The organism is Povalibacter sp. (genome assembly GCF_036735925.1).
Taxonomy (GTDB): domain Bacteria; phylum Pseudomonadota; class Gammaproteobacteria; order Steroidobacterales; family Steroidobacteraceae; genus Steroidobacter.
In genome coordinates this window covers 864-42,497 of record NZ_DAINNK010000046.1, presented here as the reverse complement: position 1 = coordinate 42,497, position 41,634 = coordinate 864, and the positions used below count along the sequence as shown (strand labels likewise).

The 41,634-nt window shown below is 65.1% G+C and carries 41 protein-coding genes and 1 riboswitch; of the genes, 26 read left to right on the top strand and 15 right to left on the bottom strand.

Annotated elements, in window-relative coordinates:
* From V7D81_RS14685 to V7D81_RS14670, 4 genes are all read left to right on the top strand, one after another.
* Positions 1–464, top strand: a 464-nt coding sequence (locus V7D81_RS14685) for an efflux RND transporter periplasmic adaptor subunit (protein WP_324317535.1), incomplete at its 5' end; no start/stop codon positions are given.
* 34 nt (positions 465–498) lie between these two features.
* Complete coding sequence (locus V7D81_RS14680; protein WP_349257665.1) at positions 499–1,218, top strand: ABC transporter ATP-binding protein; 720 nt, start codon at positions 499–501, stop codon at positions 1,216–1,218.
* A gap of 27 nt (positions 1,219–1,245) precedes the next feature.
* The gene (locus tag V7D81_RS14675) at positions 1,246–3,768 is read left to right on the top strand and encodes an ABC transporter permease (protein WP_324317531.1); all 2,523 of its coding nucleotides are present in this window, start codon (positions 1,246–1,248) and stop codon (positions 3,766–3,768) included.
* Positions 3,761–6,238 (top strand): ABC transporter permease, encoded by a 2,478-nt coding sequence (locus tag V7D81_RS14670; RefSeq protein ID WP_324317529.1) that lies wholly within the window; start codon positions 3,761–3,763, stop codon positions 6,236–6,238. The genes V7D81_RS14675 and V7D81_RS14670 overlap by 8 nt, the downstream gene beginning before the upstream one ends.
* A gap of 16 nt (positions 6,239–6,254) precedes the next feature.
* On the opposite strand, the gene V7D81_RS14665 is transcribed toward V7D81_RS14670, so the two are convergent.
* Together V7D81_RS14665 and gcvA are read right to left on the bottom strand one after the other, a co-directional pair.
* Positions 6,255–6,590 (bottom strand): thioredoxin family protein, encoded by a 336-nt coding sequence (locus V7D81_RS14665; protein ID WP_324317527.1) that lies wholly within the window; start codon positions 6,588–6,590, stop codon positions 6,255–6,257.
* 37 nt (positions 6,591–6,627) lie between these two features.
* A complete protein-coding gene (gene gcvA / locus V7D81_RS14660; RefSeq protein ID WP_324317525.1) occupies positions 6,628–7,524 on the bottom strand; it encodes a transcriptional regulator GcvA in 897 nt (298 codons plus the stop codon).
* A gap of 267 nt (positions 7,525–7,791) precedes the next feature.
* On the opposite strand from gcvA, the gene V7D81_RS14655 reads away from it, so the two are divergent.
* Complete coding sequence (locus V7D81_RS14655) at positions 7,792–7,992, top strand: hypothetical protein (RefSeq protein ID WP_324317523.1); 201 nt, start codon at positions 7,792–7,794, stop codon at positions 7,990–7,992.
* Positions 7,993–8,097: 105 nt separating this feature from the next.
* Here V7D81_RS14655 and V7D81_RS14650 read toward each other — a convergent pair whose 3' ends face one another.
* Positions 8,098–9,531 (bottom strand): aminotransferase-like domain-containing protein, encoded by a 1,434-nt coding sequence (locus V7D81_RS14650; RefSeq protein WP_324317521.1) that lies wholly within the window; start codon positions 9,529–9,531, stop codon positions 8,098–8,100.
* 104 nt (positions 9,532–9,635) lie between these two features.
* Between V7D81_RS14650 and V7D81_RS14645 the strand changes: the two genes are divergently transcribed.
* Positions 9,636–10,592: an EamA family transporter gene (locus V7D81_RS14645; RefSeq protein ID WP_324317519.1), complete on the top strand. Its 957-nt coding sequence runs from the start codon at positions 9,636–9,638 to the stop codon at positions 10,590–10,592.
* Positions 10,589–11,128 (top strand): GNAT family N-acetyltransferase, encoded by a 540-nt coding sequence (locus tag V7D81_RS14640; RefSeq protein WP_324317517.1) that lies wholly within the window; start codon positions 10,589–10,591, stop codon positions 11,126–11,128. The genes V7D81_RS14645 and V7D81_RS14640 overlap by 4 nt, the downstream gene beginning before the upstream one ends.
* Positions 11,129–11,222: 94 nt before the next feature.
* Here V7D81_RS14640 and V7D81_RS14635 read toward each other — a convergent pair whose 3' ends face one another.
* A complete protein-coding gene (locus V7D81_RS14635) occupies positions 11,223–12,083 on the bottom strand; it encodes a DMT family transporter (RefSeq protein ID WP_324317515.1) in 861 nt (286 codons plus the stop codon).
* Between the two features lie 122 nt (positions 12,084–12,205).
* Between V7D81_RS14635 and pcaF the strand changes: the two genes are divergently transcribed.
* Positions 12,206–13,408, top strand: a complete 1,203-nt coding sequence (gene pcaF / locus V7D81_RS14630) for a 3-oxoadipyl-CoA thiolase (RefSeq protein WP_324317513.1) — start codon at positions 12,206–12,208, stop codon at positions 13,406–13,408.
* Positions 13,409–13,629: 221 nt separating this feature from the next.
* Here pcaF and V7D81_RS14625 read toward each other — a convergent pair whose 3' ends face one another.
* The 4 genes from V7D81_RS14625 to V7D81_RS14610 all read right to left on the bottom strand — a co-directional run bounded on the left by V7D81_RS14625 (position 13,630) and on the right by V7D81_RS14610 (position 19,211).
* Positions 13,630–14,076: a hypothetical protein gene (locus V7D81_RS14625; protein WP_324317512.1), complete on the bottom strand. Its 447-nt coding sequence runs from the start codon at positions 14,074–14,076 to the stop codon at positions 13,630–13,632.
* Positions 14,077–14,144: 68 nt separating this feature from the next.
* Positions 14,145–17,138, bottom strand: a complete 2,994-nt coding sequence (locus tag V7D81_RS14620) for a DUF748 domain-containing protein (RefSeq protein ID WP_324317510.1) — start codon at positions 17,136–17,138, stop codon at positions 14,145–14,147.
* Between the two features lie 151 nt (positions 17,139–17,289).
* Positions 17,290–17,985 carry an aquaporin Z gene (gene aqpZ / locus V7D81_RS14615; RefSeq protein ID WP_324317508.1) on the bottom strand — a complete coding sequence of 232 codons (696 nt, stop codon included), beginning with the start codon at positions 17,983–17,985 and terminating at the stop codon, positions 17,290–17,292.
* Between the two features lie 128 nt (positions 17,986–18,113).
* Positions 18,114–19,211 (bottom strand): META domain-containing protein, encoded by a 1,098-nt coding sequence (locus V7D81_RS14610; RefSeq protein WP_324317507.1) that lies wholly within the window; start codon positions 19,209–19,211, stop codon positions 18,114–18,116.
* 190 nt (positions 19,212–19,401) lie between these two features.
* Between V7D81_RS14610 and V7D81_RS14605 the strand changes: the two genes are divergently transcribed.
* The 3 genes from V7D81_RS14605 (at position 19,402) to V7D81_RS14595 (ending at position 24,299) form a co-directional block, all read left to right on the top strand.
* Positions 19,402–21,180 carry an acetate/propionate family kinase gene (locus tag V7D81_RS14605; RefSeq protein WP_324317505.1) on the top strand — a complete coding sequence of 593 codons (1,779 nt, stop codon included), beginning with the start codon at positions 19,402–19,404 and terminating at the stop codon, positions 21,178–21,180.
* Positions 21,177–22,079, top strand: coding sequence for an aldose epimerase family protein (locus V7D81_RS14600; protein ID WP_324317503.1), 903 nt, complete (start codon positions 21,177–21,179; stop codon positions 22,077–22,079). Before V7D81_RS14605 ends, V7D81_RS14600 begins: the two co-directional genes overlap by 4 nt.
* A gap of 117 nt (positions 22,080–22,196) precedes the next feature.
* The gene (locus V7D81_RS14595; RefSeq protein WP_324317501.1) at positions 22,197–24,299 is read left to right on the top strand and encodes a DUF262 and DUF1524 domain-containing protein; all 2,103 of its coding nucleotides are present in this window, start codon (positions 22,197–22,199) and stop codon (positions 24,297–24,299) included.
* A gap of 160 nt (positions 24,300–24,459) precedes the next feature.
* Here the strand turns inward: V7D81_RS14595 and V7D81_RS14590 are convergent, their stop codons facing one another.
* Entirely contained in the window at positions 24,460–24,903 is a 444-nt protein-coding gene (locus tag V7D81_RS14590; protein ID WP_324317499.1) for a VOC family protein, read from the bottom strand.
* A gap of 246 nt (positions 24,904–25,149) precedes the next feature.
* A complete protein-coding gene (locus tag V7D81_RS14585; protein ID WP_324317497.1) occupies positions 25,150–26,700 on the bottom strand; it encodes an FAD-dependent monooxygenase in 1,551 nt (516 codons plus the stop codon).
* A 114-nt stretch (positions 26,701–26,814) separates the two neighbouring features.
* Here V7D81_RS14585 and V7D81_RS14580 point away from each other — a divergent pair, with 114 nt between their 5' ends.
* Entirely contained in the window at positions 26,815–27,147 is a 333-nt protein-coding gene (locus V7D81_RS14580) for a YnfA family protein (protein ID WP_324317495.1), read from the top strand.
* Between the two features lie 15 nt (positions 27,148–27,162).
* Here the strand turns inward: V7D81_RS14580 and V7D81_RS14575 are convergent, their stop codons facing one another.
* Positions 27,163–27,813, bottom strand: a complete 651-nt coding sequence (locus V7D81_RS14575; RefSeq protein WP_324317493.1) for a glutathione S-transferase family protein — start codon at positions 27,811–27,813, stop codon at positions 27,163–27,165.
* A 267-nt stretch (positions 27,814–28,080) separates the two neighbouring features.
* Positions 28,081–28,146: riboswitch (Fluoride riboswitch) on the top strand.
* Between the two features lie 78 nt (positions 28,147–28,224).
* On the opposite strand from V7D81_RS14575, the gene crcB reads away from it, so the two are divergent.
* The 8 genes from crcB to V7D81_RS14535 all read left to right on the top strand — a co-directional run bounded on the left by crcB (position 28,225) and on the right by V7D81_RS14535 (position 34,010).
* Positions 28,225–28,629, top strand: coding sequence for a fluoride efflux transporter CrcB (gene crcB, locus V7D81_RS14570; protein WP_324317491.1), 405 nt, complete (start codon positions 28,225–28,227; stop codon positions 28,627–28,629).
* Positions 28,626–28,958, top strand: coding sequence for a DUF190 domain-containing protein (locus tag V7D81_RS14565; RefSeq protein WP_324317488.1), 333 nt, complete (start codon positions 28,626–28,628; stop codon positions 28,956–28,958). The genes crcB and V7D81_RS14565 overlap by 4 nt, the downstream gene beginning before the upstream one ends.
* A gap of 4 nt (positions 28,959–28,962) precedes the next feature.
* On the top strand, positions 28,963–29,385 hold the full coding sequence (locus V7D81_RS14560; RefSeq protein WP_324317486.1) for an EamA family transporter: 423 nt from the start codon (positions 28,963–28,965) through the stop codon (positions 29,383–29,385).
* A 110-nt stretch (positions 29,386–29,495) separates the two neighbouring features.
* Complete coding sequence (locus V7D81_RS14555; protein WP_324317484.1) at positions 29,496–29,714, top strand: hypothetical protein; 219 nt, start codon at positions 29,496–29,498, stop codon at positions 29,712–29,714.
* A 70-nt stretch (positions 29,715–29,784) separates the two neighbouring features.
* Positions 29,785–31,245, top strand: a complete 1,461-nt coding sequence (locus V7D81_RS14550; protein WP_324317482.1) for a phospholipase D family protein — start codon at positions 29,785–29,787, stop codon at positions 31,243–31,245.
* Positions 31,246–31,268: 23 nt separating this feature from the next.
* Positions 31,269–32,933 (top strand): L,D-transpeptidase family protein, encoded by a 1,665-nt coding sequence (locus V7D81_RS14545; protein ID WP_324317480.1) that lies wholly within the window; start codon positions 31,269–31,271, stop codon positions 32,931–32,933.
* Positions 32,934–32,967: 34 nt separating this feature from the next.
* Positions 32,968–33,363, top strand: a complete 396-nt coding sequence (locus tag V7D81_RS14540; RefSeq protein WP_324317478.1) for an RT0821/Lpp0805 family surface protein — start codon at positions 32,968–32,970, stop codon at positions 33,361–33,363.
* A 218-nt stretch (positions 33,364–33,581) separates the two neighbouring features.
* Positions 33,582–34,010, top strand: a complete 429-nt coding sequence (locus tag V7D81_RS14535; protein WP_324317476.1) for a hypothetical protein — start codon at positions 33,582–33,584, stop codon at positions 34,008–34,010.
* Between the two features lie 155 nt (positions 34,011–34,165).
* Here V7D81_RS14535 and V7D81_RS14530 read toward each other — a convergent pair whose 3' ends face one another.
* From V7D81_RS14530 to V7D81_RS14515, 4 genes are all read right to left on the bottom strand, one after another.
* A complete protein-coding gene (locus tag V7D81_RS14530) occupies positions 34,166–34,720 on the bottom strand; it encodes an HdeD family acid-resistance protein (protein ID WP_324317474.1) in 555 nt (184 codons plus the stop codon).
* 1 nt (position 34,721) lies between these two features.
* Entirely contained in the window at positions 34,722–35,099 is a 378-nt protein-coding gene (locus V7D81_RS14525; RefSeq protein WP_324317472.1) for a YidH family protein, read from the bottom strand.
* Between the two features lie 4 nt (positions 35,100–35,103).
* Entirely contained in the window at positions 35,104–35,550 is a 447-nt protein-coding gene (locus V7D81_RS14520) for a DUF2780 domain-containing protein (RefSeq protein WP_324317470.1), read from the bottom strand.
* Positions 35,551–35,690: 140 nt separating this feature from the next.
* Positions 35,691–36,341 (bottom strand): MarC family protein, encoded by a 651-nt coding sequence (locus V7D81_RS14515; RefSeq protein WP_324317468.1) that lies wholly within the window; start codon positions 36,339–36,341, stop codon positions 35,691–35,693.
* A gap of 473 nt (positions 36,342–36,814) precedes the next feature.
* On the opposite strand from V7D81_RS14515, the gene V7D81_RS14510 reads away from it, so the two are divergent.
* The 6 genes from V7D81_RS14510 to V7D81_RS14485 all read left to right on the top strand — a co-directional run.
* Positions 36,815–38,188 (top strand): hypothetical protein, encoded by a 1,374-nt coding sequence (locus V7D81_RS14510; RefSeq protein WP_324317466.1) that lies wholly within the window; start codon positions 36,815–36,817, stop codon positions 38,186–38,188.
* 133 nt (positions 38,189–38,321) lie between these two features.
* The gene (locus V7D81_RS14505; RefSeq protein ID WP_324317464.1) at positions 38,322–38,666 is read left to right on the top strand and encodes a hypothetical protein; all 345 of its coding nucleotides are present in this window, start codon (positions 38,322–38,324) and stop codon (positions 38,664–38,666) included.
* The gene (locus V7D81_RS14500) at positions 38,663–39,346 is read left to right on the top strand and encodes a C39 family peptidase (RefSeq protein WP_324317462.1); all 684 of its coding nucleotides are present in this window, start codon (positions 38,663–38,665) and stop codon (positions 39,344–39,346) included. The genes V7D81_RS14505 and V7D81_RS14500 overlap by 4 nt, the downstream gene beginning before the upstream one ends.
* A gap of 110 nt (positions 39,347–39,456) precedes the next feature.
* Complete coding sequence (locus tag V7D81_RS14495; protein ID WP_324317460.1) at positions 39,457–39,921, top strand: hypothetical protein; 465 nt, start codon at positions 39,457–39,459, stop codon at positions 39,919–39,921.
* Positions 39,922–39,934: 13 nt separating this feature from the next.
* Positions 39,935–41,260, top strand: a complete 1,326-nt coding sequence (locus tag V7D81_RS14490; protein WP_324317458.1) for a hypothetical protein — start codon at positions 39,935–39,937, stop codon at positions 41,258–41,260.
* A gap of 158 nt (positions 41,261–41,418) precedes the next feature.
* The coding region (locus V7D81_RS14485) for a hypothetical protein (protein ID WP_324317456.1) at positions 41,419–41,634 on the top strand (216 nt) is incomplete at its 3' end.

The window sequence follows — 41,634 nt, the reverse complement described above, 5'->3', positions numbered from 1 at the left end:
ATCAGGTCGATGGATTCAAGGTGACTGCGCTCGTCGACGAACACTACCTGGCGCGCGTCGCTGCCGGTCAGCGCGCCAGCGCGGAGATCGGCGGCGCGCCCCAGGCGATGCAGGTCGTCAAGGTCTATCCCGAAGTAAAGGAACGGCAGTTCCGCATCGACATCGCCTTCGCGGATGCGACGCCGTCTACCGTGCGTCGCGGTCAGAGTCTGCAGCTCAAGATCGAGATCGGCGCGGCGGCCGACGGCCTGGTGGTCGGCAATGGTCCTTTCTACGACGATACCGGCGGCCAGTGGGCCTTCGTGGTGCGCGATTCGCGGATCGCCACAAAGCATCCCGTGAAGTTCGGCCGCCGCAACCCGGACAGCGTCGAAGTGCTCGAAGGACTGCGCGAAGGCGACCGCGTGATCACGTCGAGCTATGCAACGCTGCAACGTTTCGACCGGATCGAAATTCTTGAATGAGGAGTCTCCCATGCAGCAGATCGCTGCCACCGCCATGGCCGTTCAACCCGTGAGCGCGGCGGATCGTCCGCAGCTCATCCGCCTGAGCGGCATTCGCAAGACCTATCGCACGCTGGATCTCGAAACCACGGCGCTCGACGACGTCTCGCTCGAAATCCGCGAAGGCGAGTTCGTCGCGGTGATGGGGCCGTCGGGATGCGGCAAGTCGACGCTGCTCAACATCCTCGCGATGATCGATGCGCCGAGCGGCGGCGACTACTACCTGCAGGATCTGCACATCTCCAGCTTTCCCGAAAGCCGCCTGGTCGATCTGCGCAAGTACAACATCGGTTTCATTTTCCAGAGCTTCAACCTCATCGACGATCTGTCGGTGTACGAGAACGTGGAGCTGCCGCTGCTCTACCAGGGCGTGTCGCGCAGCAAGCGCCAGGCGCGCGTGCGCGAAGTGCTGGAGCTGGTGGATCTGTTGCCGCGTGCGCGGCACCGGCCGGCGCAACTCTCCGGCGGCCAGCAGCAGCGTGTCGCGGTGGCGCGCGCCGTCGTCGGCGATCCGAAACTGATCGTCGCCGACGAACCGACCGGCAACCTCGACACCCGCAACGGCGAGGACGTCATGGACATGCTCACCACGCTCAACGAGCAGGGCGCCACCATCCTGATGGTGACGCATTCGCCGGCGCACGCGGCGCGCGCGCATCGCATCGTCAACATGCTCGACGGACGGATCGTGCCGGATGTCAGCGGCGTCCTGTAACGATCGTCTCGCTCCCGGGAATAGACCATGCTCATTCACTACCTGACCGTCTCGCTGCGCCTGTTGCGCAGCCAGTGGCTGGTCAGCGCGATCAACGTGCTGTGCCTGACGCTCGGGCTGGCGTGCTTTCTCGCGGCCTGGTCGCTGGCCGCGTTTTTCCAGATGCGCGATCACTACCATGCGAATGGCGACCGCATCCGACTGATCACCAATCGCAGCGATGCTGCTGGCGACGTGTCGCCCCAGACACCGCGGGCGCTCGCCGAAGCGCTGAAGCTGCGGTTTCCGCAGCTCGAACGGGTCGGCCGGATGGCCAATCCGGAGCATCTTGCCGTGTCGAGCGGCGATCGCTCGCGCTTCGCCGAAGTCGTCTTCGCCGATCCATCCATCCTGCGCATTTTCGATCTGCCGCTGCAAAGCGGCGGCCGTGACGCACTCGAACGGCCCTACAGCGCCGTCGTCAGTGCGGCACTGGCGCAGCAACTGTTCGGCACCGACGAGGCGATCGGACGCAGCCTGCGGCTGGCGAATCGCGGCGAGGTGATCGTTACCGGCGTCCTCGGGCCGATCCGCGAGCCGTCGCATCTGACCACCAGCGGTGCGTTCGGCGCCGAGCATTTCGACATGCTGGTGACGATGGTGTCGCGCGACGCGCTGCTCGGCTATCCGCCGTCGCCTGGCGCGTCCGCGCAGATATTCGACTGGCTGCCGTTCGGGTTTCGCACCTACGTCGTTTTGCCGGCGTCCGGCTCGCTGACCGCAGAGCAGATGAATGCGCAGATGGATGCCCTCGGCCGCGAACATGCGCTGGTGCAACCGGTGCCGACCTTCAGGGTCGATCCGCTCACCGTCTACACCGAACAGCGTGAGCACGTGCGGATCGGCAGCGGCCTGGAAACCGGGAACTCGGTTCCTCTTACCTTCCTGCTGCAGATCCTCGGCGCCGTCATTCTCGGACTCGCCTGTCTCAACTATGCCAACCTGGCCACGGCGCAGGGTGCGACGCGTGCGCGCGATGTCGCCCTGCGGCGCGTCGTCGGTGCGCGGCGCGGACAGTTGGTTGCCCAGTATCTGCTGGATGCGGCGCTTTCCACCGGGGTCGCCCTGCTGCTCGCGCTCGTCGTGCTGGCGATACTCAGTACGTTCGCGACCACGCTCACGCTCGCGCAATTCGCCTCGCTGTTCGCGCTCATGCCGCGCTTCTGGCTGCTGCTCGGGCTGATTCTTCTGGGAGTGACCGTCGCGGCCGGCGCTTATCCGGCGTTCGTGCTTTCCAGCGTGCGGCCGATCCACGCGCTGCGCGACCTGTCGAGCGGCGACGGCGCACGCCGGCGCGCCGGCCTGTTCACCGGACTGCAACTGCTGCTCGCGAGCGTGCTGCTGATTACCGCGCTGGGGCTGGTGCAGCAGCGGCGCGCCATGGAGCGTTCGGTCGAGACGCGGGCCTCGCACGCCCTGCTGCTCATTGCAAACGAACTGCGGAGCAGCGGATTCGACGTGCAAGTATTACTGAATGAACTGCGGCAGGTGTCGGGCGTGTTGAGCGTCACGGCGGCGAGCGAACTGCCGTGGGGTACCCGTTCCATCGTGCCGCTGAAAGTGGCGCTGGCCGATGCGCCGGACGGTGTCGTCGTGCAGCCGAAGCAGCATGTGATCGGCGACGATTTCTTTTCCACCCTGGAGATTCCGCTACTCGCCGGGCGCACGCTGTCGAGCGCGCGTGGCGACGACGTGAGCCAGACCGGCTTCGGTCTGAATTTCCTCAATGGCCAGGTCCGACCCAACGACGAGCGCGTCACCCATGTCGTCGTCGACGCCACGCTCGCCCGGCGGCTCGGTTTCGCGCGACCCGCGGATGCCATTGGCGCATCGATTCGTCTGCTGCCGCCATTGGACAACACGTATTCGCTGCCCCCGCGCTATCGCCGCATCGTCGGCGTGGTGGCGGATTCGGTGCTGAAACCTACCGATCTCGGCCTCAAGGGTGCGGTGTATCAGCTGAATCCCGAGGAGGCCGTCTTTCCCATCGTGAGATTGAATGCTCACGCACCGCGGGAAACGCTGGAAGCCATCGACCGGCTCTGGCACCAACTCGTTCCGCACGAACCGCTGGTCCGCCGCTTCGCCGACGAGGATCTGCAGCTGGCTTTCGCCTCGCTGGACCGCACGCTGCGCATTCTCGGACTGCTGGCCCTGTGTGCACTGTGCATCGCGATGATGGGGCTGTTCGCGATGGCGCTGCACGTCGTCAGCCGACGTCATCGCGAGATCGGCATCCGCAAGGCGCTCGGCGCCCGCAAACGACAGATCGCCTGGATGCTGTTGCGCGGCTTCGGCGGCTGGGCCGTGCTCGCCAACCTCATCGCCTGGCCGCTGGTCTTCATCGGCCTGCGCCGCTACCTCGAACAGTTCGCCATCGATGCCGGCCTCGGCTGGCTGCCGTTCCTTGCCGGCCTGGGCACCACGCTGTCATGTACCTGGCTGGCAGTGCTCGTACACGTGGCACGAACGGCGTGGCTGACGCCCGCGGCCGTTCTTCGGCATGAGTGACCGGTACCGTCATCTGGGTTTCACGCTCCGCGGCGTTCGCAGACATCCCGGCATTGCGCTGATCCAGGTCATCGGTCTGTCGGTCGGTTTTCTCTGTTTCCTGGTCGGGTTCGGCACGGCTCACTACTGGTCGATGAGCGATCGTCAGTACGTCGGCAGCGAACGGACCTACGTGCTGACCCAGGACGTCACGTACCGGGGAACGCCGCGTCGCGGAGCTTCGCCCAGCGCCGCCTATCATCTTGCGAAGTATGTCCGCAGCGACATACCGGAACTCGATGCCGTCGCACGCGCAGTCAACTGGTCGGCGTTGCCGGTGACGGTCGGTGAACGAACCCGGTCGCTGGTCATCGCAGGCGCGGAGCCGGACTTCTTCCGCATATTCAGACGTTCGAACGGCGGACCTGCGGTCGATGCATTGCAGGCGCCGCGCAGTGTCGTGCTGACGACCGCGGCAGCCGAACGGCTGTACGGGTCGGTCGATGTCGTCGGCAGGACATTGCGATTGAATGACCGGGTCGATCTCAGCGTCACCGGGATCTTCGAGCCGTTGCAGCCGTCGCACATTGGCCTCACGGGTTACATCCGCTTCGATCTGCTCGTGTCGTGGGATGTCATCGAGATGCTGATCCGCGAGAGCGAAGCAGCGATCGCGGACGAGAGCAATGAAATCTGGATTGCACTGTGCTGCGTCACCTACGTGCAGCTGCCACCGGATGGAACCCTGCGCCCGCAGGAACTGGAGCGGCGCCTGCAGGAACTGGCGAGCAGGAGGATTCCGGCCGGTCAGCGTGCCTTTGCCGCGATCGACATCGGCGCCATCCCGCTCCATGCGCTCCAGTCGACCGAGACGGAGCGCCTGCTGTTCGCCAACAGCGGCATCGATGTCTCGCTGGGCTTCTCGATGCTGGCGCTCGCCAGCGTCGTGCTGATCATCGCGTGCCTGAACTACGCGAACCTTGCCAGCGCCCAGGTGCTGGATGCGGAACGACAGCTCGGCGTGCGCAGGGTTCTCGGTGCCTCGCGGTGGATGCTGGCCGTCGAGCATCTGTTTCAGTCCGCCCTGTTCGCGACGGCGGCGCTCTCGGTGGCGCTGTTGCTCCTGGCGTCATGTCTCGCGTCCGTCTCGCCCTATCTCGGCGTCGATCCTGACCTCCTGCTTGCGAACGGCAGATTCTGGGCGTGCATCGCAGCGGCATGGGTGGCGGTCACGTGCTTTGCCGGCGCCGCGCCCGCATGGATCGCATTCTCGATTCCGCCCCGGGCAGCGCTGCATTCCGCGCGCGATCGTGCAATGCGGAGCTGGCGCGGCAGCCCGCTGGTGGTCGGCCAGTTCTTCATCGCGAGCCTCATGATCAGCATCGTCATCGTGGTACGGGCCCAGCACAGGGAACTGGAGCGCATCGGTCTGGGCGATACGCGTCAGGTCGTCGCCATCACGAACGATCTGACGACTGCAGATGTGCGGTTCGAAACGCTCAGGACAGAATTGCTGCGACACCCGCAGATCGAATCGGTGTCTGCCACCAGCGTCGTGCCCTGGGAGTTCCGTACCTTTCGCAGTCCCTATCGCCGGTCATCGTCGCCAGGCGCACTCGTCGTCAACGCCTTCGCAAACACGGTCTGGCACGACTACTTCGAGACGATGCACATCGATCTGCTGGCCGGCCGGACGTTCAGCGCCGATTTCGACGACGTCTCCGCCGCGATGTTTTCCGATCCCGAGAAGCCGGTGGCTCTCGTCATCGACGCGGCGCTGTGCAGCCAGCTCGGGTTTCCGAGCCCGCAGGCCGCAATCGATCAGTTGCTGTACGTCGGCAATCCATTCGGCACGAGCGCGCAGTCGCTGCGCATCATCGGTGTCGTGGCGAGCAAGCCCATGCACTTCGTGGGAGGCGGTGCGACGGCCGGCAGCTACCAGCTGCATCCTTCCGCAGTGTTTCCGCTCATCCGGACGCGCAGCACGGACATGGACGGCGCACTGCGGGTCATCGACGATGCGTGGAAGAGACTGGCGCCTCGGACGCCCCTGAGGCGCCAGTTCGTCGATGAGCTTTTCAGTCTCAACTACGGGATCTTCGAGCGCATCAATCGCGCCTTCGACATTCTCGGAATGCTGGCGCTGGGCATCGCCTGTCTGGGACTCGTCGGCTTCGCGATGCACAGGGTGCGCGCCCGCATTCGCGAAATCGGCATTCGCCGGACGCTGGGCGCCAGTGCGCCGCGCATGCTCGCGATGCTGGTGAGCGATTTCTCCAGGCCGGTACTGCTGGCCAATCTGCTGGCGCTGCCATTCGCAGTGCTCGCTGCGGAAATCTATCTGAGCGTGTTCATTCATCGGCTGCCGCTCTCGGGCGGCCCTTTTTTCCTCAGCCTGGCTGCAACCATGATCGCGGCCTGGGTCGCTGTTGCGTTTCAAGCGGTACGGGCGGCGCGCCTGAAGCCAGCCAGTGTGCTGAGACAGGAATAAGAGCAAGGCGGCGTCGCTATCCGCCCTTCTCCGACGGACTCATTCGCTCGACAGCCACCTCGATCTCATCGCGATCCCGCGGCCGGACCACGCGCGCGATTTCCTGGCCATCGCGCAGGAAGACGAGCGTGGGCCACAGCTTCACGCGGAAGGCGCGTCCGAGCGGGCGTCCCTTGCCGTCTTCGATGCGCAGATGACGGATGTCGGGATGCTGCTGCAGCGCCGCCGCGATGAGCGGTTGCGCGGCCTGGCAGTGACCGCACCAGTCGGTGCCGAACTCGAGGATCAGCGGGCCGCGGGTGCTGCGCACTTCGGCGTCGGACGGTTCGGGAGAAAAGGGGATCGGGTTCATGAGGGCTCAACGGTATGCAGGCGCATGAGTTCCGGGTTCACGGCGTCGGCGCGTCCGCCGATCCCGCAGCCTCGCACACCAGCCAGTCCACCGCGCCCGCGATGAGCGCATCGCCGAGGCGGCGCGGCAGGCACACCGCATAGATCGAATAGTCCGAGCGCACGGCGTCGCTGAAGACCTGCACCAGCCGTCCGCGCTCGAGTTCGCCGGCCGCAAACACGGCCGAGGTGATGGCGACGCCCTGACCCGCGAGCGCCGCTTCCAGCATCGAATTGCGATCGCCGCAGATCACGCCGCGGCGTGCGCTCACGCCCTTGGCGCCGGCTTCGGCCAGCCAGTGTTCCCACGATTCGTAGTTGTCGTCGTGCAGGAGCTGGAAGTGCTTCAGGTCGGCGAAGGTTTCGAGCTTGCGTCCCTTCAGCAGCGCCGGCGCGCACACGACGATGTCGCGCGGCTCGAACATGGGAACGACGTGCAGCCCGGGATAGTTGCCGCGACCGAAGCGGATGCCGATGTCGACATCCTCGCGCGCGAAGTCGACCAGCCGCGACGACGTCGTCACCTGCAGATCCACGTCCGGAAAACGCTGCGCGAAGGATTGCACGCGCGGCATCAGCCAGCGCGCCGACATCGAAGCGAACGTGGAAATCGTCAGCTTGCGACGCACTGTCGGCGCCGACACATCCTCGATCGCACTCGCCAGCCGATCGAAGGCCTGGCGCGTTCCCTCCGCCAGCAGTGCGCCATGCGCGGTGAGCTTGAGGCCCCGCGGCAGACGTTCGAACAGCTTCACGCCGAGGCGCTGCTCCAGCTGCTTCACCTGACGGCTCACCGCGGCGTGCGTGACATTCATTTCCTCGGCCGCGGCGCTCAGGTTGAGCGTGCGTGCGGCGACATCGAAGGCGCGCAACGGACCGACGGGGATCTTTTTCATGACAGCCACTGACGCGCGTGCAGAGACTGATGACGGCATGGCAGCAGTGCCGCTGGCATGATTCGCGCGGCCGTTGATTCGCCAACGCGAGACGGCCGGAGTGCTGTGGGGGCAGCGCCGCGACAGACCGTCGGTCCAGGCTCGTCATCGTTGAAAGTATGACTTCCAGTCATGGATACCGTGGCCTAACAATCGCTTTTTCAGGAAATTTCGTCGGCCTACGCTACACCTCCATTAGAGATCTGCACAGCTCATGAGGAGGCTGCCATGGACGAGTATCTGTTTACGGTGCTGGCGAAACTGAAGGCCGACAGGTTGACGCTGGAGCGCAAGGAGCGTCAGCCACGTGTGGAGGAGGAGGCGATCGAGTTGCCAGCGCATCGTTCGCCACGAGCGCGGCGCGGCCAGGTCGCATCGTCGGAGTTGTTGTCGATTGTGCCCGCGCACGGGTTGCGCGGGTGGAGTTGACTGGATTTTGTGGGGCCGGCCTCCGACTGTAGGTCAGGCTTCAGCCTGACATTTCCCAGGCCGGCTGAAGCCGGCCCCACAGGCAGAATCAAGCGGAGAGCGCGCTTACTGCGCCGCCATCACATGCACCAGCTTGCCGAGTTTCTCGATCGCACGATCGATCGCCGGCGACCAGGGCAGGCCGCAGCTCAGTCGCATGTAGTTGCGGTAGTCCGCCTTGGCGGAAAACACGATGCCCGGTGCGATGCCGATGCGGCTGGCCAGCGCGCTGCGGAACAGCTCGACCGCATCGACGTGCGCGGGCAGTTCGACCCAGATCACGATGCCGCCAGCCGGTCGCGTGATGCGCGTGCCGGCAGGAAAGTGACGCGCGACGGCATCGATGAAACTCTGCGCGTTGATGGAAAGAAGGGTGCGCACGCGCCGCAGGTAACGATCGTAGCCGCCGCTGGCGTAGTAGCGCGCCAGCACCAGCTGCTGCAGCGTCGGGCACGCGACGGAGGAATAGAACTTGGCGCGCGCGATGTCGGTATGGAACTGCGGCGTGACTGCCCAGCCGATGCGATAGCCGAGCGCGATGGTCTTCGACACCGAGCCGCAGGAGATCACCAGGCCCGTGTCGTCGAAGGCGCGCATCGAAGCCGGACGCATGCTGCCGTAATGCAGGTCGCCGTAGATGTCGTCCTCGATGATCGGAATTTCCATGCCGGTGAGCGTCGCGACGATGTCGCGCTTCGCATCGTCCGGCGTCAGCGTGCCGGCGGGATTGTTGAAGTTCGGCATCAGCACCGCCGCCGAGAGGCGCGTGCTGCGTGCGATGGTGCGCACCGCTTCGGCATCGATGCCGACGCCGGGCCGGTTCGGCACTTCGACGACCTTGAGACGCAGATGTTCGATCGCCTGCAACAGGCCGAAGTACGTGGGCGATTCGACCAGCACGGTATCGCCGGGCTGGCACACGACGCCGAGCGTCAGCGTGATCGCATCCATCGTGCCGCTCGTGATCACGACGTGGTCGGGATCGGTGGGCGCACCGGCGAGTGCCATGCGCTTCGCAACCTGTCGACGCAATTCCGGATCGCCCGGCGGCGGAATCAGTTCGCCCGCCTGCAGCGGCCGGTCGCGCAGCACTTCGCGCGTCAGGTTGTTCAAGCGCTGCGTGGGATACATCGAAGGCGATGTGAAGGCCCCGTTCAGCGGAATGATGTCGCTGCGCCCCAGCGCTTCGCGGCAGGTATCGAGCATTTCGGCCGCGACCGACATCGGCCGGCGCGAACGCGTGGGCTTGGCGCGCGGCTCGGGCACGGCTTTCGGATCCGGCGGCCGTACATAGAAACCCGACTGCGGTCGCGCTTCGATCAGTCCGATACTTTCGAGATGAACATAGGCCTGCACGACCGTGGAGACGCTGACCTTGGCGGTGCGGCTCATGCTGCGGACCGACGGAATGCGATCGTTGGTGCGCAGCGCGCCCGTGGCGATCTGCGTTTCCACCAGTCGTGCCACGCGCTCGTAGAGAAGAGGCGGTTGCGAAGACATCGACAGCTCTCCGTGCGCTCGAAACTGTGTTGGGAACTGTATTGGCGAGAGGTCAGTCTACCTGAATCTGTACTGCTTGCCAGATCGACGGGCAGAGTACGAGCATGAACATTCGCCTGCCGACATCCGTGTCGCTGTCGCTCGGTGTGCTGATCGCCTTTGCCGGCATCTACATCATCTGGGGCACGACCTATCTGGCCATCGCGATCGCGATCCAGACGCTGCCGCCCTTCATCAGCGGGGCGATGCGTTTCCTGCTGGCCGGCGTGTTGATGGCGGTGTGGCTGCGGATGCGCAGTCCGCGGCCGTTCGCCGGCGTCAATCTGCCGGCGGCCGCGTTGTGCGGCGTGCTGCTCGCGGGCATCGGCAACGGCTTCGTGATCTGGGCACAGCAGGGCATTCCGTCGGGCATCACTGCATTGATCGTTGCGGCCATGCCGGTGACGGTGCTGGTGCTCGACTGGGCCTGGTTCAGCCGCCGCGCGCCGACGCGACAGGGATTGCTCGGCACCGCGATTGCACTCGCCGGGGTGACGACGATCGTGCTGCACACGCGCACGATCTCGGGCGAAGCGAGTCCGCTGCATCTGCTCGCGCTGATCATCGCGGTCGTGGGCTGGAGCTTCGGCACGCTGCTGCAGAAGCGTGCGGCGGGCAAGGATCAGGTCTTCAGCTTCACCGGCGCGCAGATGCTGTTCGGCGGTCTGTTCCAGCTCGCTTTGAGCGTGTTCGACGGCGAATGGGCGCGCTTCGATCCGGCGTCGGTGTCGACGGCATCCTGGCTGGCCGTCGGCTACCTCGTCGTCTTCGGCAGTCTCATCGGTCTCAACTGCTATCTGTGGCTGCTGACGCGCGTGTCGGCGGCGAAAGTCACGACCTACGCGCTGGTGAATCCGGTCGTCGCGCTGATCCTCGGTGCGCTGGTGCTGCACGAGGAGATCACGTCCGTCGCCGTCATCGCCACGTTGCTCGTGCTGTTCGGCGTTTCGCTGGTGTTGTTCCAGGATCGCCTGCTGTTCCAGCGACCGCCCAAAAATCTTCCCGCCGCGGAGTGCAAATGACCGTGCAGGCTCACAACGTCGACTCGCCGGTTCGCCCGTCGCAGCGCATCCGCAAGCTGCGCACCTACGTGGACGGATTGACGATCATCAGTTTCGATCCGGCGCTGCGCGACGAATTCCGTCGCCTCAACATCGCCTGGCTGGAGCGCTACTTCAGAGTCGAGCCGATCGACGAACGCGTGCTCGGCAATCCGGAAGCGGAGATCCTGGCTGCGGGCGGCGAGATCCTGTTCGCGCTGCTCGAAGATCAGGTCGTGGGTACCGTCGCCCTGCGCGTCGTCGACGCTGACACGTTCGAGCTGACCAAGATGGCCGTCGACGAACGCTGGCAGAGCCGCGGCTATGGCCAGAGCCTGCTGGAAACGGCCTTGCAGACGGCCCGCGATCTCGGCAGGCGCCGGGTGATCCTGTATTCGCAGAGATCACTCAAGCCGGCGATTGCGCTCTATTACAAGAATGGCTTCACGGACATCCCGGGCCCGCTCGATCAGAAATACGCGCGCTGCGACGTGCAGATGCAGCGGCTGGTCGTTTAGTGCCTGTGGGGCCGGCTTCAGCCGGCCTTCGGAATGTCAGGCTAAAGCCTGACCTACAGTCGAAGACCGGCTGAGGCCGGCCCCACAGGAAAGCCTACTTCCCTACCCGCTCGCGATAGATGACGTAAAGCCCGCTGCCGACGATGATTCCCGCGCCGATGAGCATGCGCGAGCCAGGCAGCGTCAGCCACAGCAGCCAGTCGAACGTCATGCCCCACAGCAACGCGGTGTATTCGATGGGCGCGACCACCGCCGGTGACGCCTGGCGGAATGCATAAGTAATGAAGTGCTGGCCGATGGCGCCGGACAGGCCGACACCGAGGATCAGCCAGCCGTGTTCGCGCTGCAGCGGCGTCCAGTCGAACAGGGCGAAGAAGCCGCTGAACAGCGCCATGAACAGCAGTACCCAGAAAATGATCGCCGCGCCCGTGTCGGTGCGCGACAGGATGCGGATCGTGATGGCGCTGATCGCATACAGCACCGCGGACGCCAGTGCCGCCAGGCCGCCGATCGTGATGATTCCGGTGCCCGACGGTTTCAGTACGACGATGACGCCGATCAGGCCGACGATCACCGCCGCCCAGCGCCGCCAGCCGACCCGCTCGCCGAGGAACGGCACCGCCAGCGCGGTGATCAGCAGCGGCGCCGACATGTAGATGGTGTAGGCGTCCGCCAGCGACAGGAATCGCACGGCGTAGACGAACAGCCACAGCATCGCCACGCCGATGCAGCCGCGCAGCAGGTGCAGTCCGATGCGCTGCGGCACGATGTCCCGCCAGCGGCCCCACAGGCCGGTGGCCAGCAGCAGGAAGGGCAGCGATGCGATGGCGCGCATGAACGTCACCTGCATGGGCGAATACGTCTCCACCAGACGCTTCATCGTGACGTCCATGACCGAGAACGCGGCAACGGCGACGATCATGGACAGGATGCCGCGGAGATTGGAGGACTGCATGGAGGAATGTTCGGGCAGGGTGCGTGCCGCACGATACACGCTGCGCCTTGCACTTGCTCACGCCGTGCGGCGCCGATGACGTTGTACACTGCCGCTCCCTTCGAACTGCAGCGGCTACTTCCATGCGCCATGTCTTCATCTGCGATGCGATCCGGACTCCGATTGGACGTTACGGTGGTGCGCTCGCACAGGTCCGCACCGACGATCTCGGCGCGATTCCGCTCAAGGCATTGCAGCATCGCAATCCGAACGTGGACTGGGCCGCGGTCGACGATGTGTTCTACGGCTGCGTCAATCAGGCCGGCGAGGACAACCGCAATGTTGCGCGCATGGCCCTGCTGCTGGCCGGACTGCCGGCTGCCGTGCCCGGCGCGACGATCAATCGCCTGTGCGGCTCGGGCCTCGACGCCGTGAATCTCGCCGCACGCACCATTCGCAGCGGCGAAGCAGAACTCGTCATCGCCGGCGGCGTGGAAAGCATGACGCGCGCGCCGTTCGTGATGGCCAAGGCCGACAGCGCCTTCTCGCGTACGGCGAAGATCGAAGACACGACCATCGGCTGGCGTTTCATCAATCCGCTGATGAAGGCGCAGTACGGCGTCGACTCGATGCCCGAGACCGCCGAGAACGTGGCCGCCGAGTTCGGCGTGAACCGCGCCGACCAGGATGCCTTCGCGCTGCGCAGCCAGCAGCGCTACGCGCGCGCCGCTGCGCAAGGATTCTTCGACAGCGAACTGACGCCGGTGGAGATTCCGCAGAAGAAGGGCGATCCGATCCGCTTCGTGAAGGACGAGCATCCGCGCGAGACGACGCTCGAAGCACTCGCCAGGCTCAAGGGCGTCGTGAAGCCTGACGGCACCGTGACGGCGGGCAATGCGTCAGGCGTCAACGATGGCAGTTGCGCGTTGCTGCTCGCCAGCGAAGCCGCCGCAGCGAAGTACGGACTCAAGCCGCGCGGGCGCGTGATCGCCACGGCGACGGCCGGTGTACCGCCGCGCATCATGGGCATCGGCCCCGTGCCGGCCGCGCAGAAAGTGCTGCAGCTCACGAAGCTGTCGATCGGCCAGATGGATGTGGTCGAACTCAACGAAGCCTTCGCCGCGCAGGGCCTCGCCGTCATGCGCCAGCTCGGTCTCGCCGACGATGCCGCGCACGTGAATCCCAACGGCGGCGCCATCGCCCTCGGTCATCCGCTCGGCGCCAGCGGCGCACGCCTCGTCACCACCGCGCTCAACCAGCTCGAAAAAACCGGCGGCCGCTACGCGCTGTGCACCATGTGTATCGGCGTCGGGCAGGGCATCGCGATGGTGATCGAGCGTATTTGAGAAGTTTTCACACGGAGATCACGGAGACCACGGAGTCAGGGATCAAGAAGGAAGAATTTCCACGGGGGAAGAATGGGGACACGGGGAGCACGGGGTCTCGGAACAGAAGAATCTCTTCTTATCCCCGTGTTCCCCGTGTCCCCATTCTTCCCCCGTGGAAATTTCTTCTTCTCTTCTCCGGCCTCCGTGGCCTCCGTGATCTCCGTGTGAACTCCGAGTCCTTACGGGCACGCTGCCTTGCAGTCGCGCAGTTCATCGCGGCAATACCGCTGCGCCGTCGTTTCGGTCTGGTAGCAGTCGTAGCGCATCGAGGCGATGTTCTGCTGGATCGCATCGACGCACAGGCCGTAGGTGCGGGCGAAGCGCGAGCGGCACGCGGCGCCATTGCCGCAGTAGCCGGCATTGTTGAAGTAACCGCAGAAGTACGTGTAGTCGTTGTTGCGCATCGTGAACGGATCGCGGCCGGCGTTGGCGGCGCGCTTCGAGCACTGCTGGCGGGCGCGGCGCACTTCGCTGCTGCAGCGGGTTTCGGCGGCGTCGCACTGATTCATGCACGTCGTCTTCGCATCGGCCTTGGCGCCGGCATCGACGGCGGGGTCGCCGTAACCGGCGGTCGTCACACCGAGCAGCGACAGCGAAAGCACCAGGGTTCTTGTGATGGTTCTCATCGGCGCACCTCGCGGAGTTCGCGTCGAATGTCGCAGGTCCGTTGCGGACGGTCAATCGGCCGGCGGGCTCACTCGAGCTGCATTTCCATGCGGACCGACTCGTTCTGCGACTTGCCTTCGGAACGCTCGGAGGTGATGAACACGCGTTCAGGATTCAGTTCGGTGTTGACGAGCAGGGCATCCTGAACGGCGCGGGCGCGCTGGCGTCCGAGTTCGGTGAGCGCGGCATCGTCGGGTTGCAGCCGTTCCAGCAGCGAGCGATCCAGGAACTGGATCTGTGCGTCCAGATCGACGCCCTTGTCCGTCTTCGTTTCCGGCGGGTACTCGGGCGCCGCGTTGACGATCTGCCTGTAGGCCTTCTCTAGTTCGGCCACGCGCTTGCGCCTGGCGCGGTCGTCCGTGAGTTCACCGGGGGGCGGCAGCGTCGCGGCCAGGCGTTCCTGTGCCAGTGCGGCGCCGTCGGCTTCGGCGACGACGGTCAGCGGGACGTTCAGCTTGAGCTGCGGACGTTCGACCAGCGCTCTGGACAGCGTATTCAGCTTCTCGATTTCCGTCGGCGCCAGCACCGCCGTGCCCGGCGCGAAATCGACGTAGGCGAGTTCATCGCCGCCACCGAACAGCGCGCCGAGCGCAGCGAACGGGGCCGTGACGATCTTGGTGAGCAGGCCGAGCACCGCCTTCCAGATGATCGGACCGAGCCGGAATTTCGGATCGTCGAGCGTTCCCGTCACCGGCAGGTTGACGTCGATGACGCCGTGACGATCCTTCAGCAGCGCGACGGCGAGCTTGAGGGGAATCGGCGCGGCGTCCTTGGAATCCGTCTTGGCGCCGAACTCGAGATTGTCGAGCACGATGTGATGCGCGGCATCGAGCTTGCGGTCCTGCACCTTGTAGCGTAGTTCGGTCGAGAGCTTGCCCTTGCTGATGTTGTAGCCGGCGAACTTGCCCGAGTAGGGATTGAAGGTCGTCAGCTCCATGTTGCGGAAGTTCATGGCGAGGTCGGTGTAGACGCTCGCCGACAGCAGGTTCACTTCGCCGTTGATGTCCACCGGCGCGTACTTGTCCACCTTGCCGTCGAGCTTCACCTTGGCGCGCGAAGCGGGCGCGGACGACAGGCCGACGATGCTGCCGTTGAGCGAAAGAATGCCCGTGGCGAACGAAGGTTCGATGGAGTAGTCGGCGAAGTTGGCGGAGCCGTCGATGAACTGCACGGTGCCGATGCGCACCGGGAACACCTTCTCCTTCTCCCTGACCGGCGCCGCCCGCTGGCTCTCTCCTTCGTCCGTCGTTTCGGGCGCCTGTACCGGGCCGTCCGGATTGAGTACCCGCGTGATGTTGAGCGAGGAGTCCTGCGCAATCACGACGCGTGCGTAGGGTTGTCGCGCGACGATGCGATCGATCGACAGCTTGTCGGGATGCAGCGAGAAATCGATGCCCGTGAGCGCCAGGCTGCGCCACTTGAGGAAGTCCTCGTTCACGAGCTGGTCGGTCGTGCGCAGGTCGGCGACCTGCACCTCGCCCTTGAAGGTCACCGGCTGCGCGGATTCGGGCGCGCTCGCGTAGGTGACGTCACCCTTGGCGCCGAGACGTCCGGAATGCAGCGTCATCGCCGTCGTCTTCGCGATGTAGGGCTGCAGCACCGGCAGATCGAAATCCTTCAGGTCGATCGCGAGCTGCGTGGTCAGCGGCGTCAATTGCAGATCGCCCTTCGCGAGCAGGCGGCCCCGTTTGTTGATGGTGATGTCGGAATCGATCTGAAGTTTCGCGTCGTCGTCGGTACTCCAATCGTTCAGCGTCACCTGTACCGGTGCGAGTTCGAACTTCGTCGCCGGATTGACGCTGCGATCTTCGGCGGTGAGCGCAGCGTTGGCGAGGCGGATGGAGTCGATGTGGATACGCCATTCGTTGTCGGCAGCGCCCCCTCCCTGGCCCTCCCCCGCAAGCGGAGGAGGGGAAGAGGCATGCGGAGCGTCCTTTCCTGCTCCCTCCTCCGCGGAGCGGGGGAGGGTTGGGGTGGGGGTCTTTGCCACACCGAACAGCCGCATGAGACTGATCGACCCATCGCGCTCGATCGCCGCGGCGATGCGCGCATCCTTCACTTCGACGAGCTTCAGCCCCACATCGCGCTTCGCGTACGAAAACTGCACCTCCTGCACATCGATCGCCGGCAGTACGATCGGCGCTGCCGCGTTGCCGGTGCGTTCGGCCAGCGACAGTTCGCGTATCTGCGCGCTCGGCAGCGTGACATCGAGCGAGAACGCAGGATCGAGCGCGAAGCGATAGGTACCGCCGATGTCGGCCTGTCCGGAGGCAAGCCGGAACGGAATCGATTCCTTTATATAGGACTCGATCGTCGCGATCTGCAGGCCCCGGACGCTGAAGCGGCCGTTCGAGCCGAGCGGCCGGACGGTGAACTCGCCGGTCCACGCGAGCTGCTCGCCCGCGGTGGTCGTGCCGCTGAAATCGTAGGCATTCTCGAAATTGGCGTCGGTGCGGAAATCGTCGAGCGCGAACCGGATCGGCGTGACGGCGCCCTTGAACGGTTCGGCGAGCGTGTAGTCCGCGACGCCGATGCGCCCCGAGTGGACCGAGAGATTGCCGATGCGCACGGCGGTCGGCTCGGAAGGCTCTTCGGGTTCCGGCGATGGCGGAAACAGTTTCGCGAGATTGACCGAAGCATCCTTCTCGATGACGAGTTCGATGTTCGGCGCGGAGAGCTGGACTTCGTGCAGCACGATGGCTCGCCGCCACAGCGAGGCGAGCTGCGCGTTCGCGTACAGATGACGGAACGACACCAGCGGCGAACCGTCGGCCTCGCGCAGATCGAAGTTGCTGACGCTGGCATCGAGGACGAAGGGATTGAAACGCATCTCGCCGATCGACACCTGTCGATGCAGCGTCTGCGTCACGTATTTTTCCATCTGCATCCGCGCCACGTAGGGCACGAGAAAGAAGCCGGCCAGCGTGTACAGCAGGATCGCGCCCGCAGCGATGCACAGCGCGATCCAGTGAAGTTTGATCAGCGCCAGCAGCGGCGCTGTCAGCAGGCGGACCTTGTTCATGGAGCGAAAATCGACGGGGAGTGAGGGTCGGCCGGAGTATGCGGACTCCGGCCGGCCCAGTCATCCGGGCGAGGACTGTGGGGCCGGCTTTAGCCGGCCTCTTTCGGAGTCAGGCTAAAGCCTGACCCACACCACTGTCTCCGCGTCGCGACTATTCTTTCTCGAACACATTCCTGTACACGAACCCCGCCACCGCGGCGCCCACGATCGGCGCCACCCAGAACAGCCACAGCTGTGCGAGCGCCCAGCCGCCGACGATCACGGCAGGTCCCGTGCTGCGTGCAGGATTGACCGACGTGTTGGTCACCGGGATCGAGATCAGATGGATCAGCGTCAGGCACAGGCCGATGGCGATCGGTGCGAATCCAGCGGGCGCTCGCCTGTCGGTGGCGCCGAGGATGACGATCAGGAACATGAACGTCATGACGATCTCGGTCAGCAGGCCCGAGTGCAGCGAATAGCCGCCGGGCGAATGTTCCGCATAGCCATTCGAGGCGAGGCCGCCCGCGAGATCGAAGCCGGCCTTGCCCGACGCGATCATGTACAGCACCCACGCGGCCAGAATGCCGCCGAGCACCTGCGCAATGATGTACGGCAGCAGCTGCGACGCCGGAAAGCGCCCGCCTGCCCACAGTCCGACGGAGACTGCAGGATTGAGATGGCAGCCGGAGACATGCCCGATGGCGAAGGCCATCGTCAGCACCGTGAGACCGAAGGCAAGCGCGACGCCCGCGAGGCCGATGCCGACTTCCGGAAATGCCGCGGCAAGCACGGCACTGCCGCAGCCGCCGAGCACGAGCCAGAACGTACCGATGAATTCCGCGATGAGCTTCTTGCTGAGAGGCATGGTTGTTGTTCCTCTTGTTGTTGGACCGAGAGCGATCGGGTGAATCTTGTGGGGCCGGCTTTCCCGCGGGATTTCCTTCGGTCACAGCCGGCCTGAAAACAGTCAGGCCGAAGCCTCACCTGCAGTCATCACAGATTTCTTTCTTCGAACCGCGCCACCACCTTGCCGTCCGCATCGAACAGTTCCAGGTGGGCGCCGCTGATCTTCCAGCGCGTTGCGGCATTCAGCGCCTTGCCGAACGCAGCTTCGAAATCCATGTTCGGACACGCCATGCGCGTCAGCGCCAGTTGCTTGAACGTGATCCGCTCGCCTTCGGTTTCGTATGCGCCGACCACGCGGTTGCAGCTGCCGTTGCCGAACACGCGGTGCTCGTTGCCTTCCAGTGCGATGAAAGGCTCGCGCTGCAGCTTCGAGACATCGACGGGCTCGTCGTTCAGGCGCGTCAGCACCCAGCGCGTGCTGACGAGGTCATGCGTGACGCCGCGCGCGCCGCAGCTTTCGTTCGGCCAGAAGCGCACGAACCTGTCGACCACCAGCATGTCGACCGTGCGATCGCCCTCCATCGCCGGGCGCGGTGCGATGCGACCTTCGACGCTCGCCAGCACCGCTGCGCCCGGCTCGCGTCGCACGGTTGCATAGGCGGTCTGCAGCGCGACATTGTCGCCTTCCATCGCCACCGGCAGCTTGAGGCCGGTGAGACATTCCTCGAACTGCGCCGCGTCCGCCATGTAGCGATACAGGCCGCGCATCGTGAGATGCGGTTCGAGCGCCGTGTAGTCCGGCTGGCGCACGATCGTGTAGTTGAGGTTCGACTCGATCGGCTTGCCCTCGATATCGAGCTTGCTGAGCGTATCGACATCGCGAATGGCCCAGGCGGAGGGGCGCTCGCCGCTGCCGGTGAGCGTGAGGACTTCGTCTTCCTGGATCGACCATTGACCGATGTCGTCCACGCTCGTGTCCCGCTCCAGGTACGTCATGCGCAGCACGTACACATGGTTCGCGCGCAGATCCAGGTCGAAGCGGATGCCGGGGCAGTCGGCACACGGCAGCGTTCCCGAATACAGCGCCGGCAATTGCTGGGGCACGCTTTGCGCTGCGGACGAGGGCTGAGGCACGGCGCCCGCTGCGGGTTGCGGCGCGGCTGCCGGCGGTGCGGCGGATTTCTGTTCGCAGCCGGCCATCGCCAGCGTGCAGAGCAGGGCAGGCAGGAGAGCAGGCAGTTTCATGACCGTCCTTCAACGTCGTGCATCGTTCTGATCGTTCGGCATCGTCGGCAGGTGGCGGCAGACTAGCCGGAGCCGTCCGGTCCACGCCATAAGGAGAAGGTGAAACTCCGGGCCGATCGCGTAAACGGCGGCTTGGGCGCTGCGTGCGCCGATGCTATGGTCGGCGCGTCGCGAGATCCGGTGACCCTCGATGCGCATCTTCGCTCTCAACTGTGGCAGTTCGTCGATCAAGAGCGTGCTGATCGACACGGATTCGCGGCAGCGCCTGCTGGACATGCACATCGACAGCCTCGGGTCGGCCGAGTGCCGGTTGCTGATCGACGACGAACGCATTCCGCTCGATGCCGGCACCGACGCGCAGGCGGGCATGCGTCGTCTCATCCAGGAACTGCGGTCGCGACGCCGGGGCGATCAACCCGTGCAGGCCGTTGCGCACCGGATCGTGCACGGCGGCGCGAAGTTCGTGCGCCCGACACTCCTCGACGATGACACGCTGCGCGCCATCGGCGAACTGAACGATCTCGCGCCGCTGCACAATCCCATGGCCGTCGCCGCCGCGACGCTCGCCCGCCAGGAGTTGCCCGGCGTGCCGCACGTTGCCGTGTTCGATACCGCATTTCACGCGACGCTGCCGCGACGGGCGCGCGAGTACGCGTTGCCGCGCGACATCGCGCAGCGACTGGGCATTCGTCGTTACGGCTTTCACGGCACCAGTCACGGACAGGTGGCGCGCAGCGTGGCGGCGCATCTGGAAATGGATCTGCAGGCATTGCGCATCGTGTCGTGTCATCTCGGCAACGGCGCGAGCGTCGCGGCCATCGAATACGGACGCAGCGTCGAGACCAGCATGGGCATGACGCCGCTCGAAGGTCTCGTGATGGGTACGCGCAGCGGCGATGTCGATCCCGGCGTGCTGCTGCACCTGATGGATCACGGCGGCTACACGTCGGAAACGCTCGGCCAGCTGCTGAACGGCGATTCGGGCCTCAAGGGGCTGGCGGGAACCAACGATGTCCGGCAACTGGAACAGCGGGCGGCCGATGGCGATGAAATCAGCCGCCTGGCGCTCACGCTCTATGCGCATCGCGTGCGCAAGTACATCGGCGCCTATGCCGCCGTGATGGGCGGCGTGGATGTCGTCGCATTCACCGGCGGCATCGGCCAGAACAGTGCGCTGATGCGCCATCGCATCCTGCAGCGACTGGATTTCCTCGGCGCGCGATTCGACGAGGATCGCAATCGCGACGCGCAGGTCGATGCGGAAACGGTCGTCTGCGACATCTCCGATGAATCCTCGCGCACACGCCTGCTGGTCGTGAGCGCCAACGAAGAACTGGAGATCGCGCTGCAGGCCGCTGCGTTGCTGGAGACGGCCGACGTGGACAGGAGCCTTCGCATTCCCATCGAAATTTCCGCGCGTCACGCGCATCTGTCGCAGCCGACGATCGAGAAGCTCTTCGGTGCCGGCTACCGGTTGAGTCCGCGCGCGGAGCTGTCGCAGCCCGGCCAGTTCGCCGCGCGGGAGTCAGTCACGCTGATCGGTCCGCGCGGACGTATCGAGAAGGTGCGGCTCATGGGGCCGCCGCGCGACCATGACCAGGTCGAGATCTCGCGCTCCGACGAATTCATCCTCGGTGTCGATGCGCCGGTGCGCATCTCGGGCGATCTGCGCAACACGCCGGGCATCACGCTCGAAAGTCCGGCGGGCCGCACCACGATTGCCAGCGGCGTGATCTGCGCGCGGCGCCACATTCACATGAATCCGCACGATGCGCGCCGCCTCGGTGTCCGCGATCACGATTCCGTGAGCGTTCGCATCGACAGCGACGGTCGCGATCTCGTTTTCAACGATGTGTCGGTGCGGGTCTCGGAAAAATTCGAACTGCGCTTGCACCTGGATACCGACGAAGCGAACGCCGCGGGCGTGCGTCCTGGCGATACCTGCGAGCTGATACGATCGCCGGCATGACGCAGGAACTGATTTCGATCGCCGATACCGGCTCCGACACGTCCGCCGCCATCGCACCGTGGCGCGGCGCGCTCGTCACTTCGTTCAAGGTGCGCGGGCACGACGTGCTCTACCTCGATCAGGAGACGTTCGAGGATTCGCGCAAGAACGTGCGCGGCGGCATTCCGATCCTGTTTCCCTCGCCCGGCAGGCTGACCGACGATCGCTGGCGCTGCGACGGACACAGCGGCTCCATGAAGCAGCATGGCTTCGCGCGCACGAAAGCCTGGGACGTCATCGGGCGCACACCGCAGAGCGTCACGCTGCAGCTGGCGTCAGACCCGGAAACGCTCGCGCAGTATCCCTGGAGATTCAGGGCTGTGTTCGAGGTGAGCGTCTCGGCCTCGCGCCTGCACCTCGACATGACCATCGAGAACCGCGACTCGCGGCCGATGCCGTTCGCGTTCGGCTACCACCCGTATTTCGTGGTCGGCCACAAACTCCACTCGCGAATCACCAGCGACGCAACGCAGGTTTTCGACAATGTCACGAAGCACAGCAGGCCGTTCGATGGCTTCTTCGACCTGACGGCCGACGAACTCGATTTGCATCTACTCGACCAGAAGGCCCATCGCATGATCCTGCGACGCGAGGAGGGCGGAGAAATCGAAGTCAGCGCCTCCGACGATTTCGCTTACTGGGTGGTGTGGACGCTCAAGGTGAAAGGCTTCGTGTGCGTGGAGCCGTGGACGGCGCCGGGGAATGCATTGAACAGCGGGGAGAGGCTGTTGAGAGTGGGAGCGGGAGAGAGGTGGCGGTCGTTCGTGGAGATCGCCTTCCGCGGCGCGGCGGAGGGTCAGGGTGGGGCCTCCTACTGTGGGGCCGGCTTGAGCCGGCCTCTTTATCAGAAGTCAGGCTAAAGCCTGACCTACAGGAACCCCATCCATCCTTCCCCCGCTGCGCGGGGGGGGAAGGGACGTACGATCCTGCCTCGGGTGTGATCTTGCGAATCCTGTTCTACGAGGAGCCGACGGACAATGAAGGCCATCGATCGCCACTTTACCCGCCTGATCAACGGAACGACCCAGTTCGTCATTCCCGTATTTCAGCGCGACTACAGCTGGACCGAAGCACAGTGCGTCCAGCTATGGAACGACATCGTTCGCGTCGGTGGCGAGGAGAGTACGCCGGGTCACTTCATCGGCTCGGTCGTCTACATCCCGTCTGGCGACACCGCCGCCGGCTTCACGCGCTGGTTGCTGATCGACGGGCAGCAGCGTCTGACCAGCGTCACCCTGCTGCTGATCGCGCTGCGGGACCATCTGATCGAGACCCATTGGCAGCCTGCCGGCGAGGACGATCCCACGCCGAAGCGGATCGAAGCGTACTTCCTCAAGAACTCGCAGGAGGAGGGCAGCCGGCAGCACAAGCTCGTTCTGCGCCGGCACGATCAGGAAGTGCTCAGTGCATTGCTCGATGGACAGGCGGTGGCGATGGACGACGAGTCCCGGGTGCTGGAGAACTACGAACTGTTCAAGGAGAGGATGGCGGCGGTCGATCCGCGCGTGGTCTATCGCGGAGTCGCGCGGCTGATCGTCGTCGACGTGGCGCTGGACCGCGGCTCGGACGACCCGCAGATGATCTTCGAGAGCCTCAACTCCACCGGTCTCGATCTGTCCCAGGCGGACCTCATACGCAACTTCATCCTGATGCGGATGGATGAGAGGAATCAGACCCGCCTGTACGACACCTACTGGCGCCACATCGAAGATCATTTCCGCGGTTCGCCGGCGGCGTTCGACTCGTTCGCCCGTGATTTCATGGCGCTTCATTCGAAAGCCGTCCGGCAGACTCGCGCCGACCGGATCTACTACGAGTTCCGCGATTTCTTCCGGTCGCTGCAGCAGGAGCGGGGCATCGATGTCGCATTGCAGGAGATGCAGCGCCATTCCGGCTACTACGCTGCGTTCGTCGGTGCCATGCCGGCGCCGGCGCCGTTCTCGGAGCAACTGCTGCGCCTCAATCGCCTGGCCCAGGTTGCCGCCATCGTCGTGATGCGCCTGATGGATTGTCGGGAACGCTGCGGCACGCTCACCGACGCCCAACTGGGATCGGCGCTTGCGCTGCTGGAGAGCTACGTCTTCCGACGTGCCGTGTGCGGCATGCAGACCCGCGGTTACGGTCAGTTCTTCATGCAGCTGGCGCAGCGGATCACGGACGAGGCGCCGTTCGACGCTCTGGTGCTGGCGCTTGCCGCGGCGAGCGAGGCGAACAGATTTCCTGCAGACGACGAATTCCGGACGGAGCTGGAACGGCGCGACGTCTATCACACACGCAACTGCCACTACATGCTCGATCGCTTCGAGAACTTCGATACCAGGGAGCCGTGCGATACCGGCAGCTACACCATCGAACACGTACTGCCCCAGAACGAACGCCTGGGAAAGAAATGGCGCGACATGCTCGGCGCCGACTGGAAGGAGATCCAGAACACATGGGTGCACCGGTTGGGTAACCTGACGCTGACCGGCTACAACAGCACGTACTCGGACCGGCCGTTCGAGGACAAGAAGGAGGTCAAGGGTGGCTTCAACGAAAGTGCGGTGCGTCTGAACAAGTTCATCCGCGAGCAGAGCCAGTGGACGGAAAAGGAGATGGAACGCCGCGGGCGTGTGCTGGGTGAGCTCGCGCTGAAGATCTGGCCGTCGCTCGATGTGAGCCCCGAGATGCTGGGCCTCGCGCGGCGGACGGAACTGCAGCGTGAGGCGCAGCAGTATTCGGTCGAGCAGCTCACGATGTCTGGCGAAGTCCGCGAACTCTGTGAGCATCTGCGGCCGCTCATCCGGGAGATCGACCCGCGCATCATCGAGGTGCCGCGCAGGAACTCGGTTTCCTACTATGCGGATGACGGGGATTTCTTCCTGGAGATCCTGCCGAGAAAGTGGCGCCTGATCCTGCTGCTGAACCTGTCGCTCGGTGAATGTGTATACCGCGACGAGTTCGTCAGGGATCCTGCCGATTTCAAGTTCATCGCCAATGCGGAGCACGATGCCGGTGTGATCTACCGGATGAAGGATTCAAGCCAGAGCGAAGGAGTGCTGCAATTGATTCGCCAGGCGTACGAGCTGGCGGCGAAGTAGCGGCGATCAATCGGTCTTCGGGGAAATGGGGACATTCCTCATATCTCCCAACGTTTGCGCGTGCTCCACCACGCGCACCCAGATGGCGGCTCGCGAATGAGGAATGTCCCCATTTCCACCATTTCCACTCACTCTTGCTCGAATCCGTGGTTGCAGGCCGCTAGCCTTTCGGTTTCCAACCTTCCTGCGGAATGGTGTTGATCATCCACGGCACGCCGAACTTGTCGACCAGGCCACCGAATCCCGGGGACCAGAAAGTTTCTCCGAAAGGCATGTTGACCTTGCCGCCGGCCGACAACTGCTCGAACCAGCGGCGGGCTTCCTCGATGGACGCGCTGTGAAGCGTGACGTCGAAGCCGTTCTTCGGTTTGTCGATGTTCGGAGCCCACTCAACATCCATGTCTGCGCCCATCATTGCCTGGTCGCCGACGTCGAGCCAGCAATGCATCAGCCAGTTCTTGTACTTCGGGTCGCTGATCGGCATGCCGGGCGGTGCGTCGCCATAGGGAATGGCGGCGGTGATTTTTCCTCCGAGCACTTGCGCATAGAACGCGAAAGCCTCGGCGCATTGCCCGCGAAAACTCAGGCTGGTGACGATTTTCATGGTTGACAGCTCCTGTTGCGGTTTGTGATCGACGATTGCACCCCGAGGCAGATGCCGTCTTCGTGATGCAAGGACGAACCTGCGGCCTGGAATCCGACATCAGACGCAATGGGTGGGGGGTTTCTTACTGTGGGGCCGGCTTCAGCCGGCCTCTGAGGAGTCAGGCTGAAGCCTGACCTACAGGAACCCTGTCCCCGCTGCGCGGAGGAAGGGAGCACGATCCGGCTTCATCCCATCGTCGAGCGATCAATCTATCTTCGAGGGCTCTCCAAACCACCGCAAGGCAGCTCCGGCAAGTTCCTCATCCCCGGTCGCATCCTGGGCGGCCCAGGCGACGAAGCCGTCAGGGCGCACGAGCACGGCGCTGACGCCGAGCCGATCCCGGGCGTCGCAGGCGACATGGTCGATCCGGTCATGCCAGCGACTCGCGAATGCACGAAGCGATGTACGGGCGTCGAAGTCCAGCAGCAATCCCTTGCCGCGACTCAGGAGCGGGCCGATCTGCCTGCCGTCGGTCAGTTCGAAATCGGGAACGCTGCGCCCGATGAGCGGATGGCTGTCGCCAAGATCGTAGCGAAGCGATACGCCCCACACGCGCTCGGCAAAGTACGTGGCGCCGTCGCGAGTCGCGATGAGGTCGCGAATGATGGTTTCGAGCGCGCGCGTGCTGCGCGTCGGCCGCATGAGTGCAACCTGGGCGCGCGACCAGTCGAGCACCTGCGCGCCGACCGGATGCCGTTCACTCATATAGGTGTCGAGCAGGTCAGTGGGCGCCTGGCCGCGGATCGTCGCCGCCAGTTTCCATCCCAGGTTCATCGCATCGCCGAGGCCGAGATTGAGTCCCTGACCGCCCAGCGGCGAGTGGATGTGCGCCGCATCGCCCGCGAGCAGTACGCGGCCGCGACGGTACGCCGTCGCCTGCTGGGCGCGATCCGTCCAGGTCGTCGCGAGCTGGAGAGCCGTCAGGGTGATGTCCGCGCCGGAGATCCCGCGCAACACCGTCTGTACATGGTCGAGCGTGATCGGTTGCGTGCGATGGAATGCACCGCCGTCGAAATCGACCATCGCGATCGTGCCGGGCCTGGCGTAGGTGTACATGCCCGTCGCCGTGTAGTGCCGGCCGACGTGGAGCCTGTCCGGATCGGCGAGCTCCACTTCGACGGAATAGCCGGTGAACTCGGGTTCGGTACCGACGAAGTCGATCCCGCCCGTCTTGCGCACCGTGCTGCGCGCGCCATCGCAGCCGACGAGCCAGGAAGCGCGGAACGTTTCCGCACCGGCGCGAATGATGACTTCGTCACCTGACTGCTCGACATGCTCCACTGACAAGCCGCGTCGGATCTCGACGCCCGCCCCGGTTGCGCGCGCGGCCAGCACGGATTCGAGGTGCTCCATCTCGATGGGTACGTGGGTGCCTGCCGGACTGGGCAGTCGATACGGCCATTTCGACGGATCGATGTCGTCGTGGAAGAACTGGATGCCGGCGAAGTGGCCGCCCGGGCGGCGCGGCTGCTGCTTCCAATGGGCGGCCGCTGAAATACGATCCGTTCGATTCTCCGCGTCCGGCGGGGCGACGACGTCATTCAGCAGATTGCGTCGGTAAAGGGCTTCGAGCGTCGGCGCCGACAGGCCGCGCATGCCGAAAGGAAGCCGCTTCAGGGGCGAACGCGGATCCTCTGCCTGCTCGATTACCAGTACCGACAGGTTGGCGAGCCGCAGTTCGCCGGCGAGAAACAGTCCGACGGGACCGCCGCCCGCGATGACGACATCATGGAGAGCGGTGGCAGGGTTGTGCATGAACTGTTCCTGATCGGCGCGCAGTGGAGCACCGCGCGCTGAAATTATCGATGCAGCTTACGCCAGAGCATTTACGCTTGAGCGGGAGATGTCGCCGATGCGGTGGGAGTGCTCATGCTGATGTTGAAGACGATCGGGCTTTTCGTGATCACGGCGATCGCCGAAATCGTCGGCTGTTACCTGCCGTATCTCTGGCTGAAGAAGAATGGTTCGGCATTCCTGCTGCTGCCGGCGGCGGCGAGCCTGGCAATCTTCGCCTGGCTTCTGACGCTGCATCCAGCCGCCTCCGGGCGCGTCTATGCCGCTTATGGAGGCGTCTACGTTACGGTTGCGCTCGTCTGGCTCTGGAAGGTCGACCGCGTTCCGCTCACGGCAACCGATGTGCTGGGCGCCGCGGTGGCGCTTGCCGGCATGGGCATCATCGTCTGGGGCGGGTGGGCGCGTTGACGCGGCGGTTGAAAGTCAGCCGCTGGATTGACTGGCAGTGAACACCACCAGCTGAGCAGCGAAAGCCCGCTGGTAGGCGGGCCGCGCCTCGCCGCGGGCGATATAGGCGGAAAGGTTCGGGTATTTCTCCAGGCCCCATCCGCCCAGCCTGAGCAGTACCGTCACCATCAGCAGGTCGCCGGCGCTGAAGGCACCGTCGAGCCAGTCGGCCTCGCCCAGCCGACGGGAGAGTTCTGCCAGCCGTCCATCGATCCGATCCTCGAGGAGGGTGAGGCGCTCCTCGTGCCAGCGCTTGTCCTTCTCGAAGAGTCTGGCCATCGAGCGCTCGACGATCGGCGGCTCCACCGTATTGAGCGCAGCAAACATCCATGCGATGGCGCGCGCCCTTGCATTGGCGTCCGCCGGCAGCAGCCCGCCATGCTGCTGCGCGATGTGGAACACGATCGCGCCCGACTCGAACAGGGCGAGATCGCCTTCCTCATAGGTGGGAATCTGACCGAAAGGATTCAGCCTGCGATGTGCGGATTCCTTCAGCTCGCCGAACGAAAGAAGCCGGACGTCGTACGGCTGGCCGGTTTCTTCGAACGCCCAGCGTACGCGCATGTCGCGGGCCAGTCCGCGGCCGCGATCGGGCGAGCGTTCGAAAGCGGTGATGGTGGGGGTCATCGAAGCGCTCCTGGGGCTGGTTGCACCGTCTGTCACTCGAAGGACGAGTTGCGGCCCGGCTTTCCGACAAGATTCGGGCGTTCCCGCCAGTATCGCTTCACTTGCTCGCGCTAGGGGTGCAGACACTCATCGGATCGGTGGCTTGCGCACTCCGGGTTCGCTCAGCGTGTAGTGCTGTGTGGATTCGATGCCATGGCGATGACGACATCGTGGCGAGCGGCAGGGCGGTTGTGCATGAGCTACTCCGAATCAAGATCTTCAACTATAGTTTCCGGCGGAGATGGCATTCCTCCCTTAACCGCCGCACTCGCGGCTGATGATGCCTACCGGACCTTGATGACGAGGCGGTAGGCTGCGCACACCTCCCGCTTCCGGTTACTCACGACACGTGCGTGCGGAGGCAATGCGGTCATGAATAGTCTCGGATTCATAGCAGTCGGCGTGGGAGCCGCGCTCGGTGCGTGGCTGCGCTGGGTTCTTGGACTGTTGCTCAATTCATCATTCCCGGCGATTCCGCCTGGCACTCTCGTCGCGAATCTCGTCGGCGGCTATGTCATCGGTGCTGCAGTCGGGGCCTTCACGCTCGTACCTGCAATTGCGCCAGAGTGGCGACTGCTCATCGTCACCGGATTCTGCGGCGGACTGACCACGTTCTCGACCTTCTCCGCAGAACTCGCGGCCTTGCTCCAGCCTTCTCGTCCAGGGTTGCTGGCGCTTGCCGTCGTGCTGCACGTCGGTGGCTCGCTGCTCGCGACACTCGGCGGCATCGGCTCTGCTCGCTGGGCCATCACTTCACTCCTGGGAGTTCAGTCATGAACGGCTACCAACTCGGTTTCTACACCACTCTCGGACGTCGCATCCATGGCAAGCCGATCAAGGACTGGTTGATCAGCCTGGCGCGGGAGCTGGGCATCCCGGGTGCGACCGTTTTCGCCGGCGCAGAAGGCTACGGCCACGATCGACGATTCCACTCCATGCACTTCTTCGACCTCACTGACGAGCCGATACTGCTGGTGATGATCGTGACGGAAGAGCAGAAGCTTCGTCTGTTCTCGCGGCTCGGGACGGAAAACTGCGAGCTGTTCTATACCATCCAGCCTGTCGAATTCGGCATCGCCGGCGGACCAGTCGATACACGAGGGTAGTTCGATGGAGCGTTGGATTCTGTACGCCCTGATCTCCATGCTGTTCGCGGGGTTCACTTCTGTCATTGCGAAGCTCGGACTTGCCGGCATCTCCGGCGATCTCGGGCTGGCCATCCGAACGTGCTTCGTATTTGCCTTCGTGCTGATCTTTGCCGCAGCGGTAGTGCCGCGAGGCGAACTGCAGGCGCTGTCGATCACCAACGTCGCCTGGCTCGCCCTCTCCGCGGTCACGACGACATTGTCATGGGTGTTCTACTACAAGGCCATCAAGCTCGGCGACGTCTCGACCGTGGCACTCATCGACAAGGGCAGCATCGTGGTCGCCGTCGTGATGGCCGTGCTCGTTCTCAAGGAGGCGCTGACCCTGCAGAAGCTGGCGGGTGCCGCGCTGATCCTCTGCGGCCTGTTCGTGATCGCCCGGAAGTAGATGTCGATCCCGCGGCACTCGGAGGACCCGTTGCGGCCCGGCTTTCCGACGATGTTCGGACGTTCCCGCGAGGAAAGCCGGTCCCACACGCAGATCGCTACAATCTCCCGATGAGCATCACACGTCTGCCCGGCTTCGCCGCTGCCCTCGACCGGGCCATCGAGGAGATCGGACTGCAGGAGTACTACCGCAGCACCGTGCGTCCGCTGTTCGGCATCCCGCGGTCGCAATGGCCGATGTGCTGCGGCGGCGGTTGCGAACCCTGTGCGCAGCTGCTCGTGGCGGTGGCCGATCGCGTCTACGAACTGCTGAACCTGCCTCGCGACTGACCCTGCCGTGGGACGCGCGCGCCGACAACTTTCCCCTGCCAGCACTGCGCTTCCGGTCGCGGAAGATGCCGTGCTCGACCGGCTGTTCGCTGCGCAGCGCCAGTCGCAGCCGACGCATTCCGGCGCGCGGCTCATCGCGCCCGGAACGGAGGCCTTCGCGTTGCGTGCGCTCTCGGCGCGTGCGGCGGTTCGCTGCCTGGATCTGCAGTACTACATCTGGCACAGCGATGCGACCGGGCGCTACCTGGCGCACGAGGTGCTGCGCGCGGCCGATCGCGGCGTACGCGTGCGGGTGCTCATCGACGACATGGATGCCCGTTCGCGCGATGCCGTGCTGATGGCGCTGGACCAGCACCCGCTGGTCGACATCCGCGTGTTCAATCCGTTCACGGTGCGCTCCGGCATTCTGCTGACGGCGCGCGAACTGCTGTTGCGCGGCTCGCGTCTCAATCACCGCATGCACAACAAGGCCTGGATCGCCGATGGCCGTATCGCGCTGGTCGGCGGCCGCAACATCGGCGACGAGTATTTCGCTGCGAGCAAGCAGGTGAACTTCGTGGATCTCGATGTGCTGCTGGCCGGTCCGGCCGTGGCGCAGGCCACGCACATCTTCGATCGCTACTGGAACAGCGAGAGCGCCGTGCCGATCACGCGGTTGCGCCGCACGCGCCGCGACCGCCAGTCGCTCGAAGAAGTGCGCGGACTGCTGGGCGCCGCCGCGTGGACGCAGGAATCGAGCGAATACGTGCGGCGCCTGCGCGAAACGCCGCAGCTCCACGATCTCATCGACCGCCACTACGAACTCGTCTGGTCCGACGGCGTGGAGGTCATTGCCGACGATCCGCGCAAGGCGCTGAAGCGACGACCGGAGGACATCGATCCGGGCGTCCTGCAGAGCATCAGCAGCGCGTTCGAGCGCGCGCGCTGCGATCTGCGGCTGATCTCGCCGTACTTCGTTCCGGGCGCCGGCGGCGCGGCGCAACTGAAACGCAAGGCGGGCGATGGCTGCGTCGTGGCGGTGCTGACGAATTCGCTGGCGGCAACCGATGTCGCCGCCGTGCACGGCGGCTATGCGAAGTACCGCCGGCCGCTGCTCGAGGCGGGCGTGCAGCTGTTCGAGCTGAAGCCGGCGCCGGAAGAGGATGAAGGGAAGGAGGGCGAGGAGCGGCGCAGTCCGCGCCTGCGGCTCGGCTCCTCGCGCGCCAGCCTGCACACCAAGGCTGCGATCGTCGATCGGGAACGGGTCTTCGTCGGCTCGTTCAATCTCGATCCGCGTTCGGCGACGCTCAACTGCGAGATGGGCGTCTGGATCGCGGACGCGGCCGTCGCGCAGCAGATGCAGGAAATGTTTGCATTCGGCGCGACGCCGCAGCACAGCTTCGTGCTGTCGCTCGACGAGCGCGGCCGCCTTCGCTGGACGGAAAGCGTCGCACGGCAGGCGATCGTTCATCGTCGCGATCCTCACGCCAGCTGGGCCCGTCGCTGCGTGACCTGGCTGCTGCGGCATCTGCCGATAGAGTCGCAGCTGTAGGCCGCGTTAGCTTGCGGTCGATGATGAATCTGCGCATTCCCTTCGCTCTTCGCCTCGCTGTCGCCGCGTTCGTACTGCATGCGGGTGCAGCAACTGCAGACGTCGTCGATCCGGTCGCGCGTGCGATCAGTGCCGAACTCGATGCGGTCGCCACCGGCGGCACGGCCACCGTGCACGGCGCCGGTATCGCGATGACGGATCTGCTGGAGGAGTTCTATTCGCGCCGGCAGTATCAGCCGGCCTGGACGCAGCCGCAGGTGGCCGCGCAGCTGCGCAAGGCGCTGGCCGACAGTTACGCCGACGGCCTCGATCCCGCCGACTACTACCTGCCGCTGCTCGAAGAACTGTCTGCGCAAGCCGAGACGCCGACCGCGGCGGTGACGGTGCGCGGCCAGTACGACATCCTGATGACCGAAGCGCTGCTGCGTCTCGGCTACCACCTGTCGTTCGGCAAGGTCGATCCGCAGTCCTTCGATTCGCAATGGAATTACGGTCGCACGCTGGAGCGCCGCGATGTCGCGCGCGAGATCGAAAGCGCGATCGCCGCGCAGGACGTCTATCGACGCATCGAGGCGCTGAAGCCGACGCATCGTCTCTACGTCGGCCTCAGGCAGGAACTCGCGCGCTATCGCGACATCGACGCCGCGGGCGGCTGGTCGGCATTGCCGGCCGGCCCGACGATCAAGGCCGGGATGGCCGATGACCGCGTGCCGATGCTGCGTGCACGGCTGGTTGCGACCGGCGATCTCGATGCCGCCGCCGTCGTCGATTCGCCGCTCTACGATCCTGTCACCGAAGCGGCCGTGCGACGCTTCCAGCAGCGCACGGGCAGCGATGTCGACGGCGCCATCGGGCCGGCGACGCTCGCCGCGCTGAATGTGTCGCCGGCGGAGCGCATCCGGCAGCTGCGCATCAACCTGGATCGCGGACGCGTGCTGCTGCAGGACCTGCCGTCGGAATTCGTCGTCGTCAACATCGCGGGATTCACGATCTACCTGGTGCGCGGCGAGGACATCGTCTGGAATGCGCGCGTGCAGGTCGGCAAGACGTATCGCAAGACGCCGATCTTCCGCTCCGACATCACGTACCTGGTGTTCAATCCCACCTGGACCGTGCCGCCGGGCATCATCCAGAACGACATCCTGCCGGCGGCGCGTCGCGACCCGGACTCGATCACGCGCCGCGGACTCAAGGTCATCGACCGGAGCGGTCGCGTCATCAGTCCGTCGGCGGTCGACTGGTCGCAGTACCGCAGCGGCAACATTCCGTACACGCTGCGCCAGGATCCGGGGCCGGGCAATGCGCTGGGACGGGTCAAGCTGATGTTTCCCAATCCCTACCTCGTGTACCTGCACGACACGCCGTCGCAGGGCCTGTTCGAGCGGGCCGAGCGCACGTTCAGTTCCGGCTGCGTACGTGTCGAGCGTGCGCTGGAACTCGCCGAACGGGTCCTGGCCGATCCGGAGCGCTGGAATGAAGCATCGATTGCGCGCACGGTCGCGGCGGGGCAATTGCAGAATGTCACGCTCGGCAAGAAGATTCCCGTCCTGCTGGCCTACTGGACGGCTTGGTCGGACCAGCAGGGACTGATGAATTTCCGTCGCGATATCTATGGGCAGGACGAACGCTGGCTCGCGGCGCTCGACGCGCCGTTCAGGATTCGCGCACGGCCGCTGTTCGCAGAATGAAAGCTTTCAGATTACCGGAGACCATCGAAGCATCATGACCAGTCATCGCACCCTGATCGTCGCTGCACTCGCAGCCTTCGCCGCGCTGGCGGCAGTGCCGGGACGCGCGGCCGGACTCGGCTTCCTGAAAGAGACGCCGCTCTATTACTTCGGCGACGCCGATCGCAAGCTCATGAACGCGGCGGTGCTGGCGGTCCTGAACGCCGACGATGGACATTCCGTGCAGGAATGGCGCAATCCGCGCAATGGCTATTCAGGAAAGGTGCAGGGCACGGGAAAATTCAGGTCCGAGGACGGGCTCGACTGCCGCAAGCTGAAGATCTGGATGCAGGCGCGCGGCGTGGAAAGCGAATCTTTGTATCCGGTCTGCCGCGCCGGCGGCGGCGAATGGCGGCTCGCCGCGGGCAAGCAGCTGAACGCGACGACGTAGGCGGCCTAGGGCGAACGCCTACGTGCGCTGCACAACGTTCTCCTGTAGGTCAGGCTTTAGCCTGACATTCTGAAGAGGCCGGCTGAAGCCGGCCCCACAGCGGGCGCGGGAACCTGTCGGTCCGCGGATAGTCTTGAGAAGGCGAGCACCCCGCGAGTTACACTGCCGTCGGCCGTGCAGCGTCTACAGAAAGTCTCCAGCGGATCGAAGCCAAGCCCATGACCTCATCGTCCGAAGAACGTCTGCCGTCTGATTCCGCAGCTCCGCATACCGCACGCATCATTCCGTTCGACCGGCAAAGCGAACTGCAACGGGCAGTGCAGCAGCGCGCGCAGGAGCGTCTGGATGCCGAGGCCATCAAGCCGAAGGTGCCGATCGCGCGGCGACTCATCACCTTCGCGGTCGCGCTGATTCCCGTAACCATCATCTTCAGCGGCTTCCTGCTCGCGGTGCATGCCGTGCGCGTGATCACGTCGCTGTATGCGACCACGCCGGCGACCCAGGCCGCACCGCCGGCGCCAGTGGCCGAAGCACCATCGCAACCCGGCGTCGTGATTCTTGTCCCCGACAAGACCCTCGCTCCGTCCGCGCAAGAGGAAGATCTCACACAGAGATCACGGAGAACACAGAGGTCGGAAGCAGAGTAAGAACAAAGAATGTTTCCACGGGGGACACGGGGAGCACGGGGGTCGGAACAGAAAACTTTCTTGTCCCCGTGTTCCCCGTGTCCCCCGTGGAAATAATTCTTCTCTTCCGACCTCCGTGTTCTCCGTGATCTCCGTGTGAAATTCCTGATCTTTCCTTACGCCGCGCGCAGTCCCTTCAGCCGCAGACCGAGCATCACGAGCAGCACGCCGAAGAATACGGCGTAGAGACTGATGATCCAGACGACGGCGATGGCGCCGGCGCCCGGGCTCACGATCATCAGGATGCCGAAGATCAGCGACGCGAGTCCCGCCAGGCCCATCAGCCATTCGTTGTCGATGTCCTTGCGCAGCCGGATCGCGGCGACGATCTGCAGCACGCCGACGATCACCGCCCAGGCGGCGATGAACATCAGCAGCACGATGGCGGTGACGCCGGGTGCGACGAACGTGAGGATGCCGGCCGCGATGCCGGCGAGTCCGATGAGGATCAGGATCCACAGCGGCTTGCCCGAATCGCGCCAGCGAAACGCGGTGATGAGCGACACGATGCCGTCGGCGAGCGCATAGATGCCCCACAGCATCACCAGCACCAGCACGGTCATGCCGGGCCAGAACCACGCCAGCACGCCGAAGGCGATGGCCAGTACGCCGCGCAACACCACCAGCCACCAGTGATGTGCCGCAGCCTGAATCAGGGGTGAGAAAGGCATGTCATGTTCTCCATAGCAGCCACAGCGCACCGGCGGCGCCGAGGATCAGGACGCCGAGCGACAGCGTCCACATGGCGACGCGGCTCGGGTGATAGGTGCCGGCATCGATCTGACGCGACACCTGGTCGAAGCGCACCGCCGACCACAGCGCGAGTGCAATGCCGAGCAGCACCATGCCGAAGCCCACGCGCCAGCCGGCGCTGAATGAACCCGGATGCGGGCTGTCGTGATGCTCGGCGATGAACCAGCTGAACTGATGCAGCGTGATGCCGAAGGCGAACAGCGCGATCGCCGTACGCACGTAGGCGAGATGCGTGCGCTCATTGGCGAGATGATCGGTGAAGTAGGCGCGCTTCACCGGCGACGCTGCGTCCGGCATCGGGCTACTTCAGCATTCCGGCCAGCATGCCCTGCACGCCGCTGCCGCCGGCCTTGCCGAGATAGTCGGTGACCATCGGTGCGAACTTCGTCACCGTTTCCGGCTTCATGCCCAGCTTGCCGAGCGCGCCGTTCAGCCCCGCGAGATTCTTGAGCGGCCCGGTGACGGCGCCGAGCGTCCTGGCCTGTTCCATGTACTTCGATGCACCGGGGACCAGCGCGGCGATCCTGTCGAAGTCGCCCTTCGCCAGTTTTTCCTGTGCCAGCGTCAGGTAGGAACCCAGGCCGCCGGTCGCCTGCGATTCGGTCACGCCGAGCTGACTCGTCAACATCCCCATCAGCGGATTCTTGATCGCCGACGACAGCGAACCGAGGTCGGTGATCTGCGCGGATGCGATGGCGGGCAGCGCAGCGATGCCCAGCAACAGCGTGCGTCGGTTCAGACCGCTCATGATTTGCTCCCTTGCGCCGCAGCGCTTCGATGGATGGTCGCGCTCCTGATAGCAGCAATCCGTCGGGGAGTCATCCGGTGGCGAGGGGAGCGCGTGCTGCCCCTCGCGCGTATTGACGCCACGCGGCGTCGATGGCGGTTTCAGTGAACGCTGGCGAGCAGCTCGGCGGCGCCGTTCCAGAAAATCTGGATACCGATGCAAAGCAGCAGAAACGCCGACAGCCGCATGATCACCGCGGTGCCGGTGGGGCCGATCTTGCGCGAGATGCCATCGGCGTAGCGATACAGCAGGTAGATGATGGCGCACAGCAGCAGCGTCGCCAGCGTCATCTGCGCCAGGAACCACAGGAACTGGCCTTCGCCGATATTGCGCGGCCGGTTGGTGCCGAGCGATACGGCCACCGAGATCGTTCCCGGTCCCGTCGTCAGCGGCATGGTGAGCGGATAGAACGCCATGCGGCTCGCCGTGCTCGCCGTCGGCAGTTCGGCGGTGGACTTGTCCTGACCGGGTTCGGGATCGGGTGCATTGAGCATGCCCCACGCGGTGAGCGCGATCGCGATGCCGCCGGCCACCCGCAGCACCGGCACCGAGACGCCGAAGAATGTGAGCACGTATGCGCCGACGTACAGCGATGCCGTCACGATGACGAAACTGTAGATCGCCACCCAGCGCGCGAGCGCGGCGCGCAGCGTCGGATGAAACCGCTGCGTCGCGCTCAGGAAAATGAAAAGCCCGCCCAGAGGATTGACGATCGAGAACAGCGCGGGAAACGCCAGCAGAAAATCTCTCATGGGCCTGCAGGGGGAATGCCGGAACCGGCGGCTAGCATAGCCTGCGGCAGTGCGTTGCCAAAGCGACGGCAGAAAGTCGCGACGACATCGGTCGTGCCGGTGCGCCATGAACGGAATTTCCAGTGATCTTCGTGTCGATTGACGAGTCAACTGTCGGACGTTCTTACTGTAAATCAGCGGCAAATAAGCAATTCCACTCTGGATTACACGTAGGCACTTCTCTTAGATTTTTTTTCGTGCTTCTGCTGGCACGCCCGATCGCAACGGCAGCATCCGTTTCGCCCGGGCGAGCAGAGGCACGTTCCACGACCCGGGGAATCTCCATACGCAGTTCGTCGCAGTCGCCAGCCGGCTGCGATGCGCATCGTCGTCGCGACACATGCGATCTGCGGGCACGGAGTTCCGTGAGCTCGAGTTGATCCTGCATCAGGCGCGCCCGCGGCGCCTTCAATGTCCGTCCTTCAGGAGGCTTTATGCGTAGAACCCTCATCGCAACAGCGGTCGGCGTTGCCCTGTTCGGCACCAGTGCGTGGGCCGGCGACATCGATCAGCGCAGTGCGGCAGGCGACGATACTTTGACAGCGACGTCGACCGATTCGGACCAGAACAACGACAAGAGCACGGGCGACAATCGCAGCAACGACGGTGCATCCGCAGCCGATGGCTTCGGCACCGCAGCGGCGAACAACGCATCGACGTCGACTTCGACAGCGAGCAATGCGTTCAACACCAACACGGCGGTGGCCAGCACGGAACTGTCGGGCACGGTGTCGGGCGTCGAGATCTCCGGCTTCGGCAATGTCGCCAGCAACTGGGGCAATGCCAACGGCGGTCGCGGCGGTGACGGCGGCGCAGGCTACGGCGGCGAAGGCGCTGGCGGTACGGGTCGCGGTGGCGATGGCGCGGGCGGCGCAGGCGGTTCGGGCGGCGACGGCGGTTCGGGCGGCAGCGGCGGATCGGCCGAGAACGGCAGCGCGAGCGCCGGCGACGCTACCAACGGCAGCGCGACGAATGGCTACGCAAGCGCGGGCAACGGCGGTCGCGGTGCACGCGGTGGCGCCGGCGGCAGCGGCGATGGTGCGAGCGGCGATGGCGGTCTGGGCGCCGGCGCGAATGGCGATACCTGGTCAGGCACCGCGACGGGCGGCAATGACACGGCCGCGGGCGCCGCGGGCGGCAACGACGCGAGCGGCGGCAGCGCCGGCGGCAGCGACGCCTTCGGTGACGGCGGCAATGCGCGCAATCGCGGCGCGGGCGCCGATACGGCGACCGGCGGCGCATCGGCGAGCACCGGCGGAACCAGCACGGGCGGTGACGGCACGAGCGGCTCCAGCACGGGCGGCGCAGGTACGGGCGGCACGAGCACCGGCGGCGCGGCGAGCTCGACAGGCGGCACGGGCACGGGCACGGGCGGCGCGAGCGGTGCAGTCACGAGCACGGCGGGCGCAGGCGGAGCCGGCGGCAACGGCGGCGACGGCGGTGCGGCGACGAATGGCGATGCGACCAACGGCGATGCATCGACCTCCGCGACCAATGGCAGCGCAACGGCGGGCGAAGGCGCCGTCGGGGCAGCCGGGGGGAATGGCGGGGGCGGCGGCGCAGGGAACGGGGGCGGCGGCAACGGCGGTGCGGGTACGGGCGGCGTCGGCAATGGCGCGACCGGCGGCACCGGCGGCAATGGCGGCGCCATCACGGTCGATGCAGGGACGTTCGATCTGTCCGCCAACATGACGGGCACGGCGCAATCGGCAGCGGGTGTCCTGGTGGTGAGCAACAACAGTGGTTTCGGCTCGCTGGTACAGCAGGCCGTGACGGTGCAGGCCAATCTGAACCTCGGCAGCCCGTAGCGAACCATTGCAGGTGCAATCACCGGAGCATTGTCCGGACGGCGCTGCAACGCCGTTCGGGCAGGCCCGTCCCTCGTTCGCATGACGTGCGGCGCAGGCTGCGCGTCATGTGGACGACAACAGGAGCCAGGCCATGCGTACTGTCCAGGCTTTCGTACTGCTTGCGTTCGCGTTCGGCGCAGGCGCGGATGAAACGACACCCGTCGCGAGCGAGACGACTTCCGATCTCGGCGCGCCGGTCGCCGCAGCGACGCTCGACGAGCTGCGCGGCGGCGATGAAGACATCACGACCAATGTGATCCGCGTGACCGGCGACGTCTCGGGCAACAGTGCCACCGATGTTGCAACGGGCGCGAACACCATCCGCGAAGGATCGTTCGCGGATGCCAGCGGCTTGACGACGGTGGTGCAGAACACCGGCGCCAATGTGCTGATCCAGAGCGCCACCATCGTCAACGTGCAGTTCGTCGATCCATGAAGCGTCGATGCACAAAAGGCGCGTGGCTGCTGCTGGCGCTGGCGTCCGGCGCCCAGGCGACATCGCTCGATGTCGCGGTGGCGCAGGACGGCTCGTATCGCATGCGCGTTACCAGTCTCAAGGAAGCGCGCTTCGCCACCACGCTGCGGCAGAAGTACGACTTCAGCTGCGGCTCCGCGGCGCTCGCCACGCTGCTGACGTTCCACTACGACCGGCCGATCAGCGAGCAGGCGGTGTTCGCCGAAATGTTCCAGGCGGGCGATCGCAGCAAGATCAGCAAGCAGGGCTTCTCGCTGCTCGACATGAAGCACTACCTGAATGCGCATGGCTATAGCGCCGACGGCTTCGAACAGCCGGTCGAGCGACTGGCGCAGGAACGCCTGCCGGCCATCGTGTTGCTGAGCGAGCGCGGCTATCGCCACTTCGTCGTCGTGAAGGGCCTGAGTCGCGGCCGCGTGCTGGTCGGCGATCCCGCCATGGGCACGCGCGCGATGTCGATCGAGCGTTTCAAGAGCCTGTGGGTGAACAACATCCTGTTCGTCATCCACAACCGCCGCGAGCAGGCGCGTTTCGATCTGGCGGCCGACTGGCGCATTGCGCCGTCGTCGCCGCTGGAACTGTCCATCGTGCGCGACGATCGGCTCGATACATTGCCGGTGCGGCGGGCGGGGAGTTTCTGATGGGTACGGTGAAGGCGAAGACCCCCTCCCTGCCCTCCCCCGCTTCGCGGAGGAGGGAATCGAGAGGTGCATCTCCTGCCCCCTCCTCCGCGAAGCGGGGGAGGGCCGGGGTGGGGGCGCTTCTTGCAACGATCACCATTCACGGCGCCCTCGCCGCCGATCTCGACTGGCCGCCCGTCGATGCCGCAGCACTCGACGACCTGCGCGGCGGCTTCGAGATCGTCAACGGACTCAAGGCCTCCTTCGGCGTCGAGCGCGCCGCCTATGTCAACGGCGAACTCGTCGCGAAACACAGCGTCAACATTCCGGACATCGCCGCCATGACGCCCGAGCAGGCGAGCGCGCTCAACGAGGCCATCAACAGCGTGGTGCTGATCCAGAACGGTCCGAACAATTCGTTCGATGTTTCGAATGCCGCGCCGGGCTCCACCATCATCCAGAACACGCTGAACGACCAGCACATCGTGACCCTGACGACGATCAATGCCGACGTCGCTTCGCTGGCCGTTCTGCGGGACGTCGCGGCGCAGGAGTCGCTGCAGCTCGCGCTCAACCGGGTCACGGGGGCACGCTGAGAAGGAGGTTTGCGTGAAGGGCTCGAATTCCCGGCTGCAACGAAGCAGTTCGATCGTCGCGGCGATGTTGCTCACGGTGCTGGCAGCACCGGCGGCCGGTCAGGATGAATCGCCGCAGCTGGAATCGCTACGTCGGCAGCTCGCCGAGCAGAGCACCAGGCTCGAACGCATGCAGGAACTGCTCGACCAGCAGCAAGCCACGATCGCCTCGTTGCGCGATGCCATCGACGAGGAAATCCTCGATCAGCAGCGCGGCGGTACCGGCGTCGGTACCGAACTGTTCGCCGCGGCCGCACCTGCAACACCGCCCGCGCCGGTCACGCCATCCCCGGACGTCACCGCGCCGCCGAAACCGGTCGGCGAAGCGCCGAAACCGCAGACCCGCGCGCCGGAAGTGGCGCAGATCTTCGCCGAACCCACGGTGCTGACCCAGGGTGGCAACTTCGTGCTCGAGCCGTCGCTGCAGACCTCTTACTGGGCCAGCGATCGCGTCACGCTCGTCGGCTACACCGTGATTCCCGCGATCCTCATCGGACTCATCGATGTGCGGCGCGTGAAGACCACCGCGGGCGTCGGCGCACTGACGATGCGCTATGGCATCGGCAACCGCTTCGAGTTCGAAGTGCGCGCGCCGTACGTCTACACGTCGGTGGATTCGGTGAGTCGGGAAATCCTCACCGGCAGCGCCTTCGACAACGTGTTCAATGCCGAAGGCCACGGCTTGGGCGACATCGATGCGACCGCGCGCTTCCAGTTCAATCGCGGCGACTACAGCAAGCCGTTCTGGATCGGCTGGCTGCGTTATCGCTGGGCGACGGGCAGGGATCCGTTCGAAGTCGTCACCGACTGCGTGACCCGCTGCGTCGGCAACACGACCGGTACCGGCCTGCCGCTCGAACTGCCGACCGGCACCGGATTCAATTCGGCACAGGCGGGCCTCACCTGGCTGTACGCCTCTGATCCGGCGGTGTTCTTCGGCGGTTTCAGCTACCTGCACAGCTTCGAGCGCGACAATCTCACGCGCACGTTGCTGCTTGGCGAGCAGGAACCGCTCGGCGAGATCGCGCCCGGCGACATTTTCGGTTTCAACGTCGGCATGGGCCTCGCGCTCAACGAGAAGGCGTCCTTCAGCATCGGCTATGACCAGAGCATCGTCGACAAGACGCAGCAGAACGGCATCGACGTACCAGGTTCGGTGCGTACGACGCTCGGCACGCTGTCGCTGGGCGTTTCCTATCGCTACAACCCGACGGCCACGTTGAATCTCGCGCTCGGTGTGGGCGTCACGCGCGACACGCCGGATGTAACGTTCACGCTGCGCGCGCCGCTGACGTTCTAGGGAGGCCTCCCCTCTGATCCCTCCTCCGCAAAGCGGAGGAGGGTTAGGGTGGGGGCGCAACAGCGGTGCCACTGGTCAGGCAGGCCACCTGCCCTCCATGCGTACGTCCAGCGCACGCAATCCGCAGTAGATTCGGGCTTCCTCGCCCGGGAGCCCCCATGAACAAAGTGCTCGGTTTCATCCGCGCGACCGTCGTCGGCGGACTGCTGTACCTCGTTCCGATCATCGTTCTCATGTTCGTGATCAGCAAGGCCCTGCAGATCGCGCACAAGATCGTGCCGCTGTTTGCCGGGCCCATCGAGGCGCTGCAGCTCGGCAACGTGCTGACGCCGGCGGTGTTCGCGACCCTGCTGGTCGTGCTGTTCTGTTTTCTC

Bases quoted from the DNA above. Each gene is read 5' to 3' on its own strand.
- V7D81_RS14680 (WP_349257665.1), top strand. From the start codon at position 499: ATGGCCGTTCAACCCGTGAGCGCGGCGGATCGTCCGCAGCTCATCCGC.
- V7D81_RS14675 (WP_324317531.1), top strand. From the start codon at position 1,246: ATGCTCATTCACTACCTGACCGTCTCGCTGCGCCTGTTGCGCAGCCAG.
- V7D81_RS14670 (WP_324317529.1), top strand. From the start codon at position 3,761: ATGAGTGACCGGTACCGTCATCTGGGTTTCACGCTCCGCGGCGTTCGC.
- V7D81_RS14665 (WP_324317527.1), bottom strand. From the start codon at position 6,590: ATGAACCCGATCCCCTTTTCTCCCGAACCGTCCGACGCCGAAGTGCGC.
- gcvA (WP_324317525.1), bottom strand. From the start codon at position 7,524: ATGAAAAAGATCCCCGTCGGTCCGTTGCGCGCCTTCGATGTCGCCGCA.
- V7D81_RS14655 (WP_324317523.1), top strand. From the start codon at position 7,792: ATGGACGAGTATCTGTTTACGGTGCTGGCGAAACTGAAGGCCGACAGG.
- V7D81_RS14650 (WP_324317521.1), bottom strand. From the start codon at position 9,531: ATGTCTTCGCAACCGCCTCTTCTCTACGAGCGCGTGGCACGACTGGTG.
- V7D81_RS14645 (WP_324317519.1), top strand. From the start codon at position 9,636: ATGAACATTCGCCTGCCGACATCCGTGTCGCTGTCGCTCGGTGTGCTG.
- V7D81_RS14640 (WP_324317517.1), top strand. From the start codon at position 10,589: ATGACCGTGCAGGCTCACAACGTCGACTCGCCGGTTCGCCCGTCGCAG.
- V7D81_RS14635 (WP_324317515.1), bottom strand. From the start codon at position 12,083: ATGCAGTCCTCCAATCTCCGCGGCATCCTGTCCATGATCGTCGCCGTT.
- pcaF (WP_324317513.1), top strand. From the start codon at position 12,206: ATGCGCCATGTCTTCATCTGCGATGCGATCCGGACTCCGATTGGACGT.
- V7D81_RS14625 (WP_324317512.1), bottom strand. From the start codon at position 14,076: ATGAGAACCATCACAAGAACCCTGGTGCTTTCGCTGTCGCTGCTCGGT.
- V7D81_RS14620 (WP_324317510.1), bottom strand. From the start codon at position 17,138: ATGAACAAGGTCCGCCTGCTGACAGCGCCGCTGCTGGCGCTGATCAAA.
- aqpZ (WP_324317508.1), bottom strand. From the start codon at position 17,985: ATGCCTCTCAGCAAGAAGCTCATCGCGGAATTCATCGGTACGTTCTGG.
- V7D81_RS14610 (WP_324317507.1), bottom strand. From the start codon at position 19,211: ATGAAACTGCCTGCTCTCCTGCCTGCCCTGCTCTGCACGCTGGCGATG.
- V7D81_RS14605 (WP_324317505.1), top strand. From the start codon at position 19,402: ATGCGCATCTTCGCTCTCAACTGTGGCAGTTCGTCGATCAAGAGCGTG.
- V7D81_RS14600 (WP_324317503.1), top strand. From the start codon at position 21,177: ATGACGCAGGAACTGATTTCGATCGCCGATACCGGCTCCGACACGTCC.
- V7D81_RS14595 (WP_324317501.1), top strand. From the start codon at position 22,197: ATGAAGGCCATCGATCGCCACTTTACCCGCCTGATCAACGGAACGACC.
- V7D81_RS14590 (WP_324317499.1), bottom strand. From the start codon at position 24,903: ATGAAAATCGTCACCAGCCTGAGTTTTCGCGGGCAATGCGCCGAGGCT.
- V7D81_RS14585 (WP_324317497.1), bottom strand. From the start codon at position 26,700: ATGCACAACCCTGCCACCGCTCTCCATGATGTCGTCATCGCGGGCGGC.
- V7D81_RS14580 (WP_324317495.1), top strand. From the start codon at position 26,815: ATGCTGATGTTGAAGACGATCGGGCTTTTCGTGATCACGGCGATCGCC.
- V7D81_RS14575 (WP_324317493.1), bottom strand. From the start codon at position 27,813: ATGACCCCCACCATCACCGCTTTCGAACGCTCGCCCGATCGCGGCCGC.
- crcB (WP_324317491.1), top strand. From the start codon at position 28,225: ATGAATAGTCTCGGATTCATAGCAGTCGGCGTGGGAGCCGCGCTCGGT.
- V7D81_RS14565 (WP_324317488.1), top strand. From the start codon at position 28,626: ATGAACGGCTACCAACTCGGTTTCTACACCACTCTCGGACGTCGCATC.
- V7D81_RS14560 (WP_324317486.1), top strand. From the start codon at position 28,963: ATGGAGCGTTGGATTCTGTACGCCCTGATCTCCATGCTGTTCGCGGGG.
- V7D81_RS14555 (WP_324317484.1), top strand. From the start codon at position 29,496: ATGAGCATCACACGTCTGCCCGGCTTCGCCGCTGCCCTCGACCGGGCC.
- V7D81_RS14545 (WP_324317480.1), top strand. From the start codon at position 31,269: ATGAATCTGCGCATTCCCTTCGCTCTTCGCCTCGCTGTCGCCGCGTTC.
- V7D81_RS14540 (WP_324317478.1), top strand. From the start codon at position 32,968: ATGACCAGTCATCGCACCCTGATCGTCGCTGCACTCGCAGCCTTCGCC.
- V7D81_RS14535 (WP_324317476.1), top strand. From the start codon at position 33,582: ATGACCTCATCGTCCGAAGAACGTCTGCCGTCTGATTCCGCAGCTCCG.
- V7D81_RS14530 (WP_324317474.1), bottom strand. From the start codon at position 34,720: ATGCCTTTCTCACCCCTGATTCAGGCTGCGGCACATCACTGGTGGCTG.
- V7D81_RS14525 (WP_324317472.1), bottom strand. From the start codon at position 35,099: ATGCCGGACGCAGCGTCGCCGGTGAAGCGCGCCTACTTCACCGATCAT.
- V7D81_RS14520 (WP_324317470.1), bottom strand. From the start codon at position 35,550: ATGAGCGGTCTGAACCGACGCACGCTGTTGCTGGGCATCGCTGCGCTG.
- V7D81_RS14515 (WP_324317468.1), bottom strand. From the start codon at position 36,341: ATGAGAGATTTTCTGCTGGCGTTTCCCGCGCTGTTCTCGATCGTCAAT.
- V7D81_RS14510 (WP_324317466.1), top strand. From the start codon at position 36,815: ATGCGTAGAACCCTCATCGCAACAGCGGTCGGCGTTGCCCTGTTCGGC.
- V7D81_RS14505 (WP_324317464.1), top strand. From the start codon at position 38,322: ATGCGTACTGTCCAGGCTTTCGTACTGCTTGCGTTCGCGTTCGGCGCA.
- V7D81_RS14500 (WP_324317462.1), top strand. From the start codon at position 38,663: ATGAAGCGTCGATGCACAAAAGGCGCGTGGCTGCTGCTGGCGCTGGCG.